The sequence below is a fragment of the Pseudomonas sp. GW822-FHT06B12 genome, assembly GCF_058799675.1.
The window spans coordinates 339,675-396,322 of record NZ_JBXALR010000006.1; the positions used below are offsets into that span (position 1 = coordinate 339,675).

Consider the following 56,648-nt stretch of genomic DNA (forward strand, 5'->3'; position numbering starts at 1 on the left):
GTGTAAAGACCGCCACCCAGGTGTTCGCCCATGTCGTTCAGGCTCTGAACGCCTTCGAGCATGCGCCAGGTGCGGCTGCCGTAGGTGGTGGCCCAGCGCCGGGCAATTTCCGTCGGCAACCAGTCGAACTTGTCGCGAATCAACGCGCTCAATGCCTGCGGTGTGGTCATGTCTTCGCCGCCTGGCAGGGTCGCCTGCGCGGTCCAGCTCGGCTTCATGTCCTTGAAGTACGGTGCCAGTTGCGCCATGGCCGACTCGGCCAGTTTGCGGTAGGTGGTCAGCTTGCCACCGAACACCGACAGCAGCGGGGCTTCTTCAGTGCTGCCGGACAGCGCCAGCGTGTAATCGCGGGTCACGGCCGAAGGATTGTCGGATTCGTCGTTGCACAGCGGACGAACACCGGAATAGGTGTGCAGGATGTCGCTGCGGCTGACTTGTTTCTTGAAGTGCGCGTTGACCACTTTCAGCAGGTAGTCGGTCTCGCCTTCGGTGATCGCGACTTTTGCCGGGTCGCCGGTGTATTCGCGGTCAGTGGTACCGATCAGGGTGAATTGACTGAGGTAGGGAATGGTGAACACGATGCGCTGGTCTTCATTCTGCAAGATATGCGCGTGTTCGCCTTCGTACAGCTTCGGCACGATCAGGTGGCTGCCCTGGATCAGGCGGATGCCGTAAGGCGATTCCATTTTCAGGTCATCGCGAATGAACTTGGCGACCCATGGGCCGGCGGCATTCACCAGCGCCTTGGCGCGGATCGTGAACAGGCTGCCGTCGGCGCGTTCCAGGTTCAGTTCCCACAGGCCTTTGTTGCGACGGGCGCTGACGCAGCGGGTCTGGGTGTGAATGTGGGCGCCTTTTTCACGGGCGGCCATGGCATTGAGCACCACCAGACGGGCGTCGTCGACCCAGCAGTCGGAGTATTCGAAACCTTTGGTGATTTCGCTTTTCAGCGCGCTGTCGGCGCCGAACTTCAGGCTCTTGGAACCGGCGAGTTTTTCCCGCTTGCCAAGGTTGTCATAGAGGAACAGGCCCGCGCGGATCATCCACGCCGGGCGCAGGTGCGGGCGGTGCGGTAGCACGAAGCGCATCTGTTTGACGATGTGCGGGGCCTTGGCCAGCAGCACTTCACGCTCGGCCAGGGCCTCACGCACCAAGCGGAATTCGTAATGTTCGAGGTAACGCAGGCCGCCGTGGATCAGCTTGCTGCTGGCGGACGAGGTGTGACTGGCCAGATCGTCCTTTTCGCAAAGGAACACCGAAAGACCGCGGCCGGCGGCATCTGCTGCAATCCCCGCACCGTTAATCCCACCGCCGATGACGGCGATATCGTAGACCTCGGCAAGAGGGGGCATAGGCAAGGTTGAAGTGGGCATCGGCGGGCCTCGGTCATTCTTTTAATATTTGAATTCGAACATTAATGTTCATTTGCGAAAATGGTAGCGCATTAAGCCGGGCACGACCAGTCGACTTTGATTGAAAATACTGATCAAAGGGAGGCGAAAGGAAAATTTTCGAACATTCAGACGCGCGATAGAGCGCAGGAGGTGTGTTGCGTAGACGATCGTCATCGCGAGCAAGCTCGCTCCCACAGGATAGCGTGGACCCCTGTGGGAGCGAGCTTGCTCGCGATTGCGTCGGTACAGACGCCGGCGTTCTCGAGGGGGGTTAAACCACTTCCAGCCGAATCTTGTGCTGGCTCAGCAGTTGCGCCAATGCCGGTACTGGAGCGTGGTCGGTCACCAGGCAGTCGATCAGGCTGATCGGTCCCAGGCGGACCATGGCGTTACGGCCGAACTTGCTGGAGTCTGCTGCCAGCAAGACTTGCCGGGCATTGGCGATGATCGCCTGGGAGACCCGCACTTCCTGATAGTCGAAATCGAGCAGGCTGCCGTCTTCATCGATACCGCTGATGCCGACCAGTGCGAAGTCGACCTTGAACTGGTTGATGAAGTCGACGCAGGCCTGACCCACCACGCCGCCATCACGGCGTACGTTGCCACCGGCCAGCAGGACTTCGAAGTCATCCTTGGCACTGAGGATCGAGGCGACGTGCAGGTTGTTGGTGATCACCTTGAGCTGGCTGTGGTTGAGCAGCGCCCGGGCGATAGATTCGGTGGTAGTGCCGATATTGATGAACAGCGAGGCGTGATCGGGGATTTGTGCGGCGATGGCTTCGGCGATGCGTTGTTTCTCATCGCGCATCTGATCGGCACGCATGGCGTAGGCAGTGTTTTCGACACTTGAATCGTAAGCGGCGCCGCCATGATAGCGACGCAACAAATTCACTTCCGCCAATTGATTGATATCGCGGCGGATGGTCTGCGGTGTAACGACGAACAGCTGAGCCATTTCCTCGATACTGACGTAACCGCGTTCGCGGACCAGTTCGAGGATTTGCTGCTGACGGGGAGGCAGATTCATAGGGCTTCCTTTGGGCTGCCGTGCAAAATTTGCCCATGATGCCGTACGAATCACCTCCCTACCAGTTACATACCGATACGAATCCGCTACTTGGCTTATTCAGCGCCTTCGTGCGGTTCCCAGTCGCGGGTGCGGCTGACGGCTTTTTTCCAGCCGGCGTAGAGTTTTTCCTTCGCGGTTTCGTCCAGTTGCGGGTCGAACTCGCGCTCGATCACCGCCTTGCCGCGCAGTTCGTCCAGGCTGCCCCAGAAACCGCAGGCCAGGCCAGCCAGGTAGGCGGCGCCGAGTGCAGTGGTTTCACGCATTTGCGGGCGCTCGACCTTGGTGCCGAGGATGTCGGCCTGGAATTGCATCAGGAAGTTGTTCGCGACCGCGCCGCCGTCTACGCGCAGGGCTTTGAGGCGTTCGCCGGAGTCCTGTTGCATGGCGTCGAGTACGTCGCGGGTCTGGTAGGCAATCGACTCCAGTGCTGCACGAATGATGTGATCCACGCGTACGCCGCGAGTCAGGCCGAACAGTGCGCCACGGGCATACGGGTCCCAGTACGGAGCGCCGAGGCCGGTGAAGGCTGGCACCAGGTACACGCCGTTGCTGTCCTTGACCTTGTTGGCGAAGTATTCGGTGTCGTGAGCGTCGTTGATGATCTTCAGCTCGTCACGTAGCCACTGAACGGTGGAACCGCCGTTGAACACCGCACCTTCCAGTGCATAGGCGACTTCGCCGCGTGGGCCGCAGGCGATGGTGGTGAGCATGCCGTGCCTGGATTTCACCGCTTTGTCGCCGGTGTTCATCAGCAGGAAGCAGCCGGTGCCGTAGGTGTTTTTCGCCTGGCCCGGTTCAACGCACATCTGGCCGAACAGCGCAGCCTGTTGGTCGCCAGCGATGCCGCCGATGGCGATGCCGCTCTTGGTGTGGCCATAGATTTGCGACGACGATTTGACTTCCGGCAGCATCTCACGCGGGATGTCCAGCACCTCGAGCATCTTCGCGTCCCACTCCAGGGTGTGGATGTTGAAGAGCATGGTGCGCGAGGCGTTGGTGTAGTCGGTGACGTGGGTCTTGCCGCCGGTAAATTTCCAGATCAGCCAGCTGTCGATGGTGCCGAACAGCAACTCGCCTTTGCGTGCACGTTCGCGGCTGCCTTCGACATTGTCGAGGATCCACTTGAGTTTGGTGCCGGAGAAGTACGGGTCGGTGACCAGGCCCGTGGTGTCGCTGATGTACTGCTCATGGCCATCGCGTTTGAGCTGCTGGCAGATCTCGGTGCTGCGGCGGCACTGCCAGACGATCGCGTTGTAGATCGGACGGCCGGTGGTCTTGTCCCACACTACGGTGGTTTCACGCTGGTTGGTGATACCGATGGCTGCCACCTGATCGTGATGCAGGCCGGCTTGCGCCAGGGCCTCGACCATCACGGCGCTTTGGGTGGCGAAGATTTCCATCGGGTCGTGTTCGACCCAGCCGGCTTGTGGGTAATGCTGGGCGAATTCGCGTTGTGCGGTGCAGACCACATTGGCGTCACGATCGAAAATGATCGCCCGGGAGCTGGTCGTACCCTGATCGAGGGCAATGATGTAGTTCTTATTCTGAATGTCGGTCATGTCGATTGCCTTGGACGAAATAAGGGAGTGGGGTGGGGCGCATGATCAATGGTGGGCAGGATCACGCGCCGCCGCTTTCAGGAGATTCGTGCTTTGCCGTCAATGGCGGGTTCTGCATCCTTTGTAGCAGGTATGGCGATCGGCAGATGACGGGCAATCAGCCCGCGATAGGCCGCAGCGCCGAGGCAAGCACCCAGGATCGGTGCAAAGATCGGAATCAGGAAGTACGGGATATCACGTCCGCCAGTGAAGGAAATTTCACCCCAGCCGGCGAAGAAAGTCATCAGTTTAGGGCCGAAGTCTCGGGCCGGGTTCATCGCAAAACCGGTCAGCGGGCCCATCGAACTGCCAATGACGGCGATCAGCAGGCCGATCAACAGCGGTGCCAGTGGACCTTTTGGCAGGCCGTTGTTGTCATCGGTCAGGGACATGATCACGCCCATCAGGATGGCGGTGATGATCACCTCGACCAGAAACGCCTGGCCCGTCGACAGAGCAGGATTAGGGAAGGTCGAGAACACCGAGGCCAGTTCGAGGCTGGCTTGTGAGCCACGAACCATCTGGTGAGTTTGTTCGAAATCGAAGAACAGGTTGCTGTAAAGCGTGTAAACCAACAACGCTGCGCAGAAGGCGCCAGCGACCTGGGAGAAGATGTAGAGCGGCAGTTTACGCTTTTCGAAATCGGCGAAAATGCACAACGCAATGCTGACGGCCGGGTTCAGGTGGGCGCCGGAAACACCCGCGGTCAGGTAGATCGCCATGCTGACGCCGATCCCCCAGATGATGCTGATTTCCCATAGGCCGAAGCTGGCACCCGCGACTTTGAGCGCGGCAACACAGCCTGTACCAAAAAAAATCAATAAGGCAGTACCCAGGAACTCGGCCATGCATTGGCTCGAGAGCGAGGGTTGTTGTGATGCAGTTGTCATTGAAAACATCCTTTTTTGTTGTTGTTGGGCACTTTTTCCGAAAGGGTCCGAGCGCGATTTTCACCGAGGCAGGATCCCCATCCTGATCTCGGCTTACTGCCGGGTACTGCGTAGTAATCTTTGCACATTATTCAGATTCGAAAAAATATAGACAAGAAACACTGCTGTCAAAGGTCGAAAGTGAACCATCAGTCATATTTAAACTATTAGTCAGGTGAATGATCATTTGGTTGGCCCTGGGACATTGCTGGATTTTCTCCTGCGCTTGCCTGTCCTTAAGGGATCAGGGCCCGGTAATAGAGCCTTTTGCTCCGCGATAACCTAGAATCCAGCGCAGTATTTTTCTTCTGTCGCCAGGCTTGGAGCTGCCATGACCCCCGCATTGGATCTGTTGAAAAAAGTTCGTGCCGAACATCGCGTGCACAGTTATGAACATGATCCGAAGGCAGCGTCCTACGGGTTGGAGGCTGCGGAAAAGCTCGGGCTGGATCCGGCGCAGGTGTTCAAGACGCTGTTGGCCGCGAGTGAGAAGGGCGAATTGCTGGTGGCCGTGGTGCCGGTCGTCGGAAGCCTGGACTTGAAGGCGCTGGCGCATGCTGCGGGGGTGAAAAAAGTCGAAATGACCGATCCCGCTGCAGCGCAACGGGCGACGGGCTACTTGCTGGGCGGTATCAGCCCGTTGGGGCAGAAGAAGCGTTTGCGCACGTTCATCGATAACACTGCTCAACCTTTCGCGAGCATTTACGTCAGTGCGGGCCGGCGTGGTCTTGAGGTCGAATTGGCGGCGACGGTGCTGGCCGAGCACACCCAGGCCAAATTCGCCGATATCGGTCGGGCCTGACTGCCGCGCTGTATGGTGAAAATCGGCAGGCTCTGTCTCTGGTTGCCACTTGACGGTTGATGCAAGCTCGTCCTGACCTACAAGAAGGAGAGCATCCATGCAGCTAGCGTTTCATCAGGTCGATGCATTCAGCGATCGACCGTTCAGTGGCAATCCGGCAATGGTCTATCGGCTCGACGCCTGGCTCGCCGATGACCTGATGCAAAAAATCGCCGCCGAACACAATCTCGCCGAAACCGCCTTCGTGGTGCGTGAGGCGCAAGGCTGGCATATCCGCTGGTTCACGCCGACCACCGAGGTGCCGTTGTGCGGTCATGCGACGCTGGCCAGCGCTTATGTGTTGTTCGAGGTCTATAAAGAGCCGGTCGAGCGCCTGGACTTCATCAGCAAGTCCGGCCCCTTGAGTGTGAGCCGGGAAGGCGAACGACTATGGCTGGATTTTCCGGCGATCGAGCCGCGCGAGGTGGGCGCGACCCTCGATGTGGAGCGGGCGCTGGGCGCGCAGGCGGTTGAGGTGTTGGGGTCCAACAAATTGTTCGTGGTGCTGGAGTCGGAGCAGGCAGTGCTCGATTGCCAGCCGGACATGGTCGCGCTGGCGAAGTTGCCCTGGCTTGGCGCAATCATTACGGCGCCTGGAACGCGACATGATTTCGTCTCGCGGTACTTCGCGCCGGCCATTGGTATCAACGAGGACCCGGTCACCGGTTCGACTCATTGCTTGCTGATCCCTTATTGGTCGCAGCGTTTGGATAAAACCAGCTTGACGGCGTATCAGTGTTCAACGCGGGGAGGGGAGTTGTTCTGCCGCCTGGAAGGGGATCGGGTGAAGATCGGTGGTCATGCGACGTTGGTGGCCAGCGGGACGTTGATGCTCGGTTAACTGACAACGACGATCCAATGTGGGAGCGAGCTTGCTCGCGAAGGCGGTATGCCGGTCAACGATGATGTCGACTGACAGTCCGCTATCGCGAGCAAGCTCGCTCCCACATTAGTCCGCAGTGTTCAACTGGCGGTGCTGTACCGACGAACCCCGGACTCTACCGCCGGAATCTGCGCCGCCGTGCTGCCGGGTGCCTGGAACAGCACCAGGTGTTCGGCGGCTACGCGAATGCCGACATCGGCACCGACCAGATGATCGGCATGGCTCGGGAAGATCGATTCCAGTTGGCTGCCGGTCGGTAGCTGCAAACGATACAAGGTCGATGCGCCGAGGAAGGTCTTGCCGACAATGCGTGCCTTGAGCCGGCTGTCTGGCGCGTAAACGATATCGTCGGGACGCAGCAACACATCCACCGCGCCACCGGTTGGCCAGGTATACGCGCGGTTGCCGCGCAGCACGCCCAGTTCGGTCTGCACCGATTCCGGGGTCTGCAGTTGACCGCGGATGAAGTAACCCTGACCGATAAAGCTCGCCACGAACGGTGTTTGCGGTTCGTGGTACAGGTTGTAAGGCGTGTCCCACTGCTCCAGTCGACCCTCCTTGAACACACCGACCTGATCGCTGACGGCGAAGGCTTCTTCCTGGTCGTGCGTCACCAGAATTGCACTGGTGCCACGAGCCTTGAGGATGTCCCGGACTTCATGGCTGAGCTTGCGGCGTAATTCGCCATCGAGGTTGGAGAACGGTTCGTCCAGCAACAGCAGTTGCGGTTCCGGTGCCAATGCCCGGGCCAGCGCGACACGCTGTTGCTGGCCGCCGGAGAGTTCGTGGGGGAAGCGCTTGCCGAGGTTCTTCAGGTTGACCAGTTCAAGCATCTCGTCGGTGACCCGATCTTTCTGTGGATGCTTGCGAATGCCAAACGCAATGTTCTCGGCCACGCTCAGGTGCGGGAACAGCGCGTAGTCCTGGAACACCATGCCGATCCGGCGTTTCTCCGGCGCGAGGGTGAAACCGGCGCTGGAGATGGTTTCACCGGCCAGCTGGATTTCCCCTTCGTGAAGCGGTTCAAAACCTGCAATCGCGCGTAGGGTGGTGGTTTTGCCGCAACCGGACGAGCCGAGCAGGCAACCGATGTCACCGGCATTGAGGTGCAGGTTGAGGTTCTGGACGACCCGCTGGTCTTGATAGCCGCAGGCCAGGTTACGCAGGTTCAGCAGTAACGAATGACTCATGCGTGGTGGTACGCAGGCGCAACCAGAAACTCGAGCAGGGCCTTTTGCGCATGCAGGCGGTTCTCAGCCTGATCCCAGGCGACCGAACGCGGGTCGTCGAGGAGGTCGACGCTGATTTCTTCGCCGCGGTGAGCGGGCAGGCAGTGCATGAACAATACATCCCCGGCGGCCAGATCGAGCAAGGCACGATTGACCTGAAATGGCGCGAACAGCTTGAGGCGCTTGGCGGTCTCCTCTTCCTGACCCATGGAAGTCCAGACGTCGGTGCTGACCAGATGAGCGCCGCGTACCGCATCCCGAGGATCGCGGACGATGGTCACCCGATCGCCGGCCTTGGCCACGAACTCAGGGTTCGGCTCATAACCTTCAGGGCAGGCGATGCGCAGCTGGAAGTCGAACTGGATCGCGGCTTCTATATAGCTGTTGCACATGTTATTGCCGTCGCCAATCCAGGCCACGGTCTTGCCCTGGATCGAACCGCGATGTTCGAGGAAAGTTTGCATGTCGGCCAGCAACTGGCACGGGTGCAGGTCATCGGACAGCCCGTTGATCACGGGTACGCGCGAGTTGGCAGCGAATTCGGTCAGGGTGCTGTGGGCAAAGGTACGGATCATCACCGCGTCGAGCATGCGCGACATGACGATGGCGCAGTCGCCGATCGGCTCGCCACGACCCAGTTGGGTGTCACGCGGCGACAGGAAAATCGCCTGGCCGCCAAGCTGGATCATGCCGGCTTCAAACGACAACCGGGTGCGCGTCGAGGATTTCTCGAAGATCATCCCGAGCACACGATTTTTCAATGGCTCGAACAGTACGCCGCGGTTACGCAGGTCTTTGAGCTCAATGCCTCGACGGATCACGCTGACCAGCTCTTCGGGCGTGCAATCCATCAGGGAGAGAAAGTGCCTTGCGCTCATCATTGACTACCTTTTTGCAACAGACCGCAGATACTCAAAGCCTTGTTTAATTGAAAAACGGGCGAGACCTGCGGCGAAAGCCGCACGGGGCGACGAAATAGGGGAAGGCGCGATCTTATAATTAAATGTCGCGTCTTACCAATAGGGCTACGGTTTTTAGGGGATTTCAGACGGGCTACGGGATAACCGCAGTAGCGCTGTTGAAGCCTGTTTCCTGACAGCAGCGACCTCTTTGTACACTGCGCTCACGCGCCTTGGCAATCAAGCGGGGCGGGCGAAGCACCGTCTCGGTCGGTTTCTGACCTGTCGGCCTGGATGTTTGCAGGCAGGATCAAGGCAGCCTTCGGCTGAAACATTTGCTAATGCAAAGTGCTGGGTTATAACTAAGTCACGAGCGACTCGGGAAGCCTTTGGAATGGAATCGAAAGAACAACTATTGCTGGAGCTGCTGGGTCTCACGGCGCGCTCCCTGACTCACCTGACCGCCTCCATGACCTCAATGTCCTTTGAGTTGATGCGCAGCGAAGACGAGGTGACCAAGGCCGCGGGGCGACGGATGATCGACCGCATGGCCACCATCAGTGCCGGGCTCGACGAGCACTGGCGGCTGATCGGCGAACTCACGGGCGTGCACATTGCCCAGGAACAGATCGAAACCATCCAGGAAATCCAGCTGCAAGCGCCGCCAAGGCTTCCACAGGGCTGATATCTGCGGGCCTGATGGGCCTCGATTCACAAGACGAACGTCGCTGGCGCAGCGGGCAGTCGCGGCCCATAGTTTTGTTCCCGCAACCTCACACGGGTTGCCCTGAATAAAACAGAGAATGGCCATGACCAAGACCCTTCATCACCGTGCCTGCCACCTGTGTGAAGCCATTTGCGGCTTGACCATCGAAACCACCGCAACCGATGACGCTGGCGTGCAAATCACCTCGATCAAGGGTGATCCGCAGGACAGCTTCAGTCGCGGTCATATCTGCCCCAAGGCAGTGGCGCTGCAAGATATCCAGAATGACCCCGACCGCCTGCGACAGCCAATGCTGCGGGTCGGCAGCGAGTGGCAAGCGATTGCCTGGGACGAGGCATTCACTCTGGTGGCTGAACGCCTGTTGGCGATTCAGGAGCGCCATGGCCAGAACGCCGTCGCGGTTTATCAGGGCAATCCCAGCGTGCACAACTATGGGTTGATGACCCACAGCAATTATTTTCTCGGCTTGCTGAAAACCCGCAACCGTTTCTCTGCCACTTCGGTCGATCAATTGCCTCACCATCTCACCAGTCATTTGATGTATGGCCATGGTTTGCTGCTGCCGATCCCGGACATCGATCACACCGACTTCATGCTGATCCTGGGGGGTAATCCGCTGGCCTCCAACGGCAGCATCATGACCGTGCCGGATGTCGAAAAGCGTTTGAAGGCGATTCAGGCCCGAGGCGGCAAAGTGGTGGTGGTCGATCCGCGTCGCAGTGAGACGGCAGCGATTGCCGATCAGCATGTGTTCGTCCGTCCGGGCGGTGACGCGGCCCTGTTATTCGGGTTGCTCAATACATTGTTCGCTGAAGGTCTGACCTGCGACAGTCATTTGCCGGTCGACGGGCTGGAGGAGGTTCGTCAGGTCGTCGCATCCTTCAGTGCCGAGGCCATGAGCCCGCTGTGCGCAGTGCCGGCCGAGCAGATTCGTCAGCTGGCGCGAGACTTCGCCGCCGCGAAGACCGCCGTGTGTTATGGCCGTATGGGCGTTTCTACTCAGGCGTTCGGCACGCTGTGCCATTGGTTGGTGCAGTTGATCAATCTGGTCACCGGCAATCTTGATCGGGTAGGCGGTGCGCTGTGCACCGAGCCTGCGGTCGATCTGGTGGCGTCCACTTCGGGCGGGCATTTCAATCTCTGGCAAAGTCGTGTGTCTGGTCGTCCGGAATACGCCGGTGAGTTGCCGGTGTCGGCGCTGGCCGAAGAGATGCTCACCGAAGGCGAAGGTCAGGTACGGGCGTTGATCACCGTGGCCGGTAATCCGGTGTTGTCGACACCTAATGGCCGGCAGCTGGAGCAGGCGCTGGACGGGCTGGAATTCATGCTCAGCATCGACCTGTATATCAACGAGACCACGCGTTACGCCGACCTGATTCTGCCGTCGACTTCGGCGTTGGAAAACGATCACTACGACACCACGTTCAATATGTTCGCGGTGCGCAATGTCAGCCGTTTCAATCGGGCGATCCTGCCCAAGCCGGAAGGCGCTCTGCACGATTGGGAAATTTTCGTCGGCCTGGCTCAGGCCTTTGCGGCGAAGACCGGCAAACAGCTGAAACCTACGATCACTCCGGCGCAGATGATCGATCTCGGTTTGCGGGCAGGGCGATACGGTGATGCGTCGCCGCACAAGCTGTCGGTGGCAAACTTGTTCGATCATCCTCATGGGGTCGACCTTGGCGCTCTCCAGGCAAACCTGGCACCGCGTCTGAAAACCGCCAACCAGCGCGTGCAGGCGGCGCCACCGGCGATTCTGGCTGACCTCGCGCGATTTGCCGCGATGCAAGCGCCGCCTGCCGATGAACTGTTGATGATCGGTCGCCGCCATGTGCGCAGCAATAACTCGTGGATGCACAATTACCACCGCCTGGTGAAAGGCAAGCCGCGTCATCAGTTGTTGATGCACCCGGATGATCTCTCCAGTCGCGGGCTCAGCGATGGGCAGCGGGTGCGCGTCAGCTCGCGGGTCGGGGTGATCGAAGTCGAGGTACTGAGCAGCGTCGAGATGATGAAAGGCGTGGTCAGTCTTCCGCACGGTTGGGGCCATGCTCGGCCGGGTGTGCAGATGACCATTGCCATGGGGCAGCCGGGCTCCAGCGCCAATGACCTGACCGATGAACGCCAACTCGATGAGTTGTCCGGAAATGCGGCGCTCAATGGTGTACCGGTGACTGTTGCGGCGGCGTAAGGATGTCTGTCGGGGAGACCGAGCATGGCGCTCGGCTTTCCGTTACAATGCGTCACCGTGCCGACAACTGAGTCGGAAAGTTCAGCCGAGGTGCTCCATGGATATCATTGAAACTATTAAAGAGCAGATTGCTAACAACACCATTCTGCTTTACATGAAAGGCTCGCCGAATGCCCCGCAGTGTGGCTTCTCCGCGAAAGCCGCTCAGGCCGTCATGGGCTGTGGTGAGAAGTTCGCTTACGTGGACATCCTGCAGAACCCGGAGATCCGTGCCAACCTGCCAAAGTACGCCAACTGGCCAACCTTCCCGCAACTGTGGGTCGGTGGTGAGCTGGTCGGTGGTAGCGACATCATGACTGAAATGGCCGCTGACGGTTCGTTGCAGGCCACGATCAAGGCTGCTGTCGAAAAAGCCGCAGCGAACAAGACCGAAGCCTGATTCGCTTTTGTGGGAGCGAGCCTGCTCGCGAATGCAGTCTGTCAGTCAATTGTGATGTCGACTGACACGACGCTATCGCGAGCAGGCTCGCTTCCACAGGGATTTTGGTAAAGACCGGAATTCAGGTAATAAAAAGCCCCGCTTCTCGCAAGAGAGCGGGGCTTTTTATTGAGTCGAGATCAGCGCCGTATAAATTATTCGTCGCCCATCTGCGATTGCAGATAGTTCTCAAGACCCACTTTGTCGATCAGGCTCAGTTGAGTTTCCAGCCAGTCGATATGTTCTTCTTCGGACTCGAGAATATCTTCGAGCAGTTCACGGCTGCCGAAGTCACCGACTGTTTCGCAATGGGCGATAGCCACTTTGAGGTCGGCATGGCCGATGCGCTCGATGCGCAGGTCACACTCGAGCATTTCCTTGGTGTGCTCGCCGATGTGCAGCTTGCCCAGGTCCTGGACGTTCGGCAGGCCTTCGAGAAACAGGATGCGCTTGATCAGCTTGTCCGCGTGCTTCATCTCGTCGATGGACTCGTGGTACTCGTGCTTGCCAAGCTTGTTCAGGCCCCAATCTTCATACATGCGGGCATGCAGGAAGTACTGATTGATTGCGACCAGCTCATTGGCAAGAATCTTGTTGAGGTGCTGGATGACTGTGATGTCGCCTTTCATGATGGGCTCCTGTCCTTTAATTACCATATATAAGGCGGAGTTTGAGCTGAGCAGTGGTTAGTGTCAAACCTAAGTTATTGAATACTATATGAAAATTAATCGGAATAAGAATGTTTGTGTTCCGCATCCTTGCGCTAAGCAATTGAATTGCGGGCATAAAAAAACCGGACGCTAAGTCCGGTTCTTTAGAATGTTCTATTTTACGCTGCCGAAAATTCTACAGGGTAGGGGATCGCCGCCTGGCTCAATTGCAGGTCGGCCAAGGTTTCGCGAACCACTTGCTTGGCAAGGCAGGCGCATTTGCCGCATTGGCTGGCAACGCCGGTGGCTTGGCGCACCTCGCGGTAGCTGCAGCAACCTTCATAGATCGCATCGCGGATTTTTCCGTCGGTGACGCCAGTGCAGAGGCAGACATACATAAAGTGAGAACCGTCGTTGGTTATGGCTCAGTTGCGACGGATCTTAATGTTAACGAGAATGATTGTCAAAGTGGTTTCGACAGGCTTTACGCCAGCGCAGCGATTGCCTGACGAACGGCATAATGCGGCCCGGGATGGTGTCATTAAGCCTGCGTCGAGGTTTTTGATGCCGTTGTAAAAAGCGCTAAGGACAGGTGAAAAACGCGGTGTATGATGTCCGGTCTTTGCGAAGGGCACTCGAGTCATGAACCTGTCGTTTATCCGCGACAGACTGGTTCGATGCCGTTCTTCACGCCACCACACCAGGAGATATCCAATGAGCGTACTCGTAGGCAAACAAGCCCCTGACTTCACCGTACCGGCCGTACTCGGCAATGGCGAAATCGTTGACAGCTTCACCCTGTCCTCGGCCATCAAAGGCAAATACGGCCTGGTGTTCTTCTACCCACTGGACTTCACCTTCGTTTGCCCGTCCGAGCTGATCGCTTTGGACCACCGCATGGCTGACTTCAAGGCACGCAACGTTGAAGTGATCGCTGTTTCGATCGACTCGCACTTCACTCACAACGCCTGGCGCAACACCCCGATCAATGCCGGCGGCATCGGTCAGGTTCAATACACCATGGCTGCCGACATCAAGCAGGAAATCATGAAAGCCTACGACGTTCAGTCCGCAGACGGCGTGGCTTTCCGTGGCGCATTCCTGATCGACGACAAAGGTGTTGTTCGCTCGCAGATCGTCAACGACCTGCCACTGGGCCGTAACATGGAAGAACTGATTCGTCTGGTCGACGCCCTGCAATTCCACGAAGAGCACGGCGAAGTTTGCCCGGCTAACTGGAAAAAAGGCGACAAGGGCATGACTGCTTCGCCAGAAGGCGTTGCGGCTTACCTGACCGAGAACGCTGGCAAGCTGTAAGCCACGCGTCAGGCATAAAAAAACCGGCCTCAGTGGCCGGTTTTTTATGGGCGGGATAAATCCTGCGACTGAATCAGTCGTTGAAATCTTCCCAGCCGCCCATTTGCTTCCAGCGATTGACGATGCCGCAGAACAGATCGGCCGTCTTCTCGGTGTCGTAGCGTGCCGAGTGAGCCTCGCGACCGTCGAAGTCGATGTCCGCGGCCTGGCATGCCTTGGCCAGGACGGTTTGACCGTAAGCCAGACCTGCCAGCGTCGCGGTGTCGAAGCTGGAGAACGGGTGAAACGGATTGCGCTTCATGTCCAGGCGCGTGACGGCGGCGTTGAGGAAGCCCAGGTCGAAGCTGCTGTTGTGACCGACCAGGATCGCCCGCTTGCAGCCGTTGGCCTTCAGGGCCTTGCGTACACCACGGAAGATATCGGTCAGCGCTGCCTCTTCACTCACGGCCATGCGCAGTGGGTGATCGAGTTTGATTCCGGTGAACTCCAGCGCTGCGGCTTCGATGTTGGCACCTTCGAACGGTTCTACACGGAAGAAGTAGGTGTGATCGGGGTACACAAAACCTTTTTCGTCCATGGCGATGGTCGTGGCGGCAATTTCCAGCAAGGCGTCAGTGGCACAGTTGAAACCACCGGTTTCAACGTCGACGACGACTGGCAGATATCCACGGAACCTGGCTGCCATCGGGTGGCGTGAACCACCACCGCCTGAACCTTCCTGTTCGTCGTCGAAATGGTCTTCACTCACGCGTGTTCCTCCAGCAGGCGCCAGCGCAGTTTTTCACCGGCGCGCAGCGGGATGACAGTCAGCTCGCCGAACGGCAGGCTGGTTGGGGCGGTCCATTCTTCGCGGACCAGGGTAATGCGATCGGTGTTCGCCGGCAGGCCGTAGAAACGCGGGCCATTGAGGCTGGCGAAGGCTTCGAGCTTGTCCAGCGCATTGCGCTGTTCGAAGGCCTCGGCGTACAGCTCGATCGCGGCATAAGCGGTGTAGCAACCGGCACAGCCACAGGCGGCTTCTTTGGCGTGCTGGGCGTGCGGGGCCGAGTCCGTGCCCAGGAAGAACTTCTCGCTGCCGCTGGTGGCGGCGTCAAGGAGGGCGACCTGGTGTGTATTGCGCTTGAGAATCGGCAGGCAATAGAAGTGCGGACGAATCCCGCCCACCAGCATGTGGTTGCGGTTATACAGCAGGTGGTGAGCGGTGATGGTTGCGCCAACGTTGGCCGAAGCCTCGTTGACGAACTGCACGGCATCGCTGGTGGTGATGTGTTCGAACACCACTTTGAGCGTTGGGAAACGCTCCACGACCCGGCGCATGTGCTCGTCGATGAAGATTTTTTCGCGGTCAAAGACATCGACGTCGTTACGGGTGATTTCACCGTGAATCAACAAGGGCATCCCGACCTCGGCCATGGCCTCGATCGCAGGGAAGATCTTGTCGATGCTGGTAACACCGGAGTCCGAGTTGGTGGTCGCGCCAGCCGGATACAGCTTGGCGGCGTGAACGAAACCGCAGGCCTTGGCCGCGCGAATTTCATCGGGTGTAGTCCGGTCGGTCAGGTAGAGCACCATCAACGGTTCGAAACGGCTGCCGGCCGGACGCGCAGCGAGAATGCGCTGGCGATAGGCGTCGGCTTCAGCGGCGTTACGCACCGGTGGTACCAGGTTAGGCATGATGATGGCGCGACCAAAGGTACGCGCGACATCCGCGACAGTATTGGGCAACACAGCACCATCGCGAAGATGAATATGCCAGTCGTCGGGACGCAGCAGGGTCAGGCGGTCGGACATTGGGGATTCCAGGCGGGTCAAACTCAAGGGAATGCTACCGGAAAAGACTCATCCAGGCACTCGCTATCAAGTTTTGCAGCAAGCTTCCGATATGACAAAGGTATGCCGTAATCATATGTATCGGTCTTTTTGTTGTAGAAGCCAGTGGAGCCTCCCGTGCGCCAGCGTTATTTAGCCTTGCTCAGCGTGTTTGCCAGCCTTCCTGCGATGGCTCTCACTTTCCAGACGCGTCTGGAGAGCATCGAGTGGACGGTCGAAGGCGACAAGTTCGAATGTCGCCTGACCCAACCGATTACCGATTTTGGCTCGGGTGAGTTCGTGCGGCGCGCGGGCGAGCAGGCAATCTTTCGTCTGAAGGCCTACAACCCAATGCTCGCGGGCGGTTCGGCGACCTTGCTGGCTGCAGAGGCGCCCTGGCAGCCTGGGCGTGGTGATATCAATCTGGGCTCGGTCAAAGTCGGCAGCGGCGAGGTGCTGTTCAACAGCTCGCAGCTCCAGGCCGGACGCCTTATTGGTGGCTTGATGGACGGTCGAAGTCCGTTGGTTCGTCATTACTCGCGCGATGGCGGGGTGTCGGAAGTCCGTTTGTTGCCGGTCAAATTCAGCAAGGCCTACGCCGATTACCAGGTGTGCGTCGCCAAGTTGCTGCCGATGAATTACGAACAGGTGAAGCAGGCCGAAGTTGGTTTCCCGGGTGGTGGTATCGATCTGGATGCGCAGGCCAAGGCCAAGCTGCAGGTCATGCTGACGTTCATGAAGGCCGACCCGACGGTCAATCACATCGAGCTCGACGGTCATTCCGATAACAGCGGCAATCGCCTGACCAACCGTGATCTGTCCCGGCGCAGAGCGCTGGCGGTGATGGACTTCTTCAAGGCCAATGGCATTCAGGAGTCGCAAATCACGATGCGTTTTCACGGTGAACGTTATCCGTTGGCCCCCAACACCAACACCGCCAATCGGGCCAGGAATCGCCGGGTCAACGTTCACCTTGAGCGCGTCGCACCCACCGACAAACCGGCCCCGCAAGTCAGTTCGACAGGCACCGCTGCGGCGACCTCCTGAACCGGCTGAAATCGTCGCTCGCTCGACATAATCTGTCGCTTCGTCATCATAAGCTGTCGCGCCACTGTAAATTATCCTCTCGCGGCGGTAGACTTCTCTGCTTTCCGTAGAACCCCGTGGAGTGATGGCATGGCGGACGTAAACAAGGTCGTTCTGGCGTATTCCGGCGGCCTGGACACTTCGGTGATCCTCAAGTGGCTGCAGGATACTTATAACTGTGAAGTGGTGACCTTTACCGCTGACCTGGGTCAGGGTGAAGAGGTCGAGCCGGCCCGCGCCAAGGCACAAGCCATGGGCGTAAAAGAAATCTACATCGACGATCTGCGCGAAGAATTCGTGCGTGATTTCGTTTTCCCGATGTTCCGCGCCAACACCGTTTACGAAGGCGAGTACCTGCTGGGTACTTCCATCGCTCGTCCGTTGATCGCCAAACGCCTGATCGAAATCGCCAACGAAACCGGCGCTGACGCCATTTCCCATGGCGCGACCGGCAAGGGTAACGACCAGGTTCGCTTCGAACTGGGCGCCTATGCACTCAAGCCTGGCGTGAAAGTGATCGCTCCTTGGCGCGAGTGGGACCTGCTGTCTCGCGAGAAGCTGATGGACTATGCCGCGAAGCATGCGATCCCGATCGAGCGTCACGGCAAGAAAAAATCCCCGTACTCGATGGATGCCAACCTGCTGCACATCTCCTATGAAGGCGGCGTGCTGGAAGACACCTGGACCGAGCACGAAGAAGACATGTGGCGTTGGACCGTCTCCCCGGAGAACGCTCCCGACAAGCCGCAGTACCTGGAACTGACCTACCGCAACGGCGACATCGTTGCACTGGACGGCGTCGAAATGACCCCGGCTACCGTGCTGGCGACCCTGAACCGTATCGGTGGCGAACACGGTATCGGCCGTCTGGACATCGTCGAGAACCGTTACGTCGGCATGAAGTCCCGTGGCTGCTACGAAACTCCTGGCGGCACCATCATGTTGCGCGCTCACCGGGCGATCGAATCGATCACTCTGGATCGTGAAGTGGCTCACCTCAAAGACGAGCTGATGCCTAAATACGCCAGCCTGATCTACACCGGTTACTGGTGGAGCCCTGAGCGTCTGATGCTGCAACAGATGATCGATGCTTCCCAGGCGCATGTGAACGGCGTGGTTCGCCTGAAGCTGTACAAGGGCAACGTGATCGTCACCGGCCGCAAGTCCGACGAATCGTTGTTCGACGCCAACATTGCTACCTTCGAGGAAGATGGCGGCGCTTACAACCAGGCTGATGCAGCCGGCTTCATCAAGCTGAACGCTCTGCGTATGCGGATTGCCGCAAACAAAGGCCGCAAGCTGTTCTGATGCTGTTGGCATGATCAACAATCGTGGCCCCGCTTGTAACGGGGCCACGATGGGATCGAAGAATTCGTGTTTGGATATTCGTATCCTGAATCTGCGTCACCAAGTCTGGGGCTTTAGTTGCCTGGATTGTCGGTACCTCCTCTCTGTTCTGTCTGGGTCAGAAACGACGTGTCCTGTTGCTTGATACAGGGCAGTGGTCAGTGCTGGCTGACGACGGTCATCGCCAGTGTGCTCAAGTTATAAGTCATGTAGAAAGACTGTTTGGGTTCTATTGTTTTTGCATCTGATTTTTTGAGTGCTTTTTCGTTAACCAGATGTTCCGACTCAGCGCTCGTAAGAAATACGATCGTTTCACTGTGGCTGTGTTTTTTCAATGGGATAGCTGTCATCAGGTGACCGAGATCTTTCTTCTTGCGTATCCATCGGGCATCAATGATCCATATGCCGTGTATCGAAGCAGGTAAAGGCACCTGGTACTGGGTGGACTGATTTGCGATGAACGTTATATAGGCGGGTGGGTCTTGCGTGCTCTGAAGCAGATAGTCAGGTTTGTCTCGCTTGAATGTGGACTTCACAGAGGAGTGGCTGTGCGGTTCGTCAAACGGGACGTGAGCGCTTTCCTTGATTGAAATCGGTTGATTGTCCTTTTCAACAGGGTCATTGATCGAGGCTTTTTTGCTTTTTTCTGGTCGAGCAGAGTCGTCGATGACTTTTATAAACTGCTTGCTCTTTTGGAAGTCAGAAGGTGCATACAATGATTTGTAGTTGAAGTTTAGCGTGATAAAGAACAGGAACAGCAGGTAAAAAGGAAAGCTGATCAGAAACCAGATGTAAGTCTGGCGTTCCTGGTTGTCGAGGAAGGGCAACGATACCGCCGCCGACGTTTCGGAGAGTGCCGCGAATATCGCAATTATAGTCATCGGGTTGGTTATTTTCTTTTGAGGTTTTGTCATTTTGATTGCTCGTTAAAAAATGTTTTATAGTGGATTCCTTGTGGGCAAAAGATGTTAAGTAATAGTGGTTGTATAGTGTGGGTTGAGCACTGGCTGTAAAGCGCTTTTTTGAGGGGGCGCCATGCTGTGCAGTTTTATCATTGATTAGAATGGATCGATAGCTTTCTTTTAGTGTGATTTATGTGGGGCGAACATGAGTTTGTTTTATATGCTTGGCGTCTCGGGACGGTAAGTAGAAGTTGGAGGTTGCCGAGTGGAGCGCTGGCGGTCTTGCGGGTTTGTGTTTGGTATCAGTTTGGCACTGGAACTCAGCGGTTATTTTTGATAATAGACCACTGTTCAAGACTTGCCGGGATAGATTGCGTGCTGCCAGGTGATTTTCTTCGATGTCTGCTGAAGAAAACAGTTGATCAGAGGAGAATAGGGTCTCGAGTAAACTTTAAGAGACATTGTTTTTTATGAGTTCTTGTAGGGGGAATCCTTGTTGTTTGTAGGGATTGTCTCTCGGTGTGGGTGGTTGGGGTGGGCAGCATCCCACGGGCGAAACGACTACGCTATTGTGCGGGCTCTAAAAATTCGAACAGCGAAAATTGGACTTGCCCATGAATAAAGTGCTGATCGTGGATGATCACCCCGTCATTCGTCTTGCTGTACGTATGCTAATGGAGCGTCATGGCTACGAAGTCATTGCTGAAACGGACAATGGTGTAGATGCATTGCAACTTGCCCGTGAACATATGCCGGATATCGTGATACTGGATATCGGTATTCCGAAACTGGATGGCCTGGAAGTTATTGCGCGTTTGACCTCGGTCCCCCTGCCTTTGAAAGTGCTGGTGTTGACTTCACAGGCCCCCGGACACTTTTCAATGCGTTGCATGCAGGCGGGGGCTGCCGGGTATGTCTGCAAGCAGCAGGACCTCACCGAGCTGCTCAGTGCAATCAAGGCGGTACTGTCCGGGTACAGTTACTTTCCTAATCAAGCCTTGCACTCGGTTCGCGCAAGTTTGGGGAATGCAAGTGAAGCAGACATGGTGGATCGTCTGTCTGGAAGGGAGATGATGGTTTTACAACAGTTGGCCCGAGGCAAGACCAACAAGGAAATTGCCGATGGAATGTTCCTCAGCAATAAAACCGTCAGTACTTACAAAACGCGTTTGCTATTAAAGCTGAATGCTCGCTCGCTGGTTGACCTGATCGAGCTTGCGCAGCGTAATGGTCTGGTTTGATTCTCTCGGGGGGGAGTAGTGCTGTGTGCGTGGTAAGCACTTGAAGGCAAGAGGCATCTGGTCGGATTTTGAGCCGCAGGATCGCTCGCCCTGAGGTCCTGGCCGTTCTGGATCCGTTGAACCAGAGCGCATTGTCCTGCGATTGATCGGGTGCGCTGTGCGACTTTTTTTGCAGCGGTTGAGGGCTTGATGAAAAAGCCTCCATTTCGGGAGGCTTTCAGGTGTTAAAGGTCAAAATCGTAATCGGCCAGCTGCTTTTGCAAGCGCCGCTCCTCCAGAAGATTATCGATGGTGCGACGTTTGCTCAGGTTGGTCTTCGCTACCTCTACCACAGGCTCGGCGTCATCGGCCTCAACAGAGATGAAGTCGTCTTCTGTGTCCAGTTGTTCTTTGCCAGTGCTCATAAGGTTAACTCCAGGCTAAGACTGCCATTGGCGCCTCTTATATCGATAATCTCCTGGCGGGTAAAAAAGATTTTTTCAATCGATAAATCAATAAAAGTAATAGAACCTCAATCGTCAGAGGTCTTTTGCTTGTATTCGCACAGGTCTTCGATCCGACAGCTGCCACAGCGGGGCTTACGGGCCAGGCAAACATAACGTCCGTGGAGGATGAGCCAGTGATGTGAGTCGAGCAGAAACTCCTTGGGCACGAACTTCATCAGTTTCTGTTCCACCTCGACGACATTTTTCCCTGGCGCTAAACCTGTGCGGTTACTGACCCGGAAAATATGTGTGTCAACGGCCATGGTCAGCTGACGGAAAGCCGTGTTGAGCACCACGTTCGCAGTCTTTCTGCCTACGCCAGGCAGCGCTTCCAGTTCCTCACGGGTTTGCGGTACTTCGCCTCCATGAAGCTCTACCAGCATTCGGCAGGTTTCGATGACGTTTTTTGCCTTGCTGTTGTACAGGCCGATGGTCTTGATGTAGTCGGACAATCCTTCTACACCGAGCGCATGAATCGCTGCCGGCGTATTGGCTACCGGAAACAGTTTCGCGGTGGCCTTGTTGACGCCCACGTCAGTGGACTGAGCAGAAAGAATCACTGCGATCAACAGTTCGAAGGGCGACGAGTAGGCCAGTTCGGTTTTCGGTTCCGGATTGTCCTCGTGAAGCCGACGGAAAATTTCCAGGCGTTTTGCGGCATTCATGGGTAGAGCATTTCCTTCAAGGCGGTCAGTGTGAGGTTGAGGCGCCAGGCCAGGCTTGTTTGGCGGCTATGAGCAGTCCCAGCAGGATAAACCCGCCAGGAGCGATGACGGCCAGTCGTATGCCGCCGTCTGCGGACAATAGCCAACCTTGCCAGTTCGATTCTGTAAGTCCGGTCAACCAGGACACATGGCTGGCGAAAGACCCGCTGCCAAAACCTTCGCGCACTAAACCGAGCGTAATCATCAGCGCCAAAAACACACCGTACAAGCGAATCCGGTCGATCATGCCTGCCTGGGTGAAGAAACCGTTGTACTCCAGCGCCACGCACTGCAGGGCAATCAACCCTACATAAAATCCCAGATGTTGGTGCAGTTCAAAGGCCCAGGTCTGCAATGCCAATGCTGCGAGGCTGGTCAATGTGGCGGCGAGCGCAATGCTGGTGATCAACTGCATGGACGGAACGATCCGCGGCCGCAACACACTCATCTTCAGGCCGTAAACACCAATGACCAGCAGCGACAGCAGCGACAGACCCAAGGCTTTTACCAGGGAGTCGCTCGCGCCGATCAACGGGGTCAATATCAGCGAGCTCTGCAGCATCGAGGACTGCTTCATTGTCCGCTCCCGATCAGCTGTGGCTGATGCTCGTCGAAATAGCGTAACGCATCATGGATTGCACTGATCACTGCTCTGGAAGTGACGGTTGCGCCGGTCAACTGGTCGAATTGCCCCTGATCTTTTTTCAGCGCCCAGCCGCTGTCGCCAGGGTCATTGCGCGACTTGCCGAAAAAGCCCTGTAGCCAAGGGTTGGGCTGGTCGGCGATTTTTCCACCCAGCCCCGGTGTTTCCGATTGCTTGAGGGTTTTCACACCCAGCAGCTTGCCGTTGATGTCGATCACGATCAGCAGTTCGATTGCGCCTTCGTAGCCGATTGTCTGACTTCGCAGAATAACGGCGCTGGGCTTACCGCCCGCCGTTGCCAAATAACCGCCCAGCAATGTGCTTTTGCTCAGCTCGATACCTTTGAGCGCGAGTGGCTGGTCCAATGGCTGATTGTCGTAGCTGCCGGCTGGCAGCATGTCGAAGAGCCTGCGGCTTTCAATCAAGCGCTGTTCAGCCGATATCCGCGGTGCGGTGGCGTGTTGCAGGAAAAATGTCGCGCCTGCACCCAATCCGGCCACAACCACCAGCATCAGCACACTGAGATTGCGGTTCATGGCGTACGAGGCTCAGGTTGTGCAGTAGCGAGGCGTTCCAGGGCCGGCACGCAGAGATTCATCAGCAGTACCGCAAAGGCCACCCCGTCGGGATAACCGCCCCAGGTTCGAATCAGGTAGGTCAGCAGGCCGACGCCCACGCCGAACATCAGCCGGGCTTTGGGACTCTTTGCCCCGGACACCGGTTCGGTCACGATATAGAATGCTCCGAGCATGCTCGCGCCTGTCAGCAGGTGAAAGAGCGGGGAGCCGTGGGAGTCCGAACCCGAGCCGTTCCAGCACAGCAGGCTGATGACGAACAGACTGCCGAGCATGCCGGCCGGTGCATGCCAGCTGAACACTCGTTGCTGCAACAGAAATGCGCCACCTGCGAGAAAGGCCAGGTTTACCCATTCGACGCCTTTACCGCCAACGTGGCCGAACGCCGGGTTGCCGGCGAAGAGTTCGTCCATGGTCAGGCTTTTGTTGATTCGCAGACTATCCAGCGCCGTGGCCGTCACCCAGGCGTCGGGCTGTTCGGCACCGCTGAAATTGAAACCGAAAATCTGTTGCAGGCCGGCGGCCAGGTTCATCCCGGGAGACGTCGGCCAGTGGGTCATCTGTCGTGGGAAACACACCAGCACCAGCGCAAAACCGAGCATGGCCGGATTGAATGGGTTTTTGCCCACGCCGCCATACAGGTGCTTGCCGAAAAACATCGCAAATGCCGCAGCGCTGACGGTCAGCCACCACGGGCAATAAGGCGGCAACGCCAGCGCCAGCAAGGTGGCACTGACCAGCGCGCTGCCGTCGCTCAGCGTTGGCTTGAGCGGATACCTGCGCAAGCGCAGTACCGCGGCTTCAACTGCTAGCGCGCTGCCGCAGGCCAGCAGCAGATTGATCAGAACGCCCCAGCCAAATAACCAGAACAACATCAGCATGCCCGGCACGGTGGCCAATAAAACCCGCTTCATCGCCTGTTGCAGGCGATCATCGACCGGCTCAAGGGGCGACATAGGCGTTCACCTGACGCTCGGCTTCGCAGAGCCTTTCGCGGGCCTTGGCCAAGAGTTCCGCCGGTGTATCCGGGCCTCGCTCAAGCTTGCTGACGTCGGCGCGAGCGTAAGCCAACTCGGTTTTCAGTTGCCGCAGATGAGCGTCGATGGGGCGTTTTTCGACGCGCACAAGGTCCGGCACCGGTTGCCCGCTGGCACCTTCGGCATCGTGCAGTGCTTGTTCTGCTTGAGCCAAGGCAGCGCCGAGCGCCTCCAGTTGCTCGGACGGGGCTTCGCTGGTCTGGGCTTTTTTCAGTTCGGCGCGACGCATCGCCAGCTGGATTTTCGCGCGTTTGAGTTCGGCATCCTTGGCCGGTGCCGGCACTTGCGCGGGAGCGGCCGGCGCAGCGCTTTCGAGTTGCGCCAGGGCCTGTTCGGCGGCTTCGAATTGCTGCTGCAAAATGATCAGCTGCGACTGCTGTTCGAAGGTCGGTGGATGCCCGAAAGCCTTTAGCGATTTGTTCAGTTGCGCCCGGCTCATTGCCACATCGATCTTGGCTTTTTTCAGCGCGGCATCGGCGGCAGCGGCTTTCTGTGCCTGAACCCGGGCAATCGCGTCCTGCAGTGGATTGTTGCTGGCTTCGCTGTGCTGTGCGGCTTTTTGTGCGCGGGCCAGTCGTTCGGCGTGCTTTTGCTCTTCTTCACGACGCAGGCGCGCATTGCGTTGTTCGAAGCGCTGTCGGGCGTGGTCGCGTTTGGCGTTGCGTGCTCGTTGTTCTTCGAGCGTGAAGGCCAGGCCTCCGACAATCGGCAGAACGTTTGCCAAGGGCAATGGGTGCATTTCGATGCAGTCCACCGGGCACGGCGCCACGCACAGATCACAGCCGGTGCATTCGTCGATGATTACCGTGTGCATCAGTTTTGCCGCACCGACAATCGCGTCTATCGGGCAGGCCTGAATGCACTTGGTGCAGCCGATGCATTCGGCTTCGCGGATAAATGCAATTTGCGCCGGTGCCGAACCACGGCTGACGTCCAATTCCAGAACCGGGATTTTCAGCAGCTCGGCCAGTGCCGAAATAGTCTCGTTGCCGCCCGGCGGGCACTTGTTGATCGCCTCGCCATTGGCAATGCCTTCGGCGTAGGGCTTGCATCCGGGATGGCCGCACTTGCCGCATTGGGTCTGGGGCAGGAGGGCGTCGATGCGTTGAATCAGACTCATGTTTTGATCAGTCCGCTGAAGCCGAGAAATGCCACCGCGATCAATCCGGCGCTGATCAGGTCGATCGGCAGGCCACGAAAGGGCAGGGGCACATCGTTATTGAAGGTGCGCTGACGCAGATCGCTGAACAGACTCAGCACCAGCCAGAAACCCAGTCCGGCGCCGAGACTCAAGGCTGTGGCGTGGAAAAATCCCTTGTCGTCCTCAGCGTTGAGCAAGGTCAGCCCGAGCACGCCGGCGTTGCCCAGCAGCAAAGGCCAGAGGCCGTCGAACGAAAACGTTGGAAGTAGGCGCGAAAGCAGTTTCAGCAACGGTGCGATCAGCAGGACGCTCAGCGGCAGGAACACGAACAGGCGCAGGGCCGTCAGCTCCAGTGGCACCAATAACCAAAAATAGGCCAGGTAGCCCGGCACGCCCACGATCAGCATCAGGCTCGCCGTGGCCATGCCCAGTGCGTGAACCTGCCTGCGTTCGGTGGCCAGTAGCGGATCGACGCCCAGCGGCCACTGCAACACGAGGTTGTTGATCAGGGCGGCGCTGATAAGCGTGAGGAGTAATTCGGTCATGAGCGTCCATATACACGCGCTGTTGATGGCTGCTGAGTAACTCTTACGACAGTATGGGCCAGACATGAAAATCCCACAGTCATGCCGGGCACGACTGTGGGATCGGTTCAGCAGGTCGAGCCTTACTTGATGCGCTGACCCGGCTTGGCGCCGCTGTCCGGGCTCAGCAGGTAGATTTCTTCGCCGCCAGGGCCTGCCGCCATGACCATGCCTTCAGAGATCCCGAAGCGCATTTTGCGTGGCTTGAGGTTGGCGATCATCATCGTCAGGCGACCTTCAAGCTTGGCCGGGTCCGGGTAAGCGCTCTTGATGCCGGAGAACACGTTGCGTTGCTCGTCACCGATGTCCAGGGTCAGGCGCAGCAGCTTGTCCGCACCGTCCACAGCTTCGGCCTTGAGGATCAGGGCAACCCGCAGGTCGACGGCGGCAAAGGTATCGAACTCGATCTCTGGCGACAGCGGATCCTTGGCCAGCTCGCCATTGCCTTGAGGGGCGGCATCGCCGGTGTCGGTCTGGCTGGCGGCCAGGTCTTCTTTCGAAGCGTCGGTCATGGCTTGCACTTTGACTGGGTCGATGCGCGTCATCAACGGTTTGAATTCGTTCAGCTGATGGTTGCTGAGCAGGGTCGCGTGATCGTTCCAGGTCAACGGTGCGACGTTGAGGAACGCCTCGGCGTCGGCGGCCAGCAACGGCAGCACGGGCTTGAGGAAAATCACCAGTTGGCGGAACAGGTTGACGCCCAGAGCGCAGATCGCCTGGACTTCGTCTTGCTTGCCTTCCTGTTTGTTCAGCGACCATGGCGCCTTGTCGGCGATCCAGGCGTTGGCGCGGTCGGCCAGGCCCATGATCTCGCGCATGGCACGGGCGAAGTCGCGAGCCTCGTAAGCGTCGCAAATGCTCGGCGCAGCGGCGAGGAACGCTTCGGTCAGTTCTGGCGCGGCATTACCGGCCACCAGCACGCCGGCGTTGCCTTTGTGGATGAAGCCTGCGCAGCGGCTGGCGATGTTGACGACTTTGCCGACCAGGTCGGAGTTGACCTTCTGCACGAAGTCTTCGAGGTTCAGGTCCAGGTCGTCGACGCCACGGCTGAGTTTGGCGGCGTAGTAGTAACGCAGGTATTCCGGCGACAGGTGGTCCAGGTAGGTCCGGGCCTTGATAAAGGTGCCACGGGACTTGGACATCTTCTGACCGTTGACGGTCAGGTAGCCGTGTACGTTGATGCCGGTTGGCTTGCGGTAGCCTGCGCCTTCAAGCATGGCTGGCCAGAACAGCGCGTGGAAATTGACGATGTCTTTGCCGATGAAGTGGTACAGCTCGGCGGTGGAGTCCTTGGCCCAATACGCGTCGAAGTCTAAATCCTGCCGACGTGCACAGAGGTTCTTGAAGCTCGCCATGTAGCCGATTGGCGCGTCCAGCCAGACGTAGAAGTATTTGCCTGGCTCGTCCGGGATTTCGAAACCGAAGTACGGCGCATCGCGGGAGATGTCCCACTGTTGCAGGCCGACATCCAGCCACTCGGCGATCTTGTTCGCGACCGCGTCTTGCAATGTGCCGCTGCGGGTCCATTCCTGCAGCATTTGCTGGAAGTCCGGCAGCTTGAAGAAGAAGTGCTGGGAATCCTTGAGCACCGGGGTGGCGCCCGAGATCGCCGACTTCGGATCTTTCAGGTCGGTTGGCGCGTAGGTGGCACCGCATTTTTCGCAGTTGTCGCCGTACTGGTCTTCAGTGCCGCACTTCGGGCAGGTGCCCTTGATGAAGCGGTCGGCCAGGAACATTTTCTTTTCCGGGTCGAAATACTGCGTGATCGAGCGCGTGGCGATGTGCCCGGCGTCGCGCAGCTTCAGGTAGATCTGGCTCGACAGCTCACGGTTTTCTTCGGCGTGAGTGGAGTGGAAGTTGTCGAAGTCGACCAGGAACTCGGCAAAGTCGGCGCTGTGTTCAGCCTGGACGTTGGCGATCAGTTGTTCCGGGGTGATGCCTTCTTTTTCTGCGCGCAGCATGATGGCCGAACCGTGGGCGTCGTCCGCGCAGACGTAAGTGCATTGATTGCCGCGATGCTTCTGGAAGCGCACCCACATATCGGTCTGGATGTACTCAAGCATATGGCCAAGGTGGATTGAACCATTGGCATAGGGCAGGGCGCTGGTGACGAGGATCTTGCGTGGCTCGGACATGGGGCTCGGCTACTTGATGAAACGGAGGTCGGCCACTATAAAGCGCCGGCGCATATTTTTCACCCCGTGAGCCTGTTTCATTGGATGAGTAACCGGGGATGCCGAGAAGATCGCAGCCTTCGGCAGCTCCTACGTAGGCGCTGCCGAAGGCTGCGATCTTTTGGGCATCCCCCCAAACCATCAGAACAGGTACGATACCCGTCTGATTTCCCAGTCTTGTTATCGGAGTTGCCCATGAGCGCCGTCAATCGCGCAGCGGTGGAAGCCGTCCTTCGTCAGTACACCGACCCTTACCTGAACCAGGACCCGGTCAGTGCCGGTTGCCTGCGCAGCATCGACATCCAGGGCGACCGCGTCAGCGTTCAGCTGGAGTTGGGCTACGCCGCCGGTCTGTTCAAGAGTGGCTGGGCGCAAATGCTGCAGATGGCTATCGAAGGCCTGGACGGCGTGACCTCGGCCAAGGTCGAGATCACCACCGTCATCGCTGCACACAAGGCTCAGGCGCAGATTCCAGGCTTGGCCAACGTCAAGAACGTGGTCGCGGTGGCGTCCGGCAAGGGCGGCGTGGGCAAATCCACCACCGCCGCCAACCTCGCGCTGGCGCTGGCCCGTGAAGGTGCCAAGGTCGGGATTCTCGACGCCGATATCTACGGCCCGAGCCAGGGCATCATGTTTGGTATTGCGGAAGGCACCCGACCGAAGATCAAGGACCAGAAGTGGTTCGTGCCCATCGAGTCGCATGGCGTTGAAGTCATGTCCATGGCGTTTTTGACCGATGACAACACGCCGATGGTCTGGCGCGGCCCGATGGTTTCCGGCGCTTTGCTGCAACTGGTGACGCAAACAGCCTGGAGCGATCTGGACTATCTGGTGATCGACATGCCGCCAGGCACCGGTGACATTCAGCTGACCCTGGCGCAGAAAGTTCCGGTAGCCGGTGCGGTGATCGTCACCACGCCGCAGGATCTGGCGTTGCTGGACGCGCGCAAAGGCGTGGAAATGTTCCGCAAGGTCAGCATTCCGGTACTCGGCGTGGTGGAAAACATGGCCGTGCACATCTGTTCCAACTGCGGTCATGCCGAGCACCTGTTCGGCGAAGGCGGCGGCGAGAAGCTGGCCAGTCAATATGGCGTCGAATTGCTGGCATCGCTGCCGCTGTCGATGCTGATTCGCGAGCAGGCCGACGGCGGCAAACCTACGGTGATCGCCGAACCTGAAAGCCAGATCGCCATGGTCTACCAGGAACTGGCCCGTCATGTGGGCGCGCGGATTATCTTGCAGGAAGCTGCCACGCCAGCGATGCCGAACATCAGCGTCAGCGACGATTGATTTGCTGAAGAAATGCGATCCATTGTGGGAGCGAGCTTGCTCGCGATAGCGGTGTAACAGTCACCTTCAATGGTGAATGTTAAGGCCTCATCGTCGGAACGCCGCCCGGAGCAAGCTCGCTCCCACAGTTGTTTTGTGTACGGCTTAAATCCGCAATCCGCCATCCATTTCCAGAATCCGGCCGGTGTAATAGTCGTTCTCGAATATATACGCCGCCGAATGGGCGATTTCTTCCGGCTTGCCCATGCGCTTGAGCGGAATCCCGGAAGTCATTTTCTCCAGCGCTTCAGGCTTCATGCCCAGGGTCATTTCGGTTTCGATGAAGCCCGGAGCGATACCGGCCACACGAATGCCGTAGCGCGCCAGTTCCTTGGCCCAGGTCACGGTGGCCGCAGCAACACCGGCCTTGGCGGCAGAGTAGTTGGTCTGGCCGACGTTGCCGGCGCGGGAAATCGAGGAGATGTTGATGATCGCGCCGCTGGTCTTCAGCTCAATCATCTTGGCCGCCACTTCACGGGTGCACAGGAACACGCCGGTCAGGTTGACGTCGATCACTGCCTGCCATTGGGCCAGGCTCATCCTGGTCATTTCGCCGTCCTTGACCTTGATCAGCAGGCCATCGCGCAGGATCCCGGCGTTGTTGATCAGGCCATGGATCGCGCCGAAATCTTCAGCGACCTGGGCGACCATGTGAGTCACCTGTTCTTCATTGGCGACGTTGCACAGGTAGGCGCGAGCCTCGACACCGGCGGCTTTGCAGGCAGCGACGGCCAGGTCGAGTTTTTCCTGGTTGAGGTCGACCAGCGCCAGTTTCGCGCCCTTGGCGGCGAAATACTCGGCCATCGAACGGCCTAAACCCTGGCAACCGCCGGTGATAATGATTACTTTGTCAGTGAGTTGCATTCGCATGCCCCAATAGCAGGTCAGAGTGGTTTCCTTTTAGAGAGCCTCTCGATCTGCACCTGATGTGGCCTGGCTGCACATGAGAACTGCCCCGATGGCGTTGCTGGAACTTTGCCCCAGGTGCCTGTCCGTTTTTTTGACGGATTCTATATAAGGAGTCATAAATTGAGCGTTGAAGCTGCCAAGCATGCCCGAGAATTGCTGCTCAAGGAATACCGCGGAGTGCTCTCGACGCACTCCAAGGCGATGCCCGGTTTCCCGTTTGGCTCAGTGGTTCCTTATTGCCTGGACGAGCAGGGCCGGCCGCTGATCCTGATCAGCCGGATCGCCCAGCACACCCATAATCTGCAAAAAGATCCCAAATGCTCACTGCTGGTGGGTGAGCGCGAGGCTGAAGACGTGCAGGCTGTCGGTCGACTGACTTACCTGGCCGAAGCGGAAAAAATTGAAGACCAGGCCGCCATCGATACTGCCGCCGAGCGTTATTACCGCTATTTCCCGGACTCGCAGAATTATCACAAGGCGCATGATTTCGATTTCTGGGTACTCAAACCGGTTCGTCATCGCTACATCGGCGGTTTCGGTGCGATTCACTGGGTCGACCAGTTGACCCTGGTCAACCCGTTTGCCGGCAAGGCCGAAGTGAGCATGGTCGAACACATGAACGCCGATCATGCCAAGGCCATCGCTCATTACGTCGACCTGGCCGGTTTGCCGAAAACTTCACCTGCTCAATTGGCGGGTATCGACAGCGAAGGGATGCACCTGCGCATTGGTCAGGGGCTGTACTGGTTGCCGTTCCCGGATGTTTGCAATACGCCGACACAAGTACGCGAAGCCTTGGTTTTACTGGCTCACGCCGAGCATTGGCCAAAAAATGCGATAGCCGACGCTTGAAATCACGAAACGGCGACGTCATCTAAGTTCTACTTGCAAGGCATTCTTGCGTTGAGGAACCATTTGATGCGCCCTTTTTTGTTGCTCTTTCTGCTGTTCCCGGTGTTGGAGCTGTTCGTATTCGTCAAGGTCAGCGCGGCCATCGGGTTTTTCCCGGCACTGCTGCTGATCATTCTCGGCTCGATGCTCGGCGTGTTCGTGCTGCGTATCGCCGGTCTGGCCACCGCATTGCGCGCTCGTGAGAGCCTGAACCGCGGTGAATTGCCAGCGCAGACCATGCTCGAAGGCCTGATGCTGGCGTTGGGTGGCGGTCTGTTGATCCTGCCAGGTTTCATCAGCAGCGTGATCGGCCTGATCATGACGTTGCCGCTCAGCCGTCGGCTGCTGGCCAACACGATGCGCAAGCGCGCCGAAGAACAGGCGATTCGTCAGCGTGCCTTTGCCGATGATCTGCAACCGCGTGGTGGCCCGGCTCCGCGCCAACCGCTGGGCCGTGAGCCGAATGTGATCGAAGGCGAGTTCGAGCACCGCGATTCCAAGTAACTCCTTTAGCGACACGGCACCTTCGGGTGCCGTGTTCGTTTCTGTGGCCAGTAATGTAAAAAATTTCACTGCCCAGCCCTTGTAATAAGCTTATGCGCCCTTATGTAACGGTCACCGCAAGGTTTCTGGTGATGATCACCAGACAGACTTCCGCGGTTCGCTTGGCGAACCGCAACCGGCAACGCCGGAATTTAACCCGCCGGGATTACACCGGCCGCTGAAAACCACAATTAGGAGAGATCGACAATGAAGCTTCGTCCTCTGCATGACCGCGTCGTCATCCGTCGCAGCGAAGAAGAAAAGAAAACTGCTGGCGGTATCGTTCTGCCAGGTTCGGCTGCCGAAAAAGCCAACAGCGGTGAAGTCCTCGCTGTCGGTACCGGCCGCGTGCTGGACAACGGTGAAGTGCGTGCGCTGGCCGTGAAAGTGGGTGACAAGGTTGTGTTCGGCCCGTACTCCGGCAGCAACACTGTGAAAGTCGACGGTGAAGACCTGCTGGTAATGGCTGAGAACGAGATTCTCGCTGTTATCGAAGGCTGATTTCCGCTCAATTTCCCGCTACTACAAAGTATTTAAGGAATATCGATCATGGCTGCTAAAGAAGTTAAATTCGGCGATTCCGCCCGTAAGAAAATGCTCGCCGGTGTGAACGTCCTGGCTGACGCAGTAAAAGCGACCCTGGGCCCTAAAGGCCGTAACGTGATCATCGAGAAGAGCTTCGGCGCTCCGACCATCACCAAGGACGGCGTTTCCGTAGCCAAAGAAATCGAACTGAAAGATCGTTTCGAAAACATGGGCGCGCAGCTGGTCAAAGACGTTGCCTCCCGTGCCAACGATGACGCAGGCGACGGCACCACCACCGCTACCGTTCTGGCTCAATCGATCGTCAACGAAGGCCTGAAAGCCGTCGCTGCCGGCATGAACCCGATGGACCTGAAGCGCGGCATCGACAAAGCGACCATCGCTATCGTCAAAGAGCTGAAAGCCCTGTCCAAGCCATGCGCTGACACCAAGGCAATCGCTCAGGTCGGCACCATCTCGGCCAACTCCGACAGCTCCATCGGCGACATCATTGCCGAAGCCATGGAAAAAGTCGGTAAAGAAGGCGTGATCACTGTTGAAGAAGGCTCGGGCCTGGAAAACGAACTGTCGGTTGTAGAAGGCATGCAGTTCGACCGTGGCTACCTGTCCCCGTACTTCGTCAACAAGCCAGAGACCATGACCGCCGAACTGGACGGTCCGCTGATCCTGCTGGTCGACAAAAAGATCTCGAACATCCGCGAAATGCTGCCAGTACTGGAAGCCGTTGCCAAAGCCGGCCGTCCTCTGCTGATCGTTGCCGAAGACGTTGAAGGCGAAGCCCTGGCGACTCTGGTCGTGAACAACATGCGCGGCATCGTTAAAGTTGCTGCTGTCAAAGCCCCGGGCTTTGGCGACCGTCGCAAGGCCATGCTGCAGGACATCGCTGTTCTGACTGGCGGTACCGTTATCTCCGAAGAGATCGGTCTGAGCCTGGAAAGCACTACCCTGGAACACCTGGGTAATGCCAAGCGCGTGATCCTGTCCAAAGAAAACACCACCATCATCGACGGTGCTGGCGTTGAGGCTGACATCCAGGCTCGCGTTGTTCAGATCCGTCAACAAGTGGCTGACACTTCGTCCGACTACGACCGTGAAAAACTGCAAGAGCGTCTGGCCAAGCTGTCCGGCGGCGTTGCAGTGATCAAGGTTGGCGCTGGTTCCGAAGTTGAAATGAAAGAGAAGAAAGCCCGCGTTGAAGACGCCCTGCACGCTACCCGTGCAGCCGTTGAAGAAGGCGTGGTACCTGGCGGTGGCGTGGCACTGGTTCGCGCTCTGCAAGCTATTTCTGAACTCAAAGGCGACAACGATGACCAGAACGTGGGCATCCAGTTGCTGCGTCGCGCTGTTGAAGCGCCACTGCGTCAGATCGTTGCCAACTCCGGCGACGAGCCAAGCGTTGTCGTCGACAAGGTCAAGCAGGGTTCGGGTAACTACGGTTACAACGCTGCTACCGGCGAATACGGCGACATGATCGAAATGGGTATCCTGGATCCGGCCAAAGTGACCCGTTCGGCTCTGCAAGCGGCTTCGTCGATTGCCAGCCTGATGATCACCACCGAAGCCATGATCGCCGAGATCAAGGAAGACGGTCCAGCTGGCGGCGGCATGCCAGACATGGGCGGTATGGGCGGCATGGGCGGCATGATGTAAGCCTCCCCCCCTACAAAAAAAGCCCTGGCATTTGCCAGGGCTTTTTTGTTGGGGTGTGGGCAGCTACAAGCTACAAGCTATAAGCTACAAGCGGCAAGTCAGGAGCACCGCTGTTGCTTTTCTCTTGCAGCTTGCGGCTTGTAGCTTGTATCTGCTACTTCCCTTAATCTGCGCGGGCCAAGACGGCCGTTACTGTGTACGGAGCAAGTGCCCATGCGAATTCTATTGGTTGAAGACAACCGCGACATCCTCGCCAATCTGGCTGATTATCTGGGGCTTAAAGGCTATACCGTGGATTGCGCGCAGGACGGTTTGTCAGGTCTGCACCTGGCGGCCACCGAGCATTACGACCTGATCGTGCTCGACGTCATGCTGCCCGGCATCGATGGTTACACCCTGTGCAAACGCCTGCGTGAAGACGCCCGGCGCGATACCCCGGTCATCATGCTGACTGCCCGTGACCAGCTGGATGACCGGCTACAGGGCTTCAAGTCCGGTGCCGATGATTACCTGATCAAACCCTTTGCCCTGTCCGAACTGGCGGCGCGCATCGAGGCGGTCATGCGTCGTACCCAGGGGGGCGGTCGCCGCGCCTTGCAGGTTGGCGATCTGAGCTACGACCTCGACACGCTGGAAGTGACCCGCGAAGGTCGCCTGCTGAAACTCAACCCGGTGGGCCTCAAGCTGCTGGCGGTGTTGATGCAGAAAAGCCCCCACGTATTGCGTCGCGAAATCCTCGAAGAAGCCCTCTGGGGCGACGATTGTCCGGACAGCGACAGCTTGCGCAGTCACGTCCATCAGCTGCGCCAGGTGATCGACAAGCCGTTCGCCAAACCGTTGCTGCAAACCGTGCACGGCGTCGGCTATCGTCTGGCCGAGGGGCGTGATGGAGTTTAAGCAGAGCCTTGCTCAGCGGATCATTATTGCGTTTGCCTTGATGAGTGCGTTGGTGGCAGGGGCATTCGCCATGGGTATCGTGGCGACCGTGCATCTGGTCGAAGCAAAGCTGATTTCCGCAGGCCTGGGTGGCGATTTACAGCGTTTGCTGTTGATGGACAGCATGGCCGACTGGAGCCACCGTCCCGAGCCCGATCAGTTGTTCTACTTCAGCGGTGGCCCTGGCGACTTTGATTTGCCAAGGGACCTGCGGCACCTGAATGCGGGGTTCCATGAAGTATTTCGCGAGCACCTCTCGTACCACGCAATCGTCGAGATCGTTGACGGCCGGCGTTACGTCTTGCTGCAAGATCAGAGCGATTTCGAAGAGCGCGAGCGGGTGCTGTTTGCCGTAGTGCTGGTGGGGTTCGTATTAAGTCTGGCATTGGCAGTGTTTCTTGGTTGGGTGCTGGCACGCAAGGTTATGGCGCCGGTGGTGCGGCTGGCGCGACAGGTGCGTCACCGCGATCAACTGCTCGGTCTGGCACCGCCCCTGGCGCCGGACTATGCCGCCGATGAAGTCGGTGAGCTGGCCGTGGCCTTCGACGCCACGCTGGGCCGATTGCGCCAGGCACTGAGCCGCGAGCGGCTGTTCACCAGTGACGTCAGTCACGAACTGCGTACACCGTTGATGGTCTTGGCCAGTTCCTGCGAATTGTTGCTGGAGAATCCGGACCTCGATCAACGTGGTCGCAATCAGGTCGAGCGGATCGCTCGCGCCTGTGAAGAAATGCGCGAATTGGTCCAGACCTTCCTGATGCTTGCCCGTGCCCAGCGCGAAGATGCCAGCATGTCGCCGCAACTGACCCTGGGACAGGTGGCCGAAGACCTGCTCGGCATGTGGCGCGAGCCGATCGAGGACAAGGGACTCACGCTGTTTTATGAACCCGGCAATCCGTTGGATACGCGCTATAACGCGACATTCCTGCATGCAGTCATGGGCAATCTGTTACGTAATGCCTTGCACTACACCGACAGCGGGTTTATCCGCCTGAGCATTCTGCCCTGCGGTTTTCTGGTCGAAGACAGCGGCGTCGGTATTCCCGAAGAGAAGCGCGAAGCGATGTTCGAGCCGTTTGTGCGGGGTGGCGAGAAGCGTGGCGAAGGGCTTGGGCTGGGCCTGTCGCTGGTGCAGCGGATTTGTGAGAACCAGGGCTGGAGCGTCAGCCTCAGCACCATGGAGCCCAACGGCTGCCGCTTTCATGTCGAACTGGGCAAGACGGGCGCCTGACATAAAACCATTGCGCCGCCATTCGTCGTGGGGCTCGGCAGATAGGGAAAAGCTCGTCTATTTTTATAACAAGGCATCTGGCAGCTCCATCAAAGGTTTGTAGCCATGAAACTAGAAATTGCTAGAGGTTTGTTTATGGCAGGAGCCTTGGCAGTTGTTTCACTGGCGGTGGTTGGACTGGAGCAGCCGCGAACGAAAATTCTTAGTGCAATGAGTGGCGGCACACATTGCCCATTGCCACGGGCTGCGAAGTCATCCGTGGTGACCCACACTGATAATGATGAGTTGTTGTTGTTCATGTTTGGCATGACTCAGGGAATGAAACGCCAGAGTTGAAAACCCTCAAGCCCACATCAAAGGCCTCGCTTATGCGAGGCCTTTTGTTTTTGAACCCAAATCTTCAATTTGCCGAAAACCAGTGTGGGAGCGAGCTTGCTCGCGATGACGGCTTAACATTCAACAATGTTGCCGGCTGTCAGTGAGCTATCGCGAGCAAGCTCGCTCCCACATACGGAACTCTCAGTTCTTATCGGGTTTGGCCAGCAGCGTGTAGATGCAGGGCAGCACGAACAGGGTGAACAACGTCCCGATCGACATCCCGGTGGCGATCACCATCCCGATATCGTAGCGACTGACGGCGCCCGCGCCCGTGGCGATGATCAACGGCACCATGCCGAAGACCATGGCTGCCGTGGTCATCAATACCGGGCGCAGACGAATGGCTGCCGCTTCCTCGACCGCTTCGCGCGGCGTCAGCCCCTTGTCCTTGCGCAACTGGTTGGCAAACTGGACGATCAGGATCCCGTGTTTGCTGATCAGTCCGATCAGGGTCACCAAACCGACCTGGGTATAGATGTTCATGCTCGACCAGCCCAGGAACAACGGGATCAGCGCGCCGCAAATCGACAGCGGCACGGTCACCAGAATCACCAGTGGATCGCGGAAGCTTTCGAACTGCGCCGCCAGCACCAGAAAAATGATCGCCAGCGCCAAGGCAAAAGTCACCCATAAGGCGCTGCCTTCCTGAACGTACTGCCGCGAGGTGCCGCCATAATCGAAGGCATAACCCGGCGGTGCTTCTTCCTGGGCGATCTGGCGCACGGTATCAATCGCCTCGCCCATGCTGACCGTCGAAACACCCGAGAGGATCGCCGAGTTGAGTTGCTGGAACTGGTTCAACTGCCGCGGTCGTGCCCGGTCACTGACGGTGATCAGGGTCGACAAGGGCAGCAGTTCACCTTTGGTGTTTTTGACGTAGTAGTTGCTCAGCCAATCGGGGTTGTCCCGGTAGGGCCGTTCGACCTGGGCGATGACCTTGTAGCTGCGCCCCTCAATGGTGAAACGGTTGATCTCGGCTTCTGCCAGCAACGTCGCCAGGGTCACCCCCAGATCCTCCATCGAGACGCCCATCTGCGCTGCCTTGGCGCGGTCGATATCAACCACCACTTCGGGCTTGTCGAAGGCCAGGTCGATGTCGGCGAACGCGAACTTGCCAGACTCCAGTGCACGCTTTTTCACTCGATTGACCACCTCCAGCAGCGACGCGTAGTCATTGGCGGTGTTGATCACGAACTGGAACGGCAAGCCTTCACCGGTGCCCGGCAGAGAGGGCAGGTTGAAGCCGAAGATTTGCAGACCGGAGATGCTCGAAAGCTTGCTTTGCACTATCGGCAGAAGCTGCATCTGGGTGCGTTTGCGCTCATTCCAGGGTTTGAGCAGGAAACCGCCAATACCTGACTGCACGCCGTTGAATCCGTTGATCTGGAAGGACGAGTAGTACTCGGGAAACGCCTTGAAGATCGCGAGGAATTCGTCGGTGTAGGTATTCAGGTAGTCCAGGTTGGCCGGTTGCGGAGCGTTGGCCATCATGAAAATGATGCCCTGGTCTTCATCCGGCGCCAGTTCCGACTTGGTGAACTTGAGCAGCACCGGAATCAGGCACAACACGATCACGGCAAACACCAGCACTACCGGTCGGGTGTTGAGTGTGCCGTGCAGCAGGCTTTGATAACGACGCTTGAGTCCTTCGAAAATCAGATCGAGGCGATGGGCCAGGCCTGACGGGTTTTCATCGTGGCGCAAGAGCAGGGCGCACATCATCGGCGACAGCGTCAGGGCGACGATCCCGGAGATCACCACGGCACCGGCCAGGGTCAGGGCGAACTCCTTGAACAGGGCGCCAGTCAGGCCCGTCAGAAAGCCGATGGGCGCATAGACCGCCGCCAGGGTGATGGTCATCGAGACCACTGGCATGGCGATTTCCTGCGCGCCTTCGAGGGCCGCGTCCAGCGGCGTTTTACCTTCTTCGATGTGGCGGTGAATGTTTTCCACCACCACGATGGCGTCGTCCACCACCAGGCCGATGGCCAACACCATCGCCAGCAGGGTCAGCAGATTGATCGAGTAGCCCATCAGTTGCATGAAGAACATCACGCCGATCATCGACAGCGGAATGGTCACCACCGGGATCAGCACCGAGCGCAGCGCGCCAAGGAACAGGAACACCACGACAATCACGATCAGCACCGCTTCGAAAAGGGTTTTTACCACTTCGTTGATCGAGGCCTGAATGAACAGTGTGGCGTCGTAGGCGATTTCGGCCTTGAGGGTGGGTGGCAGCTGGGATTCCAGCTCCGGCATGAGCTTGCGCACTTCCTTGATCACGTCCAGCGGGTTGGCGGCCGGTGTGGCCTTGATCCCGATGTACACCGACGGTGTACCGCCGAAGGAACTGACGGTGTTGTAGTTCTCGGCGCCCATCTCCACGCGTGCCACGTCGCTGAGCAGGACCCGACTGTCGCCGTCGACTTTCAGCGGAATCGCGGCGAAGGCTTCGGCGGTCTTCAAGTCGGTGCTGGCGTTGATGCTGGTAACGACGTACTCGCCTTTGACTTCACCGGCGGCGGACAGAAAGTTGTACTGGCGCACGGCGTTGGTGACGTCACTGGCGCTCAAGCCGAAACCGGCGAGTTTCACCGGGTCGAGCCACAGACGCATGGCAAACACCTGGTTGCCGAGAATGGCAGCTTCAGCCATGCCGGGCAGGGTGGCCAGCTTGGGCTGGATCACTCGCGACAGGTAGTCGGTGATCTGCGGGTTGTTCAGTTCCTCGCTGAAAAAACTCATGTACATCAGCGCCGAGGCGCCGGCGGCTTCCTTGCTCAGCACCGGGTCTTCAGCGTCTTTGGGCAGCTTGTTCTTGACCTCGTTGGCCTTGGCCAGCAACTCGGTGAACAACCGGTCGCTGTTGGAGCCGATACGTGCATAGATCGAAATGACCGAGAAGTTCTGGCGGCTGACCGAGGTCATGTAGTCAATGCCTTCGGCACTCGCCAGGCTTTGTTGCAAGGGTTGGGTGATGTAACCCTGAATGGTTTCGGCGTTGGCGCCGGGGTAGGCGGTGGTTACCGTGATCAGAGCGTTCTCCATTTGCGGATACTGGCGCAGCGGCAGTTTGCTCCAGGCCTGGAAGCCCAGCAGCACAATCAGCAGGCTGACAACAGTGGCGAGCACCGGGCGGCGGATGAACGGATCGGTAAAAGCCATGAGGGATTTCCTTGATCAGTTCGTGCGCGGTGGGCTGGTCTGTTCGGCTGGCAGATTCTTGTCGGGGCTGACGACAATGTGTGTGCCGTTGTCGAGTTTGATCTGGCCGGCGCTGACCACTTGTTCGCCGTTCTGCAGTCCTTTGTTGATCAGCACCATACCGTCGCGACGCTCGCCGGTTTCGATGAAGCGCCGCTCGGCGATCAGGACCGGCTGGCCCTTGTCGTCTTTCTCGACGTTGCCGTCCGCGTCCTTCTTCTGGGCGACCACGTAGAGCGAGTTGCCATAGAGGGTGTAGGTGATCGCGCTTTCCGGTACCACGATTTTCGGCTGTGGGTCCGGCAGCATGACCAGCAGGCTGGCGAACATGCCTGGCAGCAGTTTGCCGTCCGGGTTGGCGAGGGTGGCGCGCACCAGTATGTTGCGCGTGCTGTTTTCGACTTTTGGGTTGATCGCGCTGATGACTCCGGGAAAGTTTTGCGTCGGGTAGGCCGAGACTGTGACCTGTACCGGTTGGCCGATAGCGATTTTCGGTACCGATTGTTCCGGCACGTAGAAGTCGACGTACAGGCTGCTCAGGTCCTGGAGTGTGGCGATGACAGTGCCGCTGGGCAGGAAGTCGCCGACGTCCACCTGACGAATGCCGATGGTGCCGCTGAAAGGCGCGACGATGTGTTTCTTTGCCAGCGCCGCCTTGAGCTGATTGACCGTGGCCTTGCTCTTTGCGAGCACCGCGGTGAGCCGATCGAACTCACCCTTGGAGATGGCCCGACTACCGACCAGTTGGCTGCCACGGCCGTAATCCAGTTGCGCCAGGCCAAGGTCGGCCTGGGCGGTTTCCAGCAGGGCACTTTCGACGGCGCTGTCGAGCTGCACGAGCGGCTGGCCGGCCTTGACCTTTTGCCCTGACTCGAACTGCACATCCTTGACCGTGCCGGCGATCTCCAGACTCAGGTTGACCCCTTGCAGCGCCTTGAGGGTCCCGACCGTGGGCAAGCGCGATTGCCAGGGCCGTTCGGTGGCCGTGGCCACGGCAACGCTCACCGCTGGTCTTGGGACCGCGAAGGTCTGGATCATCTTGTAGATGGAGAAGGCTTTGTAGCCTCCCAGCATCAGGATGATCAACAGGACAACACCCAACATGATCAGCATGCGGCGACGCAGCATATTCCACTTCCTTGGAAAAAATCTGGTCAGACAGGCCGAACATTACTCCGTGTGTGTCGGTGATTCCAGATACTTGCCGGCGAGCTGTACCTGACGCGATCCGTAGCAGCTGGCGTAGCCTGCGTTCGAGCGCGAAGCGGTCGTAAATCCTGCTGCCACGGTTAGCCTGACACACCGCGGCGTATGATTTTGCGACTGCTGCGCAGCCGAACGCAGGCTGCGCCAGCTGCTACGGGGTTTGTGTGTATCAGACCAGATTGATCGTTCCCACGAGCGTGGGAACGATCAATTTGGCAGCGCAGATTTCAAACCAGATGCAGGTGGTTATCCCAGAGCCCGGCGGGGAGTTCGAGGGGCTTGGCCAGCAGCGGTGTCTGGCGACAATCATAGAAACGGCAACGTCCTTGCCCCGAGGTCACGACAAAACCATCGGCCACTGCACCGACACCGGCGCAGTCGGGCAACGGTGCATCGAGGCGCACTTCACCGCTGTCCATGTCCCAGATGAAAAAGCGGTTGCCGCGCGGTGCGGTGAGCGCCACCAGACGCAAGTCACTGTGCACCGCGACGCTCGCGGTGTAGTGCCCCATGGCCTGCAACTGGTGCTCGGCGACCGGGAACGCGACAAAGGGCTGGCCGGGACGCTTGATCGCCAACAGCTCGGATGATTCGTGCGCGGCGCCCATGAACTGCTGGCCGGTGACAATGGTGCCGTCGCTGGCGATCCCCATGTGCCGCACGCTGTTCATCGGCTGGGCCAGGGTTTCCTTGCTCAGCAGAGTGCCGTCCCGCTGCATCAGTACCAGGCTCGGCTCCATGGCATTGAGGTTCATCTCGACCCGGCTCTCGGCTTCGGTACGAATCCCGCCGTTGGCCACCACCAGGGTTTCACCGTCGGGCATCCACGACACCTGATGCGGGCCGATACCGTGGGTGGAAATCTCACCGCTGTGCACCCACCGTTCACCCTCGAAACGGTACACCCCGAGCAGGCCGCGACCTGGGTCGGAGGTGTCGTTTTCGGTGGCGTACAGCCAGTCACCGCTTTTGTGAATGACCGCGTGGCCGTAGAAGTGCCGGTTCGGTTGCGACACCACGGTTTGCAGCAGCGTGCCATCACGCAGATCGACCAGATAGCTCTCGGTGCCCGGACGACGGGCGACGAACAGCGCAATCGGCAACGTCGGGTGGTTGATAATGTCGTGGCAGCGTTGGCCGACTTCGGTGGCGAACACCCGAGTGCCGTCCAGCCGATAGCCGACAGCGTAATGTTTGCCGTCGCTGTCGTCGCGCGCCGAAAGCAGTAAAGGACCGTGGTCCTTTTGCTTGAACAGCTTCCAGCCGCCCAGCGTTACGGCGCCCAGCAACAAACTGCCTAAAGTCAGAGCCTGGCGTCGCAGCATGGAGCTAACCCTCATCAGTCACCGTCGTTGGCGTTGAAGCCCAGTTGGATACCCAGCGCCTTGGCCAGATCACTTTCGTGCAGGCGATGGACGACGTTGAGGCTGTCGTAGAGGTCGTTCAGTTGCTGGCGACCGGCATCGTCGGTGAGCATTTCGGTCAGCGAGCGCTGGTTGCTTTCGAACAGTTTCAGTGACGCGGCGTAGGCGGCATCGATCTTGTCGGCCAGCGGTTTCTGTTCGGCCGGCAACAGACCACGCAGGCCCTTGTTGTCGACACCCACCCAGACGGTCCGGGCGGCAGCCAGGCTCGCTTCCATGCTTTGCAGCGACGTATGACTGCGCCATGCGTCCGCCTGGAACGGCTGCGGAATGCCCTTGGTCTGACGCCCCATCGGCGTGCCGAGCTTTTTCTTCAGGGTATCCAGTGCCGTCACTTGCGCGCGCAGCAGATCGGCGATGGCTTCGTGGGAGTCGGCGTAACGCTGGTTCGGGAATTTGCTTAGTTGCGCGAGCATGCCGTCGTTACTGTTCCAACTGGTCAGAATCTCTTCGGCCAGTTGCTTCTGACGTTCGCCGATAGCGGTCAGCAGTGGGCAGTAACGGGCTTTTTGCGCGGCGTCGGCAACGTTGGTCTTGTCGTCGAACAGAATGTACTCATAGGCCGAGAGGCCCTGCACGACGACGCTGGATTTAGCCAGCGCAGCGGCGTCGATCTGCGGTTGCGCGGTGACCAGTTGCTCGACCTGACGGCCGACCAGGTTTTTCTTGTCCGGCCAGAACTGCACCTGCCAGGAGCGATTGCCCTCTGCCAGCGGACCAATCAGCAACGGTTGCAATTGTGCCCAGGCTTTTTGTGCATGGAGGAAATCGGCGCGAGCGGTCGCAAGGTCGGCCTTGCCTTCGCAGTAGGCCAGCGCACTGACGGCCAATTGGCGGTCGGCTTCAACCCAGCGGCTGTAGGTCGGCAGGATCACTTGCTTGGCGATGGCTGCCGAGGTGACGGCTTGAGGATCCTGGGGCGAACAGGCGCCCAGGGCGAGTGCGGCAAGGCTGGTGAACAACAGCTTGGGACGGAACATGTCGGGCTCCCTTTTTATATGAGCGAAAGCTTATGGGAAACGCATTAAAGAGAATTCAAAAAGGCCAGCAATGCAGCGCGCTGCTCGGCATTGAACGCTAAAACCTGTTGCTGCGCGGCCGTCGCTTCACCGCCGTGCCAGAGCACGGCTTCGAGCAGATTGCGGGCGCGGCCGTCATGCAAAAATTGAGTGTGGCCACTGACTGTCTGCGTCAGGCCAATGCCCCACAACGGCGGTGTGCGCCAGTCGCGGCCAGAGGCCTGGAATTCGCTACGGTTATCGGCCAGGCCTTCGCCCATGTCATGCAGCAACAGATCGCTGTAGGGGCGAATCACTTGATTGGCCAGTTCAGGTTCTGCGGCATTCGCGGCGGTGGTGAATTTCGGCGTGTGGCAGGACTGGCAACCGGCCTGATAGAACAGGTTTTTACCGGCCAGGACTTGCGAGCCGTTGACGTCACGGCGGGCAGGAACGGCCAGGTTACGGCTGTAGAACAGCACCAGGCGCAAGATGTTGTCGCTGACTTCCGGTTCGCCATTCGGGCCATTGCCGTTGGGCGCCTGCTGGCAGGCAGTCTGGGCCTGGGTGCAGTCATCAAAGGGTCTCAGGCTGGTCGTGAGGCCCATATCACCGGAAAACGCGTGAACGTTTTGCTGATTGAGATTCGGTTGCCCGGCTTTCCAGCCAAAACGACCCAAAACGGTCTTTTGTTGCGCGTCATCCCAGACCCGGTTCGGACGTCCGGCGATGCCGTTGTTGTCTTTAGCCTGCGCATCGGCGTTGGCCAGAATATCCGCGTCGGAGATGGCTTCGAGCAGCCCGAGGCCGATCATCGGCGGGGCGATTCGCGCGGAAAAAAGCGTGTCGGGATGCATCGGGCCGTAGCCCAGTTGGGTGATCAGCAGCTTGGGTTTGCGCAGTTCGACTTCGGTGCCGTCTCTAAAGCGTACCGGGACCGGGTCGTAGTCGACGCGAACCTTGCCTTCGGGGGCGACGCCGGGCACGGCCATGTCCTGAAGTTGCCCGCCGTAGACCGGCTCAGGCACCACACCCAGTTGTTCGATGACCTTGGCGTAGGCGGGAGCGTTGGGGATCGACAGACGCACCAGCATCGACACGGCGTTATCGGAATCGGCCGTCGGTGGATGACCGCGCCCGTCCTTGATGTGGCAGTTCTGGCAGGCGTTGGTGTTGAACAGCGGGCCAAGGCCGTCGCGGGCAGTGGTGGTCGACGGGGCGATCACCCAAGGGCTGCGGAAGAAACTGTTGCCGACGCTGAAGTCCAGCCGACGGGTCGGCGAGAGGTTGGCTGAAGGCAGGGAGAAGGCGTTCCGGTCGGTTTTTTTGACCGTCGCCGCGCCGCCGGAGCGAGCTTCATCGGGTTCGGCCTTGGTAAAGCGCGGGGCGTCATCGCAGGCACTCAGGCCCAGGGCCAGAATCAGTGCAGACAAGCGAAGAGGCAGCGAGGGCATCAGCAATCCTGAATGACGAGCAAAACAAGGGCGCAAAGTCTAACAGGGCGAGGGAGTTTGAATAAGAGGAATTATCGTTTGCTCTCACAGGTTGACCGCGATTCCCTGTGGGAGCAAGCTTGCTCGCGATAGCGGTCGTACATTCAAAATCAATGTTGGCAATGATGGCCCCATCGCGAGCAAGCTCGCTCCCACAGGGATGGATACCAGACGGACAAAATAAGGCGACCCGAAGGTCGCCTTATTGGTCAGCCAGCGTAGATCAGAACTCGTGATCGGCGTTGTCCGGGTTCAGGTCACTGATGCCCAGTTTGCCTGCGGCCTGTTCGATCGAGGTGGTCTGCTTGACCAGTGCCGCAATGGCATCACGGACAATCTGGTTACCCGCGGTGTTGCCGGCAGCGATCAGTTGGTCGTAGTGCTCACCCTTGTTGGCGTGATCAACCATGACCTGCATCCTGGCTTGGGTAGCGTCCAGGTCGGCCTTGAGCGCAGCATCGGCAGCCGGGTCGGCCTTGGCCACCAAGGAGGACAGGCTGGCACCGGTAATCTTGGTGCCGTCTGTACGGGTGTATTCGCCCAGGTACACGTTACGAATGCCCTTGGCATCGTAGAAGTGCGAGTTGTGGGTGTTGTCGCTGAAGCAGTCCTGCTCGTCTTCAGGGGAGTTGGCTTCCAGGGAAACCTTCATGCGCTCGCCCGCCAGTTCGCCCAGCGAGAGGCTGCCCATGCCGAAGAACATTTTGCGCAGACCGCTTTCAGCCGGTTCTTCTTCCAGTTCGGCGCGGTAGTTATCGGGCACGTTCGGCTTCCAGTTGCCGACCATTTCTTCCAGGTCGCTGACCAGCAGTTGGGTCACGGCTTTCAGGTAAGCGCGACGACGATCGTTGTGGCCACCGGTAGCGCCGGCGCCTTCCAGATAGTCTGAAGCCGGGCGGTTGCCGGCACCAGGGCCGGTGCCGTTCAGGTCTTGACCCCAGAGCAGGAATTCGATGGCGTGGTAACCCGTCGCGACGTTCGCTTCGGAACCGCCCAGCTCGTTCAGGCTGGCAAGTTTTTCCGGAGTGATGTCGGTCACGTCGATCTTGTCTTCGCCAATCTGGATGATCGGATTGGCGATGATGTTGGCGTTGGCGCCCGGGTTACCCAGTGCGTGCTCGTAGCTCTTGTCGACGTAGTCGATCAGGCCTTCATCGAGCGGCCAGGCGTTAACCTGACCTTCCCAATCGTCGATGATGGTGTTGCCGAAGCGGAACGCTTCACTCTGCAGGTAAGGCACGCGCGCGGCGACCCAGGCAGCACGAGCGGCTTTCAGGGTTTCGGCATTCGGCTTGGCGAGGAAGGCGTCGATAGCGGTTTGCAGGGTTTTCGCGGTGGATTCGGCATCGCTGAAGACCGCAAAAGCCATGTCGGCGTAGTGCGCGACAACGGCTTTGGCAGCGGCTTCATCGACTTTGCCAGTGTCAGCAGGCGCAGCAGGTGCTGCGGTGCTGGCGGCCGGAGTAGGCGCTTGAGGAGCCGCCTTGTCTTTGCCTTCGCCGCAACCGGCGAGGGAAATAGCGATGGCCAGCAAACTGGCGGTAGCCAGAGGCATACGAATCATGGCGAACATCCTGCTTCGGTAAATAATGGACAGGCGCGGGGGTGCGCAAAACTGCGACATAATGCAAATCTTTCGCATTATGTGTAAAGGGCCGCGATTGGAAATATGTCTTGTTTACGAGGTAGTTGCGCCTGCTACGGGACAGAGTCAGATCACAAGATCAACGCATTACTGCGCTGAGCCTGTTTCAGATAAGCACTCAGCTCCCGCGCTGGCAACGGTTTGCTGTAGAGATAGCCCTGACCTTCGTGACAGCCTTCGGAGATGATGTACGTCTCTTGTTCGACCGTTTCCACACCCTCGGCGATCACCTGCATGCCAAGGCTTTTGCCGAGCTGGATGATCGCGCGAACGATGGTCGCATCGTCGTCGTCGTCGAGCAGGTCCTGAACGAAGCTCTTGTCGATCTTGATCTTGTCCAGCGGCAGGCTTTTCAGATAACTCAGCGATGAGTATCCGGTCCCGAAGTCGTCGATTGCGATCAATGCCCCCGAGCGGCGCAGGCTGAGCAAGTGCTGCGCGGCGGTGCTGATGTCTTCCATCAGGCCGGTCTCGGTGACTTCCAGCTCCAGGCTGCGCGGCGGCAGGCGATACATTTGCAGCAGGTTGTTGACCACCCGCGGCAGCTCGGCGTGGTGCAGTTGCACAGTGGACAGGTTGACCGCCATGCGCAAGTCGCTGAACCCCTGGTCGTGCCATTCGCGCAGCTGTCGGCAGGCCTGGTCGAGCACCCATTCGCCGATGGCGATGATCGTGCCGTTCTGCTCGGCCAGTGGAATGAACAGATCCGGCGGCACCAGTCCGTGTTCCGGGTGTTGCCAGCGAATCAGCGCCTCGACCCCGACCACCCGGTGATCGCGGTAGCTGATCTGCGGTTGGTAAACCAGATAGAACTGATTACGGGTGAGGGCGTCGCGCAGGTCTTTTTCCAGTTCGCGGCGACGGCGCATTTCGCTGTCGACGCTGGCGATGTAGAACTGATAACGGTTGCGCGAGCGGGTCTTGGCCAGGGTCATGGTCTGTTCGGCTTTCTGCAACAGCTTCTCGGTGCTGTCGCCATCTTCCGGGAACAGGGTGATGCCGATGGTTGCGCGCAGGCGGATTTCCTGATGATCGAGGGCAAACGCCGCTTCCAGGTCATCGAGGATGCTTTGCGCCAGTTCGGCGGCTTCGTAGGGTTGTTCGATGTCGGCCTGAACCAATGCGAACTGATCGCCCCCCAGGCGGGCGAGTGCGCCGAGACGACCGCTGTGGGCACGCAGACGGTCGGCCAGGGCCAGCAGCAATTGGTCACCGGTCTGGTAGCTGAACTGCTCGTTGATGCCTTTGAAATCGTCCAGGCCCACACACAACACAGCGACCCGGCGTTGCAGGCGACCGGCGTCGACCAGAATCTTGTCCAGTTGCTGCTGCAATTGCTGACGGTTCGGCAGACCCGTGAGGAAATCATATTGAGCCATGCGCAGCAGACTGTTTTCGGCTTCGTGGCGCAGGTGAGTATTGCGTTCGATGGACTCAAGCAACTGATTGGCGGTGTTGATCCAGATCCCCAGCTCGTTTTTTTCGTGGCCCTTGAGCTGCGGGATCTTGTGTTCGCTGGGGCGGTCGGGATTGACGTTGGTCAGGTGTTCGATAATCCGCGACAGCGGTTTGGTCAGCAGCCAGTGATAAACCAGGTACAGCACCAGGCCCATGGCCATGGCTCGCAGCACGCCGGAAATGAAGATGATCACCGAGCTGACAATAAAACCCTGACCGTAGGTGGCGGTGTCGAGGGTGATGCTGAGGTCGCCGTAATATTCGCTGTAGGGGCCACGGCCCACCAGTTGTGTGGTGAACGTGCGTTCCTGGCCCAGAATGAGATCAGTCAGCCAGCGGCTGTGAGAGTGCTGCAATTCACGAGACTTTTCCGCAAGCATGGTTTCGTTGGGATGGCCGATGGAAGCCATACGCACGGCGTCGTCCTGGAACAGGCCTTCGATAACCTGCATACCCATTTCCCGATCGAGGCTGTACACCGCCTGGGTCGAGGGGTCGCGAAACATGTCGAGAATGCGCTGGGCATCATTGGCCACGGCCTGGCGTGTTTTATAAGCATCGAAAACGATCTGCGCGCAGCTCAAAACCACACCGACGATCAATGCCGACAGGAGCACGACCCGGAGCAACTTCACCGACAAGCTGTTTTTGAGTTCCAGCTTCAAAGGGTTATTCCTTGTTCCGTGCGGGTAACGTCAAGTTGCCATGAGTATTGGCAATCCCGTGATGGCAGTCAAAGGGACAATCAAGCCGTGTAGATTTTGTCTGCAGGCTTGGCCGCATTGCCGGGGTACTGACAATTAGAGCCCATTAGTAGTGTTTCGGTAGGCAGCTCCTGCAACTTGAGGGGCTGGGGAGAATATTTGTGTCTGGTTGATGGTAGACGGCTGTGGCGCAGGGGCAAGGGAGTGCTTGTTTTCGAGGTGTTGCAGGTGACTTTCACGTGGCACAGGCATAAAAAAACCCGGCAATGCCGGGTTTTTTTCACTGCAAGCAGACTTAAGCGGTGAAGGTTTTGCCTTCGAACTGCTCAGCCACGAACTTCCAGTTGACCAGGTTCCAGAACGCTTCAACGTACTTCGGACGCAGGTTGCGGTAGTCGATGTAGTAAGCGTGTTCCCAGACGTCGCAGGTCAGCAGCGGGGTGTCGCCGCTGGTCAGCGGGTTGCCGGCGCCGATGGTGCTGGCCAGGGCCAGGGAACCGTCAGCTTTTTTCACCAGCCAGCCCCAACCGGAACCGAAGGTGCCGACCGAAGTCTTGGTGAACTCTTCTTTGAACTTGTCGAACGAACCGAAAGCCGCGTTGATGGCCTCAGCCAGTGCGCCGGTTGGTTGACCGCCGGCGTTTGGCGCCAGGCAGTTCCAGTAGAAAGTGTGGTTCCAGACCTGAGCGGCGTTGTTGAAGATGCCACCCGAAGAAGTCTTGACGATTTGTTCCAGGGTCTTGCCTTCGAACTCGGTGCCTGGCACCAGGTTGTTCAGGTTCACGACGTAGGTGTTGTGGTGCTTGTCGTGGTGATATTCCAGAGTTTCCTTGGAAATGTGCGGCTGCAGTGCATCGTGTGCGTAAGGCAGTGGCGGCAATTCGAAAGCCATGGTGATTCTCCTAATCAGGTCAGTTGCGGTGAGCGCAAGGCCGATCACGGGCGGCCAGACAAGCGCCGGGGAGTTTGTACTCTTTGGCGGCGCAGGTGTCGGATCATAGCACCGGGGGGGCGGCTTAACCACGCAACAACTGTGTGGAATAGAGGTTCCAGAGCCCTTGAGAATAATCAGGCCGCAGTGATCAGTTGAAAGGCCACGGTAAACATCATCACCGCCACCAGCAGGTCGAGAATCCGCCAGGTGCTCGGGCGTGCCAGCCACGGCGCCAGCCACGCGGCGCCCAGCGCCAGGGTGAAAAACCACAGCAATGACGCGCTGGCCGCGCCCACTACATAAGCGCCCGGTACTGTCTGTTGTGCCCCGAGAGAACCGATCAGCAATACGGTGTCCAGATACACGTGAGGGTTGAGCAGCGTCACCGCCAGTGCACTGAGCAATACCGCTCGCAATGAACGCACGGTCTGATTTTCGCCCTGTTGCAGGCTTTGCTTCGAACAGGCGCGACGCAGTGCCAGGCTGCCATACCACAGCAGGAAGGCCGCGCCGCCCCAACGGGCGATAGCCAGCAACGTCGGGTTTTGCGCCAGCACCGTCGCCAGCCCGAACACCCCGGCGGCCACCAGCAACGCATCGCAGGTCACGCAGAGCGCGGCCACCGGCAGGTGATGTTCGCGGCGCAAACTTTGCGCCAGCACGAACGCATTTTGCGTACCGATCGCCATGATCAGTCCCGCAGCGACCAACAGGCCGTTCACATAGCTTTGCCACATAAGGTTTACTCCGCGTTTGCCGCGAGTTGCCGCAGTACCGACATCGCGCGTTTGGCGTCGGCCTGGCCGACAAACAAATGGTCGTGGTAATAGCCGGCAATCACGTTGCAACTGATCCCGGCCTGGCCGAGGGCGGTGGCGAATGCGGCGGTCAGGCCGACGGCTTCGAGGGCCGAATGCACGTTGAGGGTGATCCACGCCGCCAGGTAGTCGAAGCTCAACCCGGCCTTCTCGGCTTGCGAGCGCTCCAGGATCACCGTCAGGCCTTCCTGTTCGCGGAAGCTGCCGATGATCTCGCAGTCGTAGGGCAGCTGGCCGTCGCGAATCGTGCAGAACACGTATTCGCCGTCGTTGAGCTGCGGGCTCATGCTGCGCAGCAGGGTGTTCAGTGAGGTTTCGCCAGCCATGTCGTTGATCCTTGTTGAGGAGTTCTTGCTGGTCATTCTCCTGCCCCAGGCTGTATAAGAAAAACCAATATTGCTGATCGCTCATTAGGAAAACTGATGTTCGACTATAAATTGCTGTCCGCCCTTGCGGCGGTGGTTGAGCAGGCCGGGTTCGAGCGCGCCGCTCAGGTGTTGGGGTTGTCGCAATCGGCGATCTCCCAGCGCATCAAGTTGCTCGAAGCGCGCATCGGCCAGCCAGTGCTGGTGCGGGCCACGCCGCCGGCACCGACCGAGATTGGCCGGCGTTTGCTCAACCACGTGCAGCAGGTGCGTTTGCTGGAGCGCGACCTGCAAAGCCTGGTGCCGGCGCTGGACGAAGAAGGCTTGCCGGAACGCCTGCGTATCGCCCTCAATGCCGACAGCCTGGCCACGTGGTGGGCCGAGGCGGTGGGCGACTTTTGCGCTGAGCAACATCTATTGCTCGACCTGGTGGTGGAGGACCAGACCGTCGGCCTCAAACGCATGCGCGCCGGTGAAGTGGCGGCGTGCGTGTGTGCCAGCGAACGCCCGGTGGCGGGTGCCCGTAGCGTGTTGCTAGGCGCCATGCGTTATCGCGCCCTGGCCAGCCCGGCATTTATTGCCCGACATTTTCCCCAAGGCGTGAGGGCCGATCAGTTGGCCCGCACGCCGGCACTGGTGTTTGGCCCGGATGATTTTTTGCAGCATCGCTACCTGGCGTCATTGGGCGTGGACGGTGGTTTCGAACATCATTTGTGCCCGTCATCCGAAGGCTTCATCCGCCTGACTGAAGTCGGTCTGGGCTGGGGGCTGGTGCCGGAGTTGCAAGTGCGCGAACAGCTGGAGCGCGGTGTACTGGTGGAGTTATTGCCAGATAAACCGATCGATGTGCCGTTGTACTGGCATCATTGGCGCAATGGTGGCCAGTTGCTGGGGTTACTCACCGAGCATCTGGTGCGTTTATCTAAACAGTGGCTGGTGCCCTGGGAGCAGCAGTAAGCGTCAAGCTGCAAGCCGCAAGTAAAGAGCTTGCGGACCGGTTTTAACTTGCAGCTTGTAGCTTGACGCTAGGAGCTGCATCTGTAGGAGCAATGCATGAAAATTCTGGTCACCGGCGCAAGCGGCTTCATTGGCGGGCGCTTTGCGCGATTCGCCCTGGAGCAGGGCCTGGACGTACGGGTCAACGGCCGTCGGGCCGAAGGCGTCGAACATCTGGTACGGCGGGGTGCAGAGTTTGTCCAGGGCGACTTGACTGATCCGGAACTGGTTCGCGAGCTGTGCGCGGACGTCGAAGCCGTGGTGCATTGCGCTGGCGCTGTCGGGCTTTGGGGGCGTTATCAGGACTTTCATCAGGGCAACGTGCTGGTCACCGAAAACGTCGTCGAAGCCTGCCTGAAGCAAAACGTCCGGCGGCTGGTGCACTTGTCGTCACCCTCGATCTACTTCGATGGCCGCGATCACCTGGGGCTGACCGAAGAGCAAGTGCCCAAGCGCTTCAAGCATCCTTATGCGGCGACCAAATACCTGGCTGAGCAAAAGGTCTTCGGCGCTCAGGAGTTCGGTCTCGAAGTGTTGGCCCTGCGCCCGCGTTTTGTCACCGGAGCAGGTGATATGAGCATCTTCCCGCGTCTGCTGAACATGCAGCGCAAAGGGCGTTTGGCGATCATCGGCAACGGCCTGAACAAGGTCGATTTCACCAGCATGCAGAACCTCAACGAGGCCATGCTCAGCTGTTTACTGGCGACGGGCTCCGCGCTTGGCAAGGTCTACAACATCAGCAACGGTGCGCCGGTGCCGCTGTGGGATGTGGTCAATTACGTGATGCGTCAAATGGACGTCCCACAGGTGACTCGCCACCGTTCCTATGGATTGGCCTACAGCGTTGCGGCGCTGAACGAGGGCTTTTGCGCACTTTGGCCGGGACGTCCAGAACCGACGCTGTCACGCTTGGGCATGCAGGTAATGAACAAAAACTTCACCCTCGATATCAGCCGCGCCCGGCATTATCTGGACTACGATCCCAAGGTCAGTCTGTGGACGGCGCTCGATGAGTTTTGCGGCTGGTGGAAGGCTCAGGACCCGGGCGCAAAATAAACACTGAACCGAGCTCGCGGATCAAGGTCGATCAAGGCGGCGAATTCAGGGTTTATACTCGTCGCATTTAGCCATCACTGTGGTTCAGAAAGGTTGCCTCATGTCCATGCGTAACGATGCCAACGACGACTTCGATGATGTACCGAGCCTGCGTGCCGACACCCTTGATGACGACGATTTTCCGATCACCGCCAAACCCCGTGAACATACCAGCGTGCATGCGCGGACGGCGCCCAAGGCCAAAGTCCCGAGCACCGGGCCGCTGTGGGCCTTGGTCGGCGCATTGGTTTTCGCCTTCGCCGGCCTTGCCTGGTGGAGCTTTCAGCAGATCTCGTTGATGGAACAGCAATTGGTCGCGACTCAGGAAAGCTTCGCCCGCATCAGCGAGGAAGCCGCGGGGCGCTTGCAGGACATTTCCGGCAAAGTGGTCGCCAGTCAGTCGAACGTTACCAGCGACAGCGAAGCGCTGAAACTGAAAATCAAGCAACTGGAAACCAGGCTGCTGGAGCAGAACCAACAGCAGCAGGGCGTGGTCGGTCAGGCGTCTGACCTGGACAAGCGCCTGGCACAGATCGCTGCGCAAAGCGTCGAGCAACATACCGTCAACTCTCAGTTGCAAACTGACCTGAAAGCCCTGAGCGCTGAACTGACAGCCCTGAAAAACACCCCGACCGACACCAGCAAATTTGACGCCCAGCTGAAAAGTCTCGGCGCCGATATCGTCGCGTTGAAGAAGCAGGGCAACCCGAGCGCGGCCATCGAGCGTCTGGAGCAAGAGCTGGTGGTGATCAAAAGCCAACAGGACAACCGCCCGGCCGCCTCTCAAGGCAGCAGCGCCAACGTCGCCGAATTCGACGCCTTCCGCGGTCAGGTCACGCGCAACATCACCACCTTGCAGAGCCAGATTCAGAATCTGCAGCAGCAGATCAACGCTCGGCCTTGATGTTGTGATCTCTGACCCACCGCATTCGCGAGCAAGCTCGCTCCCACATTAGATCAGCATTCGCCCGAGATTTGGCGAACAGAGACGATCCAGTGTGGGAGCGAGCTTGCTCGCGAATGAAGGCGACGCGGTCTATCTATCGAACCTTGTCTTCCCGCCCGCGCAACAGCATGTTCGGCATCGCAATCGCCGCCGCCAAACCCAGCAACGACACCGCCGCGCTGACCATCAGCAAATGCTGGAAGGTCAGCAGCAGTTGGGCGCGCAAGGCGTTTTGCGCGTCGCCCGGTGCGGCGTTCAAGCCGTCGAGCAGCACGTTCCCGGAGCGGCCCTCGGCGATCAGCGCTGAGCCGGTCAAATGGGCGAAGCTCGAATCCTGCAACAGCGCCAGCAACAACGCCGACATCAACGCTACCCCCACCGCGCCGCCGAGTGCGCGAAACAGGTTGGTGGTGCTGGTGGCGACGCCGATGTCCCGTTGTTCCACCGAGTTTTGCGTACCGACCAATGACGTCGGGAACTGCATGCCGGCGGCGATGCCGCAGAGCAACATGAAGCAACTGCTGCTGATCATTGCTTGCGGCGGGCTGAACGCCATGCCGAGAATTGCGATCGGGGTGAGCAGGGCGCCCGTCAGGATCATCGGTTTGTAGCGACCGGTCACCGAGGTCCGGCGACCGGCGAAATAGGCGCCCATCGGTAACCCCATCGCCAGCGGCAACAGGTGCAGCGCCGCACTGTCGGCCCCGGCCCCGGTGACGCTCTGGAAGCGCAGCGGCATCAGCACGATCAGTGAAATCGCCTGGAAACTGGTGAAAAAAATCGTGCACCAGCAGAGGATCGCGTTGCGATTGGCGAACAGGTGCATCGGCAGCAATGGCTCGCGCGCCCGACGTTCATGCCAGACGAACAGCGCCAGGGTCAGCAGCGCACACGCCAGCAACTCGAGCACTTCGCTGCTGCGCCACGAATGCCCCTGGCCGATCTCAGTGATGCCCAGCAGCAACGCGGTGAGGCCGATGATCATCAGCAATGTGCCGAGGTAGTCGATAATCGGCTTGCGCTGCGGCACCGGCAAACCCACCAGCGTGCGGTTGGCCACCAGCCAGGCACCCAGGCCCAGCGGCAGGTTGATCAGAAACACCCAGCGCCACGACAGGTACTCGGTCATGTAACCGCCGAGCACCGGCCCGGCCACGCTGGCCATCGCGTACATGCTGCTGAAATAACCCTGATAACGTCCGCGTTCACGGGGCGGCACGATGTCGCCGATGATCGCCTGACTGACCGAAATCATCCCGCCGGCGCCGATGCCCTGAAAGATCCTGGCGAGGACAAGTTGCTCCATGCTCTGGGCCATGCCGCAAAACACCGAGGCCAACGTGAACAACCCCATGCCGAACAGCATCAGCCGCCGACGGCCATAAAGGTCGCCGAGCTTGCCATAGATCGGCACCGCCACGGTCATCGCCACCATGTAGCCGGAAATCACCCAGGCCAGCAGGCTGACATCCTTGAACTGGGCGGAAATCGCCGGCATCGACACGGCCACGATGGTTTGATCCAGCGCCCCGAGAAAGATCGCCAGCATCAGGGCGATCAGCACACTGCGGATGGCCGGTTTGGTGGAGTCAGGCTGGTTCAGATTGGTCACGGGTAAAACCTGCGGGCGCTGATTGACCCGCAAGGAAAAGGGCGAGCGGGGATGCTCGCCAGTGTAAGTCGATAGCAGGCTATTCGATAGCCTCGTACGGAAGGCCGACGTAATTTTCTGCAATGGTTTTTCGCCCGGCTTCGGAGTCGACGAAGTACTCGAGTTCCGACTCGCTGATGCGTTGGCTAAAGGCATCGTTGCCTTCGAAGGTGTGCAGCATCGAAGTCATCCACCAGGAAAACCGTTCGGCCTTCCAGACCCGGCGCAGACAGATTTCGGAGTACTTCTCCAGCAACTCGGTGCGACCGTCGCGGTAGACCTTGAGCAGAATGTTGTACAAGGTGCTGACATCGCTGGCGGCCAGGTTCAGGCCTTTTGCGCCTGTGGGCGGGACGATATGCGCGGCATCGCCGACCAGGAACATCCGTCCGTACTGCATTGGCTCGACCACAAAACTGCGCAGCGGCGCGATGCTTTTTTCGATCGACGGCCCGCTGACCAGGTTATCGGCGAGGACCTGTGGCAGACGCGATTTCAGCTCATCCCAGAAACGCTGATCGGACCAGTCCTCGACCTTTTCATCAGCGGGCACCTGCAGGTAATAACGAGTACGCGTGGTCGAGCGCATGCTGCACAACGCAAAGCCACGGGCATGCCGCGCGTACACCAGTTCATCGTGGACCGGCGGGGTGTCGGCGAGAATGCCGAGCCAGCCAAACGGGTAGACCCGCTCGAATACCTTCAGTGTGTCGGCGGGAATCGACTGCCGCGCCACGCCATGAAAGCCGTCGCAACCGGCGATGTAGTTGCAGTCCAGACGCCAGGTTTCGCCGTCCTTTTCAAAGGTCAGGAACGGCTCGGCGGATTTCATCCCGTGGGGCACCACGTTGCTGGCTTCGTAGAGGGTCGATGCTCCGGCCAACTCACGGGCGGCCATCAAGTCGCGGGTCACTTCCGTCTGGCCGTAGATCATCACGGTTTTGCCTTCGGTCAGCGCGTGCAGGTCGATGTGCACCTGGCGTCCACCGAGGGCTAGCTGGAAGCCGCCATGCACCAGACCTTCAGTGTCCATGCGCTGGCTGACCCCGGCCTGGCGCAACAGATCGACCATGCCCTGTTCCAGGACTCCGGCGCGGATTCGCCCCAGTACATATTCAGGCGTCTGCCGTTCGACAATGACCGTGGCGATGCCGGCGTTATGCAACAACTGGCCGAGCAGCAGGCCAGAGGGGCCGGCGCCGATTATGGCGACTTGGGTTTTGAGGGTTTTCATTGTTGTTATGGCTCGCAAGCTTCACGCGGACAAAGTCGGTGAATGGTTTTTATGAATCGAGTGCTTGCATTTTTCTCTTGTGAGTCTGTCAATTGAAGGTGAAAACTGAGCCGATACCTGTACATTTCGCC

52 protein-coding genes (1 of these 52 only partly in view) are annotated in these 56,648 nt (G+C 58.7%); 20 read left to right on the forward strand and 32 right to left on the reverse strand.

All coding sequences use genetic code 11. The features are described from left to right. The 4 genes from glpD to AC1RKH_RS16155 all read right to left on the reverse strand — a co-directional run. Positions 1-1,373 carry the 5' portion of a glycerol-3-phosphate dehydrogenase gene (gene glpD, locus AC1RKH_RS16140; protein WP_493064055.1) on the reverse strand. The gene continues 166 nt to the left of window position 1, outside the view, so 1,373 of the gene's 1,539 nt are visible here — the first part of the coding sequence; the start codon lies at positions 1,371-1,373; the stop codon falls past the left edge of the window. 292 nt (positions 1,374-1,665) lie between these two features. Then, positions 1,666-2,421, reverse strand: a complete 756-nt coding sequence (locus AC1RKH_RS16145) for a DeoR/GlpR family transcriptional regulator (RefSeq protein ID WP_071553568.1) — start codon at positions 2,419-2,421, stop codon at positions 1,666-1,668. Positions 2,422-2,516: 95 nt separating this feature from the next. Continuing rightward, on the reverse strand, positions 2,517-4,022 hold the full coding sequence (gene glpK / locus AC1RKH_RS16150) for a glycerol kinase GlpK (RefSeq protein ID WP_493064054.1): 1,506 nt from the start codon (positions 4,020-4,022) through the stop codon (positions 2,517-2,519). Positions 4,023-4,099: 77 nt separating this feature from the next. Then, positions 4,100-4,951 (reverse strand): MIP/aquaporin family protein, encoded by an 852-nt coding sequence (locus AC1RKH_RS16155; RefSeq protein ID WP_493064053.1) that lies wholly within the window; start codon positions 4,949-4,951, stop codon positions 4,100-4,102. Between the two features lie 370 nt (positions 4,952-5,321). On the opposite strand from AC1RKH_RS16155, the gene ybaK reads away from it, so the two are divergent. Both ybaK and AC1RKH_RS16165 read left to right on the forward strand, forming a co-directional pair. Beyond that, on the forward strand, positions 5,322-5,792 hold the full coding sequence (ybaK, locus tag AC1RKH_RS16160) for a Cys-tRNA(Pro) deacylase (protein ID WP_493064052.1): 471 nt from the start codon (positions 5,322-5,324) through the stop codon (positions 5,790-5,792). Between the two features lie 97 nt (positions 5,793-5,889). Beyond that, on the forward strand, positions 5,890-6,672 hold the full coding sequence (locus AC1RKH_RS16165; RefSeq protein ID WP_493064051.1) for a PhzF family phenazine biosynthesis protein: 783 nt from the start codon (positions 5,890-5,892) through the stop codon (positions 6,670-6,672). A 122-nt stretch (positions 6,673-6,794) separates the two neighbouring features. Here the strand turns inward: AC1RKH_RS16165 and AC1RKH_RS16170 are convergent, their stop codons facing one another. Both AC1RKH_RS16170 and argF read right to left on the reverse strand, forming a co-directional pair. After that, the gene (locus AC1RKH_RS16170) at positions 6,795-7,904 is read right to left on the reverse strand and encodes an ABC transporter ATP-binding protein (protein ID WP_493064050.1); all 1,110 of its coding nucleotides are present in this window, start codon (positions 7,902-7,904) and stop codon (positions 6,795-6,797) included. Next, positions 7,901-8,821 carry an ornithine carbamoyltransferase gene (gene argF / locus AC1RKH_RS16175; protein WP_493064049.1) on the reverse strand — a complete coding sequence of 307 codons (921 nt, stop codon included), beginning with the start codon at positions 8,819-8,821 and terminating at the stop codon, positions 7,901-7,903. Before argF ends, AC1RKH_RS16170 begins: the two co-directional genes overlap by 4 nt. A 415-nt stretch (positions 8,822-9,236) precedes the next feature. Between argF and plzR the strand changes: the two genes are divergently transcribed. The 3 genes from plzR (at position 9,237) to grxD (ending at position 12,199) form a co-directional block, all read left to right on the forward strand. Beyond that, positions 9,237-9,527: a PlzR type 4 pili assembly inhibitor gene (gene plzR, locus AC1RKH_RS16180; protein ID WP_123425185.1), complete on the forward strand. Its 291-nt coding sequence runs from the start codon at positions 9,237-9,239 to the stop codon at positions 9,525-9,527. 124 nt (positions 9,528-9,651) lie between these two features. Beyond that, positions 9,652-11,760, forward strand: coding sequence for a molybdopterin oxidoreductase family protein (locus AC1RKH_RS16185; RefSeq protein ID WP_493064048.1), 2,109 nt, complete (start codon positions 9,652-9,654; stop codon positions 11,758-11,760). Between the two features lie 97 nt (positions 11,761-11,857). Further along, on the forward strand, positions 11,858-12,199 hold the full coding sequence (gene grxD / locus AC1RKH_RS16190) for a Grx4 family monothiol glutaredoxin (protein WP_150643657.1): 342 nt from the start codon (positions 11,858-11,860) through the stop codon (positions 12,197-12,199). Positions 12,200-12,393: 194 nt separating this feature from the next. Here the strand turns inward: grxD and bfr are convergent, their stop codons facing one another. Continuing rightward, entirely contained in the window at positions 12,394-12,867 is a 474-nt protein-coding gene (bfr, locus tag AC1RKH_RS16195; RefSeq protein WP_493064047.1) for a bacterioferritin, read from the reverse strand. A gap of 200 nt (positions 12,868-13,067) precedes the next feature. Continuing rightward, complete coding sequence (locus AC1RKH_RS16200; RefSeq protein ID WP_123425188.1) at positions 13,068-13,286, reverse strand: bacterioferritin-associated ferredoxin; 219 nt, start codon at positions 13,284-13,286, stop codon at positions 13,068-13,070. A 316-nt stretch (positions 13,287-13,602) separates the two neighbouring features. Between AC1RKH_RS16200 and AC1RKH_RS16205 the strand changes: the two genes are divergently transcribed. Then, positions 13,603-14,205, forward strand: coding sequence for a peroxiredoxin (locus AC1RKH_RS16205; RefSeq protein WP_493064046.1), 603 nt, complete (start codon positions 13,603-13,605; stop codon positions 14,203-14,205). Between the two features lie 73 nt (positions 14,206-14,278). Here the strand turns inward: AC1RKH_RS16205 and rnt are convergent, their stop codons facing one another. Continuing rightward, entirely contained in the window at positions 14,279-14,953 is a 675-nt protein-coding gene (gene rnt / locus AC1RKH_RS16210; RefSeq protein ID WP_123425190.1) for a ribonuclease T, read from the reverse strand. Next, positions 14,950-15,996, reverse strand: coding sequence for a dihydroorotase (pyrC, locus tag AC1RKH_RS16215; protein ID WP_123425191.1), 1,047 nt, complete (start codon positions 15,994-15,996; stop codon positions 14,950-14,952). Before pyrC ends, rnt begins: the two co-directional genes overlap by 4 nt. 156 nt (positions 15,997-16,152) lie before the next feature. Here pyrC and AC1RKH_RS16220 point away from each other — a divergent pair, with 156 nt between their 5' ends. Together AC1RKH_RS16220 and AC1RKH_RS16225 are read left to right on the forward strand one after the other, a co-directional pair. Further along, entirely contained in the window at positions 16,153-17,061 is a 909-nt protein-coding gene (locus tag AC1RKH_RS16220) for a flagellar protein MotY (protein ID WP_493064045.1), read from the forward strand. Positions 17,062-17,190: 129 nt separating this feature from the next. After that, positions 17,191-18,408 carry an argininosuccinate synthase gene (locus AC1RKH_RS16225; protein ID WP_019693354.1) on the forward strand — a complete coding sequence of 406 codons (1,218 nt, stop codon included), beginning with the start codon at positions 17,191-17,193 and terminating at the stop codon, positions 18,406-18,408. A 197-nt stretch (positions 18,409-18,605) separates the two neighbouring features. On the opposite strand, the gene AC1RKH_RS16230 is transcribed toward AC1RKH_RS16225, so the two are convergent. Further along, positions 18,606-19,361: a hypothetical protein gene (locus AC1RKH_RS16230; protein ID WP_493064044.1), complete on the reverse strand. Its 756-nt coding sequence runs from the start codon at positions 19,359-19,361 to the stop codon at positions 18,606-18,608. A 602-nt stretch (positions 19,362-19,963) separates the two neighbouring features. On the opposite strand from AC1RKH_RS16230, the gene AC1RKH_RS16235 reads away from it, so the two are divergent. Then, on the forward strand, positions 19,964-20,590 hold the full coding sequence (locus AC1RKH_RS16235) for a response regulator (protein ID WP_493064043.1): 627 nt from the start codon (positions 19,964-19,966) through the stop codon (positions 20,588-20,590). A gap of 224 nt (positions 20,591-20,814) precedes the next feature. Here the strand turns inward: AC1RKH_RS16235 and AC1RKH_RS16240 are convergent, their stop codons facing one another. The 8 genes from AC1RKH_RS16240 to metG all read right to left on the reverse strand — a co-directional run bounded on the left by AC1RKH_RS16240 (position 20,815) and on the right by metG (position 27,894). Continuing rightward, positions 20,815-20,994 (reverse strand): PA3496 family putative envelope integrity protein, encoded by a 180-nt coding sequence (locus AC1RKH_RS16240; RefSeq protein ID WP_019693351.1) that lies wholly within the window; start codon positions 20,992-20,994, stop codon positions 20,815-20,817. A gap of 107 nt (positions 20,995-21,101) precedes the next feature. Continuing rightward, entirely contained in the window at positions 21,102-21,740 is a 639-nt protein-coding gene (gene nth, locus AC1RKH_RS16245) for an endonuclease III (RefSeq protein ID WP_123425196.1), read from the reverse strand. Between the two features lie 25 nt (positions 21,741-21,765). Beyond that, positions 21,766-22,356 carry an Rnf-Nqr domain containing protein gene (locus AC1RKH_RS16250; protein ID WP_493064042.1) on the reverse strand — a complete coding sequence of 197 codons (591 nt, stop codon included), beginning with the start codon at positions 22,354-22,356 and terminating at the stop codon, positions 21,766-21,768. After that, positions 22,353-22,958, reverse strand: a complete 606-nt coding sequence (locus AC1RKH_RS16255; protein WP_123425198.1) for an RnfABCDGE type electron transport complex subunit G — start codon at positions 22,956-22,958, stop codon at positions 22,353-22,355. The genes AC1RKH_RS16250 and AC1RKH_RS16255 overlap by 4 nt, the downstream gene beginning before the upstream one ends. Beyond that, a complete protein-coding gene (locus AC1RKH_RS16260) occupies positions 22,955-23,953 on the reverse strand; it encodes an RnfABCDGE type electron transport complex subunit D (RefSeq protein WP_493064041.1) in 999 nt (332 codons plus the stop codon). Before AC1RKH_RS16260 ends, AC1RKH_RS16255 begins: the two co-directional genes overlap by 4 nt. Further along, positions 23,940-25,154: an electron transport complex subunit RsxB gene (gene rsxB, locus AC1RKH_RS16265; RefSeq protein WP_493064040.1), complete on the reverse strand. Its 1,215-nt coding sequence runs from the start codon at positions 25,152-25,154 to the stop codon at positions 23,940-23,942. Before rsxB ends, AC1RKH_RS16260 begins: the two co-directional genes overlap by 14 nt. Beyond that, entirely contained in the window at positions 25,151-25,720 is a 570-nt protein-coding gene (locus AC1RKH_RS16270; protein ID WP_493064039.1) for an Rnf-Nqr domain containing protein, read from the reverse strand. The genes rsxB and AC1RKH_RS16270 overlap by 4 nt, the downstream gene beginning before the upstream one ends. Before the next feature lie 122 nt (positions 25,721-25,842). Further along, positions 25,843-27,894: a methionine--tRNA ligase gene (metG, locus tag AC1RKH_RS16275; RefSeq protein ID WP_493064038.1), complete on the reverse strand. Its 2,052-nt coding sequence runs from the start codon at positions 27,892-27,894 to the stop codon at positions 25,843-25,845. A gap of 234 nt (positions 27,895-28,128) precedes the next feature. Here metG and apbC point away from each other — a divergent pair, with 234 nt between their 5' ends. Beyond that, the gene (apbC, locus tag AC1RKH_RS16280; RefSeq protein WP_493064037.1) at positions 28,129-29,223 is read left to right on the forward strand and encodes an iron-sulfur cluster carrier protein ApbC; all 1,095 of its coding nucleotides are present in this window, start codon (positions 28,129-28,131) and stop codon (positions 29,221-29,223) included. 144 nt (positions 29,224-29,367) lie between these two features. Here apbC and AC1RKH_RS16285 read toward each other — a convergent pair whose 3' ends face one another. Then, positions 29,368-30,126, reverse strand: coding sequence for an SDR family oxidoreductase (locus AC1RKH_RS16285; protein WP_123425204.1), 759 nt, complete (start codon positions 30,124-30,126; stop codon positions 29,368-29,370). 165 nt (positions 30,127-30,291) lie between these two features. On the opposite strand from AC1RKH_RS16285, the gene AC1RKH_RS16290 reads away from it, so the two are divergent. From AC1RKH_RS16290 to AC1RKH_RS16320, 7 genes are all read left to right on the forward strand, one after another. Then, on the forward strand, positions 30,292-31,023 hold the full coding sequence (locus AC1RKH_RS16290; protein WP_493064036.1) for a HugZ family pyridoxamine 5'-phosphate oxidase: 732 nt from the start codon (positions 30,292-30,294) through the stop codon (positions 31,021-31,023). 66 nt (positions 31,024-31,089) lie between these two features. Further along, a complete protein-coding gene (locus AC1RKH_RS16295; protein WP_123425206.1) occupies positions 31,090-31,566 on the forward strand; it encodes an FxsA family protein in 477 nt (158 codons plus the stop codon). Between the two features lie 246 nt (positions 31,567-31,812). After that, positions 31,813-32,106: a co-chaperone GroES gene (locus AC1RKH_RS16300; RefSeq protein WP_008032125.1), complete on the forward strand. Its 294-nt coding sequence runs from the start codon at positions 31,813-31,815 to the stop codon at positions 32,104-32,106. A 48-nt stretch (positions 32,107-32,154) separates the two neighbouring features. Beyond that, positions 32,155-33,798, forward strand: coding sequence for a chaperonin GroEL (groL, locus tag AC1RKH_RS16305; protein ID WP_123425207.1), 1,644 nt, complete (start codon positions 32,155-32,157; stop codon positions 33,796-33,798). A 213-nt stretch (positions 33,799-34,011) separates the two neighbouring features. Further along, positions 34,012-34,695: a two-component system response regulator ColR gene (gene colR / locus AC1RKH_RS16310; protein ID WP_123425208.1), complete on the forward strand. Its 684-nt coding sequence runs from the start codon at positions 34,012-34,014 to the stop codon at positions 34,693-34,695. Continuing rightward, positions 34,685-35,965 (forward strand): sensor histidine kinase, encoded by a 1,281-nt coding sequence (locus AC1RKH_RS16315; protein ID WP_123425209.1) that lies wholly within the window; start codon positions 34,685-34,687, stop codon positions 35,963-35,965. Before colR ends, AC1RKH_RS16315 begins: the two co-directional genes overlap by 11 nt. Positions 35,966-36,070: 105 nt before the next feature. After that, entirely contained in the window at positions 36,071-36,301 is a 231-nt protein-coding gene (locus tag AC1RKH_RS16320; protein ID WP_493064035.1) for a hypothetical protein, read from the forward strand. Between the two features lie 183 nt (positions 36,302-36,484). Here AC1RKH_RS16320 and AC1RKH_RS16325 read toward each other — a convergent pair whose 3' ends face one another. The 10 genes from AC1RKH_RS16325 to AC1RKH_RS16370 form a co-directional block, all read right to left on the reverse strand. Further along, on the reverse strand, positions 36,485-39,511 hold the full coding sequence (locus AC1RKH_RS16325; RefSeq protein ID WP_493064034.1) for a multidrug efflux RND transporter permease subunit: 3,027 nt from the start codon (positions 39,509-39,511) through the stop codon (positions 36,485-36,487). A gap of 15 nt (positions 39,512-39,526) precedes the next feature. Beyond that, on the reverse strand, positions 39,527-40,678 hold the full coding sequence (locus tag AC1RKH_RS16330) for an efflux RND transporter periplasmic adaptor subunit (RefSeq protein WP_123425212.1): 1,152 nt from the start codon (positions 40,676-40,678) through the stop codon (positions 39,527-39,529). A 305-nt stretch (positions 40,679-40,983) separates the two neighbouring features. Continuing rightward, the gene (locus tag AC1RKH_RS16335; RefSeq protein ID WP_493064033.1) at positions 40,984-42,081 is read right to left on the reverse strand and encodes a DUF1513 domain-containing protein; all 1,098 of its coding nucleotides are present in this window, start codon (positions 42,079-42,081) and stop codon (positions 40,984-40,986) included. A gap of 14 nt (positions 42,082-42,095) precedes the next feature. Then, a complete protein-coding gene (locus AC1RKH_RS16340) occupies positions 42,096-43,160 on the reverse strand; it encodes an imelysin family protein (protein WP_493064032.1) in 1,065 nt (354 codons plus the stop codon). 44 nt (positions 43,161-43,204) lie between these two features. After that, entirely contained in the window at positions 43,205-44,632 is a 1,428-nt protein-coding gene (locus tag AC1RKH_RS16345; RefSeq protein ID WP_493064031.1) for a di-heme oxidoreductase family protein, read from the reverse strand. A 262-nt stretch (positions 44,633-44,894) separates the two neighbouring features. Then, positions 44,895-46,235: an imelysin family protein gene (locus AC1RKH_RS16350; protein WP_493064030.1), complete on the reverse strand. Its 1,341-nt coding sequence runs from the start codon at positions 46,233-46,235 to the stop codon at positions 44,895-44,897. A gap of 152 nt (positions 46,236-46,387) precedes the next feature. Further along, a complete protein-coding gene (locus AC1RKH_RS16355) occupies positions 46,388-48,439 on the reverse strand; it encodes a putative bifunctional diguanylate cyclase/phosphodiesterase (RefSeq protein WP_493064029.1) in 2,052 nt (683 codons plus the stop codon). Between the two features lie 334 nt (positions 48,440-48,773). Next, entirely contained in the window at positions 48,774-49,370 is a 597-nt protein-coding gene (locus AC1RKH_RS16360) for a superoxide dismutase (RefSeq protein ID WP_071553613.1), read from the reverse strand. Positions 49,371-49,546: 176 nt separating this feature from the next. Next, positions 49,547-50,149 carry a LysE/ArgO family amino acid transporter gene (locus AC1RKH_RS16365; protein ID WP_123425218.1) on the reverse strand — a complete coding sequence of 201 codons (603 nt, stop codon included), beginning with the start codon at positions 50,147-50,149 and terminating at the stop codon, positions 49,547-49,549. 5 nt (positions 50,150-50,154) lie between these two features. After that, on the reverse strand, positions 50,155-50,556 hold the full coding sequence (locus AC1RKH_RS16370) for an ACT domain-containing protein (protein ID WP_493064028.1): 402 nt from the start codon (positions 50,554-50,556) through the stop codon (positions 50,155-50,157). Between the two features lie 96 nt (positions 50,557-50,652). On the opposite strand from AC1RKH_RS16370, the gene AC1RKH_RS16375 reads away from it, so the two are divergent. The 3 genes from AC1RKH_RS16375 (at position 50,653) to AC1RKH_RS16385 (ending at position 53,590) form a co-directional block, all read left to right on the forward strand. Beyond that, complete coding sequence (locus tag AC1RKH_RS16375) at positions 50,653-51,552, forward strand: LysR family transcriptional regulator ArgP (protein ID WP_493064027.1); 900 nt, start codon at positions 50,653-50,655, stop codon at positions 51,550-51,552. A gap of 96 nt (positions 51,553-51,648) precedes the next feature. Next, positions 51,649-52,647, forward strand: coding sequence for an NAD-dependent epimerase/dehydratase family protein (locus AC1RKH_RS16380; protein ID WP_493064026.1), 999 nt, complete (start codon positions 51,649-51,651; stop codon positions 52,645-52,647). 100 nt (positions 52,648-52,747) lie between these two features. Further along, complete coding sequence (locus tag AC1RKH_RS16385) at positions 52,748-53,590, forward strand: ATPase (RefSeq protein ID WP_493064025.1); 843 nt, start codon at positions 52,748-52,750, stop codon at positions 53,588-53,590. A 136-nt stretch (positions 53,591-53,726) separates the two neighbouring features. Here AC1RKH_RS16385 and AC1RKH_RS16390 read toward each other — a convergent pair whose 3' ends face one another. After that, on the reverse strand, positions 53,727-55,244 hold the full coding sequence (locus AC1RKH_RS16390) for an MDR family MFS transporter (protein ID WP_493064024.1): 1,518 nt from the start codon (positions 55,242-55,244) through the stop codon (positions 53,727-53,729). 79 nt (positions 55,245-55,323) lie between these two features. Beyond that, entirely contained in the window at positions 55,324-56,517 is a 1,194-nt protein-coding gene (gene pobA, locus AC1RKH_RS16395) for a 4-hydroxybenzoate 3-monooxygenase (RefSeq protein ID WP_493064023.1), read from the reverse strand. Positions 56,518-56,648: the final 131 nt, after the last annotated feature.

Coding starts and splice junctions, on each gene's coding strand:
- AC1RKH_RS16340 (WP_493064032.1), bottom strand. CDS start 43,160: ATGTTCCGTCCCAAGCTGTTGTTCACCAGCCTTGCCGCACTCGCCCTG.
- AC1RKH_RS16350 (WP_493064030.1), bottom strand. CDS start 46,235: ATGATTCGTATGCCTCTGGCTACCGCCAGTTTGCTGGCCATCGCTATT.
- AC1RKH_RS16300 (WP_008032125.1), top strand. CDS start 31,813: ATGAAGCTTCGTCCTCTGCATGACCGCGTCGTCATCCGTCGCAGCGAA.
- AC1RKH_RS16315 (WP_123425209.1), top strand. CDS start 34,685: ATGGAGTTTAAGCAGAGCCTTGCTCAGCGGATCATTATTGCGTTTGCC.
- apbC (WP_493064037.1), top strand. CDS start 28,129: ATGAGCGCCGTCAATCGCGCAGCGGTGGAAGCCGTCCTTCGTCAGTAC.
- AC1RKH_RS16230 (WP_493064044.1), bottom strand. CDS start 19,361: ATGACAAAACCTCAAAAGAAAATAACCAACCCGATGACTATAATTGCG.
- AC1RKH_RS16240 (WP_019693351.1), bottom strand. CDS start 20,994: ATGAGCACTGGCAAAGAACAACTGGACACAGAAGACGACTTCATCTCT.
- AC1RKH_RS16165 (WP_493064051.1), top strand. CDS start 5,890: ATGCAGCTAGCGTTTCATCAGGTCGATGCATTCAGCGATCGACCGTTC.
- AC1RKH_RS16270 (WP_493064039.1), bottom strand. CDS start 25,720: ATGACCGAATTACTCCTCACGCTTATCAGCGCCGCCCTGATCAACAAC.
- AC1RKH_RS16170 (WP_493064050.1), bottom strand. CDS start 7,904: ATGAGTCATTCGTTACTGCTGAACCTGCGTAACCTGGCCTGCGGCTAT.
- nth (WP_123425196.1), bottom strand. CDS start 21,740: ATGAATGCCGCAAAACGCCTGGAAATTTTCCGTCGGCTTCACGAGGAC.
- AC1RKH_RS16260 (WP_493064041.1), bottom strand. CDS start 23,953: ATGTCGCCCCTTGAGCCGGTCGATGATCGCCTGCAACAGGCGATGAAG.
- AC1RKH_RS16200 (WP_123425188.1), bottom strand. CDS start 13,286: ATGTATGTCTGCCTCTGCACTGGCGTCACCGACGGAAAAATCCGCGAT.
- ybaK (WP_493064052.1), top strand. CDS start 5,322: ATGACCCCCGCATTGGATCTGTTGAAAAAAGTTCGTGCCGAACATCGC.
- AC1RKH_RS16380 (WP_493064026.1), top strand. CDS start 51,649: ATGAAAATTCTGGTCACCGGCGCAAGCGGCTTCATTGGCGGGCGCTTT.
- AC1RKH_RS16365 (WP_123425218.1), bottom strand. CDS start 50,149: ATGTGGCAAAGCTATGTGAACGGCCTGTTGGTCGCTGCGGGACTGATC.
- AC1RKH_RS16185 (WP_493064048.1), top strand. CDS start 9,652: ATGACCAAGACCCTTCATCACCGTGCCTGCCACCTGTGTGAAGCCATT.
- metG (WP_493064038.1), bottom strand. CDS start 27,894: ATGTCCGAGCCACGCAAGATCCTCGTCACCAGCGCCCTGCCCTATGCC.
- AC1RKH_RS16345 (WP_493064031.1), bottom strand. CDS start 44,632: ATGCCCTCGCTGCCTCTTCGCTTGTCTGCACTGATTCTGGCCCTGGGC.
- AC1RKH_RS16225 (WP_019693354.1), top strand. CDS start 17,191: ATGGCGGACGTAAACAAGGTCGTTCTGGCGTATTCCGGCGGCCTGGAC.
- AC1RKH_RS16370 (WP_493064028.1), bottom strand. CDS start 50,556: ATGGCTGGCGAAACCTCACTGAACACCCTGCTGCGCAGCATGAGCCCG.
- AC1RKH_RS16235 (WP_493064043.1), top strand. CDS start 19,964: ATGAATAAAGTGCTGATCGTGGATGATCACCCCGTCATTCGTCTTGCT.
- AC1RKH_RS16255 (WP_123425198.1), bottom strand. CDS start 22,958: ATGAACCGCAATCTCAGTGTGCTGATGCTGGTGGTTGTGGCCGGATTG.
- AC1RKH_RS16335 (WP_493064033.1), bottom strand. CDS start 42,081: ATGCTGCGACGCCAGGCTCTGACTTTAGGCAGTTTGTTGCTGGGCGCC.
- plzR (WP_123425185.1), top strand. CDS start 9,237: ATGGAATCGAAAGAACAACTATTGCTGGAGCTGCTGGGTCTCACGGCG.
- grxD (WP_150643657.1), top strand. CDS start 11,858: ATGGATATCATTGAAACTATTAAAGAGCAGATTGCTAACAACACCATT.
- AC1RKH_RS16360 (WP_071553613.1), bottom strand. CDS start 49,370: ATGGCTTTCGAATTGCCGCCACTGCCTTACGCACACGATGCACTGCAG.
- AC1RKH_RS16295 (WP_123425206.1), top strand. CDS start 31,090: ATGCGCCCTTTTTTGTTGCTCTTTCTGCTGTTCCCGGTGTTGGAGCTG.
- glpK (WP_493064054.1), bottom strand. CDS start 4,022: ATGACCGACATTCAGAATAAGAACTACATCATTGCCCTCGATCAGGGT.
- AC1RKH_RS16155 (WP_493064053.1), bottom strand. CDS start 4,951: ATGACAACTGCATCACAACAACCCTCGCTCTCGAGCCAATGCATGGCC.
- AC1RKH_RS16250 (WP_493064042.1), bottom strand. CDS start 22,356: ATGAAGCAGTCCTCGATGCTGCAGAGCTCGCTGATATTGACCCCGTTG.
- pyrC (WP_123425191.1), bottom strand. CDS start 15,996: ATGTCCGACCGCCTGACCCTGCTGCGTCCCGACGACTGGCATATTCAT.
- AC1RKH_RS16385 (WP_493064025.1), top strand. CDS start 52,748: ATGTCCATGCGTAACGATGCCAACGACGACTTCGATGATGTACCGAGC.
- groL (WP_123425207.1), top strand. CDS start 32,155: ATGGCTGCTAAAGAAGTTAAATTCGGCGATTCCGCCCGTAAGAAAATG.
- AC1RKH_RS16145 (WP_071553568.1), bottom strand. CDS start 2,421: ATGAATCTGCCTCCCCGTCAGCAGCAAATCCTCGAACTGGTCCGCGAA.
- rsxB (WP_493064040.1), bottom strand. CDS start 25,154: ATGAGTCTGATTCAACGCATCGACGCCCTCCTGCCCCAGACCCAATGC.
- argF (WP_493064049.1), bottom strand. CDS start 8,821: ATGAGCGCAAGGCACTTTCTCTCCCTGATGGATTGCACGCCCGAAGAG.
- AC1RKH_RS16320 (WP_493064035.1), top strand. CDS start 36,071: ATGAAACTAGAAATTGCTAGAGGTTTGTTTATGGCAGGAGCCTTGGCA.
- AC1RKH_RS16285 (WP_123425204.1), bottom strand. CDS start 30,126: ATGCAACTCACTGACAAAGTAATCATTATCACCGGCGGTTGCCAGGGT.
- AC1RKH_RS16325 (WP_493064034.1), bottom strand. CDS start 39,511: ATGGCTTTTACCGATCCGTTCATCCGCCGCCCGGTGCTCGCCACTGTT.
- pobA (WP_493064023.1), bottom strand. CDS start 56,517: ATGAAAACCCTCAAAACCCAAGTCGCCATAATCGGCGCCGGCCCCTCT.
- AC1RKH_RS16375 (WP_493064027.1), top strand. CDS start 50,653: ATGTTCGACTATAAATTGCTGTCCGCCCTTGCGGCGGTGGTTGAGCAG.
- AC1RKH_RS16330 (WP_123425212.1), bottom strand. CDS start 40,678: ATGCTGCGTCGCCGCATGCTGATCATGTTGGGTGTTGTCCTGTTGATC.
- bfr (WP_493064047.1), bottom strand. CDS start 12,867: ATGAAAGGCGACATCACAGTCATCCAGCACCTCAACAAGATTCTTGCC.
- AC1RKH_RS16205 (WP_493064046.1), top strand. CDS start 13,603: ATGAGCGTACTCGTAGGCAAACAAGCCCCTGACTTCACCGTACCGGCC.
- colR (WP_123425208.1), top strand. CDS start 34,012: ATGCGAATTCTATTGGTTGAAGACAACCGCGACATCCTCGCCAATCTG.